This is a genomic window from Streptomyces chryseus, from assembly GCF_014650755.1.
GTDB classification, from domain to species: domain Bacteria; phylum Actinomycetota; class Actinomycetes; order Streptomycetales; family Streptomycetaceae; genus Streptomyces; species Streptomyces chryseus.
The window spans coordinates 57,672-115,342 of sequence record NZ_BMVO01000017.1; the positions used below are offsets into that span (position 1 = coordinate 57,672).

At 71.4% G+C, this 57,671-nt stretch carries 49 protein-coding genes, 1 tRNA gene and 2 pseudogenes (2 of these 52 cut by a window edge); 31 read left to right on the forward strand and 21 right to left on the reverse strand.

Going from position 1 to position 57,671, the window contains the following annotated elements:
* Positions 1–549: the 5' portion of an ABC transporter substrate-binding protein gene (locus tag IE185_RS23015; RefSeq protein WP_138899211.1), read on the reverse strand. The gene continues 285 nt to the left of window position 1, outside the view; only the first 549 of its 834 coding nucleotides appear in the window; it begins with the start codon at positions 547–549; its stop codon lies beyond the left edge, outside the window.
* Here IE185_RS23015 and IE185_RS23020 point away from each other — a divergent pair.
* The 5 genes and pseudogenes from IE185_RS23020 (at position 548) to IE185_RS23040 (ending at position 4,584) form a co-directional block, all read left to right on the forward strand.
* Positions 548–688: a hypothetical protein gene (locus IE185_RS23020; RefSeq protein WP_170198432.1), complete on the forward strand. Its 141-nt coding sequence runs from the start codon at positions 548–550 to the stop codon at positions 686–688. The two genes, IE185_RS23015 and IE185_RS23020, sit on opposite strands and share 2 nt — an antisense overlap.
* Positions 622–876, forward strand: a pseudogene (locus tag IE185_RS23025) (MarR family transcriptional regulator); the annotation flags it as partial. The gene IE185_RS23020 and the pseudogene IE185_RS23025, both read left to right, overlap by 67 nt.
* Positions 873–1,661, forward strand: coding sequence for a sugar phosphate isomerase/epimerase family protein (locus tag IE185_RS23030; protein ID WP_138899210.1), 789 nt, complete (start codon positions 873–875; stop codon positions 1,659–1,661). The pseudogene IE185_RS23025 and the gene IE185_RS23030, both read left to right, overlap by 4 nt.
* Positions 1,662–1,875: 214 nt before the next feature.
* Entirely contained in the window at positions 1,876–3,744 is a 1,869-nt protein-coding gene (locus IE185_RS23035) for a glycoside hydrolase family 3 protein (protein ID WP_138909576.1), read from the forward strand.
* A 135-nt stretch (positions 3,745–3,879) separates the two neighbouring features.
* Positions 3,880–4,584, forward strand: a complete 705-nt coding sequence (locus IE185_RS23040) for a hypothetical protein (protein ID WP_189715878.1) — start codon at positions 3,880–3,882, stop codon at positions 4,582–4,584.
* A gap of 48 nt (positions 4,585–4,632) precedes the next feature.
* Here the strand turns inward: IE185_RS23040 and IE185_RS23045 are convergent, their stop codons facing one another.
* The 11 genes from IE185_RS23045 to IE185_RS23095 all read right to left on the reverse strand — a co-directional run bounded on the left by IE185_RS23045 (position 4,633) and on the right by IE185_RS23095 (position 19,862).
* Positions 4,633–6,075, reverse strand: coding sequence for a S28 family serine protease (locus IE185_RS23045; RefSeq protein ID WP_138897406.1), 1,443 nt, complete (start codon positions 6,073–6,075; stop codon positions 4,633–4,635).
* A gap of 65 nt (positions 6,076–6,140) precedes the next feature.
* A complete protein-coding gene (locus IE185_RS23050) occupies positions 6,141–6,503 on the reverse strand; it encodes a hypothetical protein (RefSeq protein WP_138897407.1) in 363 nt (120 codons plus the stop codon).
* 188 nt (positions 6,504–6,691) lie between these two features.
* On the reverse strand, positions 6,692–10,423 hold the full coding sequence (locus IE185_RS23055) for an ABC transporter ATP-binding protein (protein WP_138897408.1): 3,732 nt from the start codon (positions 10,421–10,423) through the stop codon (positions 6,692–6,694).
* A 120-nt stretch (positions 10,424–10,543) separates the two neighbouring features.
* The gene (locus tag IE185_RS23060) at positions 10,544–11,461 is read right to left on the reverse strand and encodes a serine hydrolase (protein WP_138897409.1); all 918 of its coding nucleotides are present in this window, start codon (positions 11,459–11,461) and stop codon (positions 10,544–10,546) included.
* Between the two features lie 114 nt (positions 11,462–11,575).
* Entirely contained in the window at positions 11,576–13,897 is a 2,322-nt protein-coding gene (locus IE185_RS23065) for an FtsX-like permease family protein (RefSeq protein ID WP_138897129.1), read from the reverse strand.
* Positions 13,894–14,622 carry an ABC transporter ATP-binding protein gene (locus IE185_RS23070; protein WP_138897130.1) on the reverse strand — a complete coding sequence of 243 codons (729 nt, stop codon included), beginning with the start codon at positions 14,620–14,622 and terminating at the stop codon, positions 13,894–13,896. Before IE185_RS23070 ends, IE185_RS23065 begins: the two co-directional genes overlap by 4 nt.
* Positions 14,623–14,767: 145 nt before the next feature.
* Entirely contained in the window at positions 14,768–15,139 is a 372-nt protein-coding gene (locus tag IE185_RS23075) for a hypothetical protein (RefSeq protein WP_138897131.1), read from the reverse strand.
* 37 nt (positions 15,140–15,176) lie between these two features.
* Positions 15,177–15,509: a response regulator transcription factor gene (locus tag IE185_RS23080; protein ID WP_138897132.1), complete on the reverse strand. Its 333-nt coding sequence runs from the start codon at positions 15,507–15,509 to the stop codon at positions 15,177–15,179.
* Positions 15,510–15,684: 175 nt separating this feature from the next.
* On the reverse strand, positions 15,685–17,367 hold the full coding sequence (locus IE185_RS23085) for a thiamine pyrophosphate-binding protein (RefSeq protein ID WP_138897133.1): 1,683 nt from the start codon (positions 17,365–17,367) through the stop codon (positions 15,685–15,687).
* The gene (gene speB / locus IE185_RS23090) at positions 17,364–18,341 is read right to left on the reverse strand and encodes an agmatinase (RefSeq protein WP_138897134.1); all 978 of its coding nucleotides are present in this window, start codon (positions 18,339–18,341) and stop codon (positions 17,364–17,366) included. Before speB ends, IE185_RS23085 begins: the two co-directional genes overlap by 4 nt.
* 42 nt (positions 18,342–18,383) lie before the next feature.
* Positions 18,384–19,862, reverse strand: a complete 1,479-nt coding sequence (locus tag IE185_RS23095) for a sodium:solute symporter family protein (protein ID WP_138897135.1) — start codon at positions 19,860–19,862, stop codon at positions 18,384–18,386.
* Positions 19,863–20,046: 184 nt separating this feature from the next.
* Between IE185_RS23095 and IE185_RS23100 the strand changes: the two genes are divergently transcribed.
* From IE185_RS23100 to IE185_RS23110, 3 genes are all read left to right on the forward strand, one after another.
* Positions 20,047–21,615: a PucR family transcriptional regulator gene (locus tag IE185_RS23100; protein ID WP_373303746.1), complete on the forward strand. Its 1,569-nt coding sequence runs from the start codon at positions 20,047–20,049 to the stop codon at positions 21,613–21,615.
* Between the two features lie 116 nt (positions 21,616–21,731).
* Positions 21,732–22,889, forward strand: a complete 1,158-nt coding sequence (locus IE185_RS23105; RefSeq protein WP_138895235.1) for an acyl-CoA dehydrogenase family protein — start codon at positions 21,732–21,734, stop codon at positions 22,887–22,889.
* Positions 22,890–22,925: 36 nt separating this feature from the next.
* Positions 22,926–23,801: an acyl-CoA thioesterase gene (locus IE185_RS23110; protein WP_138895234.1), complete on the forward strand. Its 876-nt coding sequence runs from the start codon at positions 22,926–22,928 to the stop codon at positions 23,799–23,801.
* 37 nt (positions 23,802–23,838) lie between these two features.
* Here the strand turns inward: IE185_RS23110 and IE185_RS23115 are convergent, their stop codons facing one another.
* The 3 genes from IE185_RS23115 to IE185_RS23125 all read right to left on the reverse strand — a co-directional run bounded on the left by IE185_RS23115 (position 23,839) and on the right by IE185_RS23125 (position 26,588).
* A complete protein-coding gene (locus IE185_RS23115; protein ID WP_138895233.1) occupies positions 23,839–24,627 on the reverse strand; it encodes a phosphatase in 789 nt (262 codons plus the stop codon).
* Between the two features lie 67 nt (positions 24,628–24,694).
* The gene (locus IE185_RS23120) at positions 24,695–25,315 is read right to left on the reverse strand and encodes an SACE_7040 family transcriptional regulator (protein WP_138895232.1); all 621 of its coding nucleotides are present in this window, start codon (positions 25,313–25,315) and stop codon (positions 24,695–24,697) included.
* A gap of 22 nt (positions 25,316–25,337) precedes the next feature.
* A complete protein-coding gene (locus IE185_RS23125) occupies positions 25,338–26,588 on the reverse strand; it encodes a DUF418 domain-containing protein (protein ID WP_229843648.1) in 1,251 nt (416 codons plus the stop codon).
* A gap of 171 nt (positions 26,589–26,759) precedes the next feature.
* Between IE185_RS23125 and IE185_RS23130 the strand changes: the two genes are divergently transcribed.
* The 10 genes from IE185_RS23130 to IE185_RS23175 all read left to right on the forward strand — a co-directional run bounded on the left by IE185_RS23130 (position 26,760) and on the right by IE185_RS23175 (position 40,025).
* Entirely contained in the window at positions 26,760–28,376 is a 1,617-nt protein-coding gene (locus tag IE185_RS23130) for a carboxyl transferase domain-containing protein (protein WP_138895230.1), read from the forward strand.
* Positions 28,377–28,389: 13 nt separating this feature from the next.
* The gene (locus tag IE185_RS23135) at positions 28,390–30,546 is read left to right on the forward strand and encodes an acetyl-CoA carboxylase biotin carboxylase subunit (RefSeq protein WP_138895229.1); all 2,157 of its coding nucleotides are present in this window, start codon (positions 28,390–28,392) and stop codon (positions 30,544–30,546) included.
* Positions 30,543–31,490, forward strand: a complete 948-nt coding sequence (locus tag IE185_RS23140; RefSeq protein WP_138895228.1) for a hydroxymethylglutaryl-CoA lyase — start codon at positions 30,543–30,545, stop codon at positions 31,488–31,490. The genes IE185_RS23135 and IE185_RS23140 overlap by 4 nt, the downstream gene beginning before the upstream one ends.
* A 2-nt stretch (positions 31,491–31,492) precedes the next feature.
* Positions 31,493–32,653: an acyl-CoA dehydrogenase family protein gene (locus IE185_RS23145; RefSeq protein WP_138895227.1), complete on the forward strand. Its 1,161-nt coding sequence runs from the start codon at positions 31,493–31,495 to the stop codon at positions 32,651–32,653.
* A 263-nt stretch (positions 32,654–32,916) separates the two neighbouring features.
* Complete coding sequence (locus IE185_RS23150) at positions 32,917–33,939, forward strand: ABC transporter substrate-binding protein (RefSeq protein WP_138895226.1); 1,023 nt, start codon at positions 32,917–32,919, stop codon at positions 33,937–33,939.
* A gap of 2 nt (positions 33,940–33,941) precedes the next feature.
* Positions 33,942–34,808, forward strand: coding sequence for a siderophore-interacting protein (locus IE185_RS23155; protein WP_138895225.1), 867 nt, complete (start codon positions 33,942–33,944; stop codon positions 34,806–34,808).
* Positions 34,809–34,968: 160 nt separating this feature from the next.
* Complete coding sequence (locus IE185_RS23160) at positions 34,969–36,429, forward strand: pyridoxal phosphate-dependent decarboxylase family protein (protein WP_138895224.1); 1,461 nt, start codon at positions 34,969–34,971, stop codon at positions 36,427–36,429.
* Positions 36,413–37,696: a lysine N(6)-hydroxylase/L-ornithine N(5)-oxygenase family protein gene (locus tag IE185_RS23165; protein ID WP_138895223.1), complete on the forward strand. Its 1,284-nt coding sequence runs from the start codon at positions 36,413–36,415 to the stop codon at positions 37,694–37,696. Before IE185_RS23160 ends, IE185_RS23165 begins: the two co-directional genes overlap by 17 nt.
* Positions 37,693–38,232 (forward strand): GNAT family N-acetyltransferase, encoded by a 540-nt coding sequence (locus IE185_RS23170; protein WP_189715882.1) that lies wholly within the window; start codon positions 37,693–37,695, stop codon positions 38,230–38,232. Before IE185_RS23165 ends, IE185_RS23170 begins: the two co-directional genes overlap by 4 nt.
* On the forward strand, positions 38,229–40,025 hold the full coding sequence (locus tag IE185_RS23175) for an IucA/IucC family protein (RefSeq protein ID WP_189715884.1): 1,797 nt from the start codon (positions 38,229–38,231) through the stop codon (positions 40,023–40,025). The genes IE185_RS23170 and IE185_RS23175 overlap by 4 nt, the downstream gene beginning before the upstream one ends.
* 71 nt (positions 40,026–40,096) lie before the next feature.
* On the opposite strand, the gene IE185_RS23180 is transcribed toward IE185_RS23175, so the two are convergent.
* Complete coding sequence (locus tag IE185_RS23180) at positions 40,097–41,704, reverse strand: beta-N-acetylhexosaminidase (protein WP_229843649.1); 1,608 nt, start codon at positions 41,702–41,704, stop codon at positions 40,097–40,099.
* 248 nt (positions 41,705–41,952) lie between these two features.
* Here IE185_RS23180 and IE185_RS23185 point away from each other — a divergent pair, with 248 nt between their 5' ends.
* Together IE185_RS23185 and glmS are read left to right on the forward strand one after the other, a co-directional pair.
* On the forward strand, positions 41,953–42,234 hold the full coding sequence (locus IE185_RS23185; protein WP_028811565.1) for a hypothetical protein: 282 nt from the start codon (positions 41,953–41,955) through the stop codon (positions 42,232–42,234).
* A 36-nt stretch (positions 42,235–42,270) separates the two neighbouring features.
* A complete protein-coding gene (glmS, locus tag IE185_RS23190; RefSeq protein WP_138897772.1) occupies positions 42,271–44,088 on the forward strand; it encodes a glutamine--fructose-6-phosphate transaminase (isomerizing) in 1,818 nt (605 codons plus the stop codon).
* Positions 44,089–44,122: 34 nt separating this feature from the next.
* Here the strand turns inward: glmS and IE185_RS23195 are convergent, their stop codons facing one another.
* Positions 44,123–44,644 carry a universal stress protein gene (locus IE185_RS23195; RefSeq protein ID WP_138897771.1) on the reverse strand — a complete coding sequence of 174 codons (522 nt, stop codon included), beginning with the start codon at positions 44,642–44,644 and terminating at the stop codon, positions 44,123–44,125.
* A gap of 306 nt (positions 44,645–44,950) precedes the next feature.
* Between IE185_RS23195 and IE185_RS23200 the strand changes: the two genes are divergently transcribed.
* The 4 genes from IE185_RS23200 to IE185_RS23215 all read left to right on the forward strand — a co-directional run bounded on the left by IE185_RS23200 (position 44,951) and on the right by IE185_RS23215 (position 47,682).
* The gene (locus tag IE185_RS23200) at positions 44,951–45,313 is read left to right on the forward strand and encodes a hypothetical protein (protein ID WP_373303747.1); all 363 of its coding nucleotides are present in this window, start codon (positions 44,951–44,953) and stop codon (positions 45,311–45,313) included.
* 368 nt (positions 45,314–45,681) lie between these two features.
* On the forward strand, positions 45,682–46,911 hold the full coding sequence (locus tag IE185_RS23205) for a helix-turn-helix domain-containing protein (protein ID WP_138898913.1): 1,230 nt from the start codon (positions 45,682–45,684) through the stop codon (positions 46,909–46,911).
* Positions 46,912–46,916: 5 nt separating this feature from the next.
* Positions 46,917–47,519 carry an oligoribonuclease gene (orn, locus tag IE185_RS23210; RefSeq protein ID WP_138898914.1) on the forward strand — a complete coding sequence of 201 codons (603 nt, stop codon included), beginning with the start codon at positions 46,917–46,919 and terminating at the stop codon, positions 47,517–47,519.
* 90 nt (positions 47,520–47,609) lie between these two features.
* Positions 47,610–47,682, forward strand: a tRNA-His gene (locus IE185_RS23215).
* Between the two features lie 61 nt (positions 47,683–47,743).
* Here IE185_RS23215 and IE185_RS23220 read toward each other — a convergent pair.
* Positions 47,744–48,811, reverse strand: coding sequence for a LacI family DNA-binding transcriptional regulator (locus tag IE185_RS23220; protein WP_189715886.1), 1,068 nt, complete (start codon positions 48,809–48,811; stop codon positions 47,744–47,746).
* A gap of 280 nt (positions 48,812–49,091) precedes the next feature.
* Here IE185_RS23220 and IE185_RS23225 point away from each other — a divergent pair, with 280 nt between their 5' ends.
* Genes IE185_RS23225 through IE185_RS23240 form a run of 4 tightly spaced genes read left to right on the forward strand, consistent with a single transcriptional unit; the run spans position 49,092 to position 53,793 of the window.
* Positions 49,092–50,426, forward strand: coding sequence for an ABC transporter substrate-binding protein (locus IE185_RS23225; protein ID WP_138899212.1), 1,335 nt, complete (start codon positions 49,092–49,094; stop codon positions 50,424–50,426).
* Positions 50,426–51,460, forward strand: a complete 1,035-nt coding sequence (locus tag IE185_RS23230) for a carbohydrate ABC transporter permease (RefSeq protein WP_189715888.1) — start codon at positions 50,426–50,428, stop codon at positions 51,458–51,460. Before IE185_RS23225 ends, IE185_RS23230 begins: the two co-directional genes overlap by 1 nt.
* On the forward strand, positions 51,457–52,329 hold the full coding sequence (locus IE185_RS23235; RefSeq protein WP_138897676.1) for a carbohydrate ABC transporter permease: 873 nt from the start codon (positions 51,457–51,459) through the stop codon (positions 52,327–52,329). Before IE185_RS23230 ends, IE185_RS23235 begins: the two co-directional genes overlap by 4 nt.
* Positions 52,330–52,371: 42 nt before the next feature.
* Complete coding sequence (locus tag IE185_RS23240) at positions 52,372–53,793, forward strand: GH1 family beta-glucosidase (RefSeq protein WP_138897677.1); 1,422 nt, start codon at positions 52,372–52,374, stop codon at positions 53,791–53,793.
* 127 nt (positions 53,794–53,920) lie between these two features.
* Here IE185_RS23240 and IE185_RS34155 read toward each other — a convergent pair.
* Positions 53,921–54,886: pseudogene (locus IE185_RS34155) on the reverse strand (SCO4651 family lipoprotein).
* 93 nt (positions 54,887–54,979) lie between these two features.
* On the opposite strand from IE185_RS34155, the gene IE185_RS23250 reads away from it, so the two are divergent.
* The 3 genes from IE185_RS23250 to IE185_RS23260 all read left to right on the forward strand — a co-directional run bounded on the left by IE185_RS23250 (position 54,980) and on the right by IE185_RS23260 (position 56,480).
* Positions 54,980–55,513: a hypothetical protein gene (locus IE185_RS23250; protein WP_138897678.1), complete on the forward strand. Its 534-nt coding sequence runs from the start codon at positions 54,980–54,982 to the stop codon at positions 55,511–55,513.
* Between the two features lie 72 nt (positions 55,514–55,585).
* Positions 55,586–55,957, forward strand: a complete 372-nt coding sequence (locus IE185_RS23255) for a cupin domain-containing protein (RefSeq protein ID WP_138897679.1) — start codon at positions 55,586–55,588, stop codon at positions 55,955–55,957.
* A gap of 76 nt (positions 55,958–56,033) precedes the next feature.
* Positions 56,034–56,480 (forward strand): CBS domain-containing protein, encoded by a 447-nt coding sequence (locus tag IE185_RS23260; RefSeq protein ID WP_138897680.1) that lies wholly within the window; start codon positions 56,034–56,036, stop codon positions 56,478–56,480.
* Positions 56,481–56,507: 27 nt separating this feature from the next.
* Here the strand turns inward: IE185_RS23260 and IE185_RS23265 are convergent, their stop codons facing one another.
* On the reverse strand, positions 56,508–56,813 hold the full coding sequence (locus IE185_RS23265; RefSeq protein WP_138897681.1) for a hypothetical protein: 306 nt from the start codon (positions 56,811–56,813) through the stop codon (positions 56,508–56,510).
* A 219-nt stretch (positions 56,814–57,032) separates the two neighbouring features.
* A protein-coding gene (locus tag IE185_RS23270) for a cellulose binding domain-containing protein (protein WP_189715890.1) crosses the window boundary here: on the reverse strand, positions 57,033–57,671 show its 3' portion. It continues 873 nt past the right edge of the window; only the last 639 of its 1,512 coding nucleotides appear in the window; its start codon lies off the right edge, out of view; its stop codon occupies positions 57,033–57,035.

Consider the following 57,671-nt stretch of genomic DNA (forward strand, 5'->3'; position numbering starts at 1 on the left):
GGCGAGATGGACCCGCTCGGCGTCCGCCGGCGAGAGGGCCAGGACCCGGGCGTCGCCCGTCGCGGCCGTACGCAGCCGCTCGCGCGCGGCGTCCAGCGCGACCGGGGGCTCCGCGCCGCCGAGGGAGGCCGCCAGTGCGGCGAAGCGGCCACGGATCTCGTCGAGCGGACGGTCCTGTCCGACGTCCAGTACGACGACCGGCACCCGCTCCTCCAGGCGCTTGGCGGCGTCCGGCTCGATCCCGTACACCTGCCCGCCCCCGTAGCTGACGGCCACCACGAGGTCCGCGCCAGCCGAGACGAGACGGTCGGGATCGAAGGAGGCCCCCGCGCCGAAGGAGGTGACCTCCCCCAGGGGCAGACGGCCGGACTTGGCGCGGTCGGGGGCGTCACCGTCGTGGAACGAGCCGAAGACGCCCAGCGGAAGTAATCCGTGGTCCCAGAGGGTCGCCCCGGCCTGGATGTAGGCGACGACCCGGGTGGGCCACCGGGGGGCCGACGACACCTGTCCCCGGTCGTCGGCGAACTGCCATATCGCGTCTGCTGTCATGGCCGAGTCCTGCCCCACCGCGCGCTTCCGTACGCCCCGCGCCGCGCGTACGGACGCGGCCGGCCGGCGCCCCGACTGTTGCTGGATGCCGGGCCGGCGCGCGGCCACGGTCCGGGTGACCCGCTGGTCCGTACGGTGATCGATTTCGCTTACGGGGCGGGCTACCGGGAAGTCGTGCTGTGGACGAATGATGTGCTGGCGGCGGCGCGCCGGATCTGTCGGCGCGCCGGTTTCACACTCGTCACCGAGAAGCCGCACCGCTCGTACGGAGCGGACCTGGTGGGCCAGGACTGGCGGCTCTCCCTTCAGGAAGGAGCATCACAGTGAAGTACGCCTTCTCCACCCTCGGGGTGCCGGGCATGCCGCTGCGCGATGTCGTACGGCTGGCGAACTCGACGGGATACGACGGCGTGGAGCTCCGCGCGCACCCCGAGGAGCCGGTCCACCCCGCGATCGGCGCGGAGGAGCGGGCGGACGTGGTCGAGCGCTTCGACGCCGCCGGCGTCCGGATCCTGGCGGTGGCGGGGTACGCGCGGGTGGCGTCCCCGGGCGAGGACGAGCCCGTACACCAGGAGCTGCGCGCTCTGCTGGCCCTGGCCCGCGACCTGGGCGCGCCGTACGTCCGGGTCTTCCCGGGCGGCGGTGACGAGCAGGACCAGGAGGAGGCGGACGCGGTCGCGGCCCGGCGTCTGGGGCTGGCCGCGGAGACGGCGGCCGACATGGGCGTACGCATCCTGCTGGAGACGCACGACTCGCACCGCACCGGCGCGGCGGCCGCACGCGTGCTCGGGCCGGTGGGGCACAAGAACGTGGGCGCGCTGTGGGACGTGATGCACACATGGCTGGGCGGCGAGGCCCCGGCGGCCGCGCACGCCGTACTGGCGCCCCACCTGGGCTACACCCAGGTCAAGGACATCGCGTCGGCCGACGACACGACCCCGCTGGCGCTCGGCGCGGGGGTGCTGCCGCTGGAGGAGTGCGTGCGGCTGCTCGACGACGACGCGTGGGTGTGCTGGGAGTACGAGAAGCGCTGGTACCCGGACGCGGCGGACCTGCCGGGCATGCTGGCCGCGGGCCGGGAGTACCTGGAGCACGCCCGCACCGGCCGGTAGCCCCGCCAAGAGGAACGCACCCTGCGGGTCACCCCCCGCCTGTGGCCGCCACTGCCGCGCCCCCTCCGAATGCGCCAGTGGCGGCTCCCCTGTGCGGGGGGTCCGCGCCCCTTTGTGCTCCCGCACCCTTGACCTGGCAGTTACTTCCGGATATCCGTGACTCCTTGGCAGTTTCCTTCAACTCCGTTGTTGAGTACGGCCGTAAGGAGCTCACGTGCACGACCACCGCACCTCCAGACGCACCCTGCTCACCGCGACCGCCGCCGCAGTGGCCGCGTCCGCCATCAGCGCCACCCCCGCCGCGGCCGCCTCACCGGCCTCCTCCCCCTCCGCCGCGCCGCACGCCACCGTCGCCGACGTCAGCGCCTCCACCCGCAGCCGTCTCAAGCGCCTCATCTCGCGCATGAGCCTGGAGGAGAAGGTCGGCCAGCTCTTCGTGATGCGGGCCTACGGCCACTCCGCGACCGAGCCCGACCAGGTCGACATCGACTCCAACCTGAAGGAAATGGGGGTCAGGACCGCCGCCGAACTCGTCGCCAAGTACCACGTCGGCGGCATCATCTACTTCGCCTGGGCGCACAACACCCGCGACCCGCACCAGATCGCCGACCTCTCCAACGGCATCCAGCGGGCCGGCCTCGCCCAGGACACCCCCGTCCCCCTGCTCATCTCCACCGACCAGGAGCACGGCATCGTCGCCCGCGTCGGCAGGCCCGCGACCCTCGTGCCGGGTGCCATGGCCCTCGGGGCCGGCGGGTCGCGGTCCGACGCGCGGAAGGCGGCGCGGATCGCCGGGGCCGAACTCGCCGCCATGGGCATCGTGCAGAACTACGCGCCGGTGGCGGACGTCAACGTCAACCCCGCGAACCCGGTCATCGGCGTACGTTCGTACGGGGCCGACCCCCAAGCGGTCGCGGGCATGGTCGCCGCGCAGGTCAAGGGGTATCAGGGCGCCGGTGTCGCCGCCACGTCCAAGCACTTCCCCGGGCACGGCGACACCAAGGACGACAGCCACTACTCCCTCCCGACGATCCATCACACGGCCGAACAGTGGGAGGAGCTGGACGCCCCGCCGTTCCGCGCCGCCATCGCCGCCGGCATCGACTCGATCATGACCGCGCACATCGTCGTACCGGCGCTGGACCCGGCACTCGACCCGGCGACGCTCTCCAAGCCGATTCTCACCGGTGTGCTGCGCGAGCGCCTCGGCTACGACGGGGTCGTGGTCACCGACTCGCTCGCCATGGCGGGGGTGCGGCAGAAGTACGGCGACGACCGCGTGCCCGTCCTGGCTCTCCTCGCCGGCTGCGACCAGCTGCTGAACCCGCCTGACCTGCCCGTCGCCTGGAACGCCGTCCTCAAGGCGGTGCGCGACGGCGAGCTGAGCACGGCCCGGGTCGAGGAATCGATCCTGCGGATCCTGCTGCTCAAGGCCAAGCTCGGCCTGTTCCGCGACCCCTACGTCTCCCACCGGGGCGTCGACCGGACCGTGGGCACCCGCGCCCACCTCGCCGCGGCGGACCGGATCGCCGAGGGGACGACCACCCTGCTCGCCAACGAGAGCGGCCTGCTGCCGATCGGCCGTCGTACGCACAGGAACGTGCTCGTCGTCGGCGCGGACCCGGCCTCCCCCACCGCGACCACCGGACCGCCGACCACCGTCGTCGCCAAGGCCTTCGACTCCCTCGGATTCGTCGCCACCGCCCTGTCCACGGGAACGGCGCCGACCGCCGCGAAGATCAAGGAAGCGGTGGCGGCGGCCCAGGGCAAGGACGTGGTGGTCGTGGGGACGTACAACGTCTCGGCGACCAGTCCGCAGCGCACCCTCGTCCGCGAGCTGGCCGCGACGGGGGTGCCCGTCGTCGCCCTCGCGATCCGCAATCCGTACGACATCGCCCAGCTCGAAGGGACCGGCTTCGGCGCGAGCGTCGCCACTTACTCCTGGACCGATGTGGAGCTGCGCGCGGCCGTGCGCGCCATCGCCGGTCATACGACGCCCCGGGGGAAGCTGCCCGTCCCCATACAGCGCGCGGACGATCCGGCGAAGGTGCTGTACCCGCTCGGGTTCGGACTGACCTACTAGCTCGGGCACCGGGCGTACGCCCCGGTACGCCCCACCCGCCCGCGCGCCACCTCCAAGTGGCCCAAAGCCCCCCGTGCGTCTGGCGTGCGCCCGCTCCGGCGGGCCACGCTGGGTGGACGTACCGGGGGGGGTCGCATGCCGCGCACGGGTCGGTGGTCCAGAGGGGCGGCGTGCGCGCTGCTGCTCACGGTGGTGGGCGCGGCGGCGCTGACGGGGTGCCAGAGGCCGTCCGCGGGCGAGGGGTCCGCGTCCGGCGGCGGCGACGCGCTCGCCGGGGCCCTCACCCCGTCGGGTTACGGCGCCACCTTCCTCGGCGCCGGCGAATGCAGCTCACGCGGGCACGACTTCCGCGAGGTGTCCTGCGCGAGCGAGAAGGCCGTCGCCCGGGTGCTGGTGCGGCACGAGGGGCCGATGACCGAGGGACACCGCGACAACGAGCCGGTGACCGACGAGCCGGTGACCGGGCGACCGGCGGCCGACCGGCCGGCCTGTCCGCCGCGTACGGACTTCGTCCTCCACATCTCGGAGAGCCGGCCCGCGCTCGACGAGGACGGCGACGGCTCCGTGCCGCGCGGATTCGGCTGCATGCGCAATCTGGAGGAGCCGCACCCCGGTGACCCGGGCAACGGCGGCGGGCCGCGGACGGTCGTCGGGGACTGCGTCCACACGACGACGCGCAAGGGGCGGGTGAAGGAGACGCCGTGCGACGGGTCGGGCGCCGGACCACCGGAGTTCGAGGTGGCCGCCGCCGTGGACAGGCGGGCGCAGTGTCCACCGGCGACAGCGCTGTACGTCCAGCTGGGCGGCGGGAAGCCGGTGGGCTGCGCCCGCCGGGTGTGAGGGTCCGCGCGTGCGCGGCCCCACCGGCGGGCACAGCCCGGCTCCGCGCTACGGGCGCAGCGTCTGCCGCTGCTCCACGGCGCGCTTGTCGAGCTTCGCGTCGAACGGCGCGAGCGGCTTCGCCTTCGCCGGGTCCGCCTGGACGGCGGCCGGGGCGACACCCGCCCACTCCAGGATCTCGGCAGTGGCCTTCGCCTTCTGCTCGGGGACGAGGCCCGCCACGTTGGCGCCGTGGTTGGCGCCGGGCGCGGTGTAGACGTACGCGTCGCGCGCGCCCTTGCCGAGGCGGAACGGCTCGGCGCTCCACGGGTCGTTCTGCCCGTTGACGAACAGCATCCGGGTGGCGTTGTGCCGCACCCAGCTGTCCACGTCCCGCATCACGCGCGGGTCGAACTTCATCGGGATGTCGCGCGGCACGTAGACGCGCGGCTGGAAGAAGTCCGGACCGTACTTCATGAGGCCGTCGAGGTGCGGGTACTTCACCTGCGGCGCGCCCAGCTGGGTGCCGGCCTGGTAGTAGTACGGCGTGTACGTCGCCAGGCTCTGGTCGCTGTAGGCGGCGAAGCCGGAGATGGCGTCGACGTAGTCGTAGATGACCTGGTCGGAGGAGCCGGCGGCGGGCACGTCCGCGCAGTCGCTCTCCTTGCTGTACTGCCAGAAGGCCCAGACGAAGTCGAGGACCGTGGACTCGTACGCCTTGTCCAGGCTGCCGACGGTGTCGAAGGTGGCGTTGTTGGCGTCCGCCCACTCCTTGACCTTGGCGCTCAGCGCCTCGCGCCGCACGAGTGCCTCGCGCTGTACGGCATTGAGCGCGTCGCGGCACTCCTTGGTGCCGACGGTGCGGAAGAAGCGGTCGTACGCCGCGTCCTGCTTGTTCACCACGTCGTTGGGGGCGACGTACGCGACGACGCCGTCCATGTCACGCGGGTAGAAGCGCTCGTAGTACGTCGCGGTCATGCCGCCCTTGGAGCCGCCGGTGGAGATCCACTTCTTGGAGTAGATCTTCTTCAGCGCGGTGAAGATGCGGTGCTGGTCGCTCGCGGCCTGCTTGATGTCGAGCTTCGACCAGTCGGCGGGGGCCGGCCGGGACGGGGTGAAGAAGCGGTACTCCATCGACACCTGGTTGCCGTCGATGATCTGCGTCGGCTCGCTGCGACGCGGCGTCGTGGAGACGTTGTACCCGCTGGTGAAGAAGACCGTCGGGCGGTTCGTGTCCTTGTGCAGCAGGGTGATCCGCTGCTTGAAGGTGCCCTTGGACGGCTTTTGGTGGTCGACCGGCTGGGTGTAGTGCAGTACGAAATAGCGGTAGCCGGTGTACGGCTTCTCCTCCACCAGGCTCATGCCCGGTATGGCGAGTATTCGCTCCTTGATGTCCTGCTCGTTCTGCTGCTTCGGCTCGGCGGTGGTGACCGCCCCTGCCGGTGTGCTGCCGAGTCCTACGGTGCCTATGAGCACCGCGAACGACAACAGCAAGCTGCGCGCCTTGCGCATTCGCCCTCCCCTGTAATCACAGACGACGGGGCGAACCTAGCGGGGCAACTCCCGTACCACCAGCCTCAGCAGAGAATCCAGCCGGTGGACGCCCTCCGCGCGCCGACCGAACCGTGGGCCCGCACACAGCGGTTGAGGGCGTAGACCGTCACCGGTCCGGCGCGGTGGGTGAAGCGGCCGCTGTCCCTGGCCGTGCGGCTCCCCCGGGCCTGGATCGTGACCGCCATGACCTGCCGTACGCCGGGCCGCTTGGAGACGGTGATGGCGCAGGCGTAACGGCGGCTCTTGTAGACGCGCAGTTCCCCGGTGGCGAAGGCGACCGTCTTCACCTTGCGGCCCGAGCAGGCTCCGACGGCCTCGGCCGTGCCGGTCCCCGGGCCCGCGAGGGTCAGACCCGCCACGGCGATCACGAGGGCAAGTCCGTACATCAGGTGCTTTCTGAGCGCCCCACTCGCACCACCGAACACGCGTGTCCCCTTCCCCCACTTGAGCGTACGTACGTGCGTACGGACGCTCCGAGGGTACGGCGCGGTTGCGGAGCATCCGGGAGAAGGTGCGGGACGGAACGTGAAGGATGCGGCGCCCGAGGCACCCGGGGCGCCCCCGGTGCCTCCCCTCAGACCGCCGCCGGCTCGTCCTCCCCCACGAAGGTGCGCCACAGCCGGGCGTACGTGCCCTCCAGGGCCAGCAGCTCGTCGTGCGTGCCGTCCTCGACGACCCGGCCGTGGTCCATGACCACGACCCGGTCCGCCCGCGCCGCCGTCGTCAGGCGGTGGGCGACGACCAGGGTGGTGCGGCGGCCGGTGAGCCGGTCGGTCGCCTGGTTGACCAGGGCCTCGGTGGCCAGGTCCAGGGCCGCCGTCGCCTCGTCGAGCAGCAGGACGTCCGGGTCGACGAGCTCGGCGCGGGCCAGCGCGATGAGCTGGCGCTGGCCGGCGGAGAGGTTCCGGCCACGCTCGGCGACCTCGTGCAGGTAGCCGCCGTCCAGCGTCGCGATCATGTCGTGCGCGCCGACCGCGCGCGCCGCCGCCTCGACCTCGGCGTCCGTGGCGTCGGTCCGCCCATAGGCGATGGCGTCGCGGACCGTGCCCGCGAAGAGGTACGCCTCCTGCGGTACGACGCCGAGGCGGTGCCGGTACGCCGTGATGTCCAGGTCGCGCAGGTCGGTGCCGTCGGCCGTGACCCGTCCCGAGGTCGGGTCGTAGAACCGGGCGACGAGCTTGACCACGGTGGACTTGCCCGCGCCGGTCTCGCCGACGAAGGCGACGGTCTGGCCCGCCGGGATGCGCAGGTCGATGCCGCTGAGCGCTTCCTCCGGCTCGTCGGCGGACCCGTACTGGAACCGCACGTCCTCGAAGGCGATCTCGCCGCGCAGCGACAGGACGTCCTTCGGCCGGTCGGCGGCGGCGGTGGAGGTGGGCTCCCGCAGGAGTTCCTGGATGCGCCGCAGGGACACGGTGGCCTGCTGGTATCCGTCGAAGACCTGCGAGAGCTGCTGTACGGGCGCGAAGAACAGGTCGATGTAGAGGAGGTACGCGACGAGCGCGCCCGTGGTGAGGGTGCCCGCGTCCACCCGCCCCGCGCCGACGATCAGCACCGCGGCGGCGGCGGCGGACGACAGCAGCTGGACGAACGGGAAGTAGATCGAGATCAGCCACTGACCCCGTACGCGCGCCTGCCGGTAGCTGTCGCTGCGCTCGGCGAACCGCTCGGCGCCGGAGCGCTCGCGCCGGAACGCCTGGACGATGCGCAGCCCGGACACGGACTCCTGGAGGTCGGCGTTGACGACGCTGACGCGGTCGCGGGCCAGCTCGTACGCCTTGACGCTCGACCTGCGGAAGAAGTACGTGCCGATGATCAGCACCGGCAGCGTGGCGAAGACGACCAGCGCCAGCTGCACGTCGATGACGAGCAGCGCGACCATGATGCCGAAGAAGGTGACGACGGAGACGAAGGCGGTGACGAGGCCGGTCTGGAGGAACGTCGACAGGGCGTCGACGTCCGTCGTCATGCGGGTCATGATGCGGCCGGTCAGCTCGCGCTCGTAGTAGTCGAGGCCGAGGCGCTGGAGCTGGGCGAAGATCTTGAGCCGGAGCGCGTAGAGCACGCGCTCGCCCGTCCGGCCGGTCATCCGCATCTCGCCGGTCTGCGCGACCCACTGCACGACGACGGACAGCAGCGCGAGTCCGGCCGCCGCCCACACCGCGCCGAGCGCGAGCTGGGTGACGCCCTCGTCGATGCCGTGCCGGATCAGCACCGGCAGGAGCAGGCCCATGCCGGCGTCGACGGCGACGAGCGCGAGGCTGGCCAGCAGCGGCATCCCGAAGCCGTGCAGCAGCCTGCGCAGGCCGTACGACTTCTCCGGCTGGACGGCACGGGCCTCGTCGACGGCGGGTACGTCGTTCGCCGGCGGCAGTGCCTCGACCTGTGCGAGCAGTTCGGGGGTCGCGGGCATGCCGGGGGCGTGGTCGGTGGCCGGGTCGTGCGGCGAGGTCTCGTCCCGTACCCACAGGTCGGGCGTGATGCCGCGCTCGGCGTCGAACTCGGCGTCCAGCTCCTCCTGCACCGTCCGGTCGTCGGCCGGTTCCGGCGCCTTGGCGAGGAGGTGCCCGGGCGATACGCCGCCGAGCTCGTCGGGGTCGGTGAGCAGCCGCCGGTAGAGGGCGGAGCGCTCCTGGAGCTCCTCGTGGGTGCCGATCGCGGCGAGCCGGCCGCCGTCGAGCACGGCGATGCGGTCGGCGAGGTTGAGGGTGGAGCGGCGGTGGGCGATGAGCAGCGTCGTACGCCCGGCCATGACGGACTTCAGGGCCTCGTGGATCTCGTGCTCGACGCGGGCGTCCACGGCGGACGTGGCGTCGTCGAGGAGGAGCAGCCGGGGGTCGGTCAGGATCGCGCGGGCCAGGGCGATGCGCTGGCGCTGGCCGCCGGAGAGGGTCAGGCCGTGTTCGCCGACGGTGGTGTCGTAGCCGTTCGGCAGCTCGGATATGAAGCCGTCGGCCTGGGCGGCGCGGGCGGCGGCGGCGACCTGCTCGTCGGTGGCGTCCGGCAGGCCGTAGGCGATGTTGGCGCGGACGGTGTCGGAGAACAGGAAGCTGTCCTCCGGTACGAGCCCGATGGCGGCCCGCAGCGAGTCGAGCGTCAGCTCGCGCACGTCGTGCCCGCCGACGAGGACGGCGCCGTGGGACACGTCGTAGAAGCGGGGCAGGAGCAGCGAGACGGTGGACTTGCCGCTGCCGGAGGAGCCGACGACGGCGACGGTCTCGCCGGCCCGGATCTCCAGGGAGAAGCCGTCGAGGACCGGCCGGTCGTCGTCGTAGCCGAAGGACACGTCGTCGAACTCGACGGTGGCCGGGGCGTCGGCGGGGAGCTCCTTCGTCCCGTCCTCGATGGACGGCTCGGTGTCGATCAGCTCCAGGACGCGCTCGACACCGGCCCGCGCCTGCTGCCCGACGGTGAGCACCATGGCGAGCATGCGCACGGGGCCGACGAGCTGGGCGAGGTAGGTGGAGAAGGCCACGAACGTGCCGAGCGTGATCTGGCCGCGCGTGGCGAGCCAGCCGCCGAGCGCGAGCATCGCGACCTGGCCGAGCGCGGGCACGGACTGGAGGGCGGGGGTGTAGCGCGAGTTCAGGCGTACGGTCCGCATCCGACCGGCGAAGAGCCTGCGGCTGACCTCGCGCAGCTTGCCGGTCTCCTGCTCCTCCTGGCCGAAGCCCTTCACGACGCGTACGCCGGAGACGGCCCCGTCGACGACGCCCGCGACGGCGGCGGCCTGGCCCTGGGCGTACCAGGTGGCCGGGAAGAGCCGGGTGCGGCTGCGCTTGGCGATGAACCACAGGGCGGGGGCGACGGCGAGGGCGACGAGGGTGAGCAGCGGCGAGAGCCACGCCATGATCACGAGGGAGATGAGGAACAGCAGGATGTTCCCGATCGTCATCGGGAGCATGAAGAGGAGGCCCTGGATGAGCTGGAGGTCGCTGGTGGCCCTGCCGACGACCTGACCGGTGGAGAGCTCGTCCTGACGGCGCCCGTCGAGGCGGGTGACCGTCTGGTACATCTCGGTGCGCAGGTCGTGCTGGACGTCGAGGGCGAGACGGCCGCCGTAGTAGCGGCGTACGTAGGTGAGGGCGTAGACGACGACGGCGGCGGCCATGAGCAGGCCGGTCCACACGGCGAGGGACCTGGTCTGCGCACCGATGACGTCGTCGATGACGACCTTGGTGATCAGCGGGACGAGCGCCATGACCGCCATGCCGCCGAGCGACGATCCGAGTGCGAGCACGACGTTGCGCCGGTACCTCCAGGCATAGCCCGCCAGCCGCCGCGCCCACCCTTGATCTGCCGCCACTGCTGCCTCCCGGTCGTCCTGATCTGCCGGAAGTCACCAACGCGGTGAGGTGCGGATTTCATCCCTCCGCAACGAATACGGGTCTCCGGTCCTAGGACCGGAGACCCGTTCGAGCGCTCGTCAGGGCTTCGGCACCGCCGGGATCGCCTCGCGCGGGGTCTGGGTCGGGGCGTACAGGGTGGAGGCGGCCGCCGTCGGGTTCAGGGCCTTGTGGATCGCCCGGGACACGGCCTGGATGGTGTTCACGCCGTCGTTCATGGTCGGGTTGTCGTGGCTGAGCACGGTGATCGCGTAGTCGTGGCGGGTGCCCGTGAACGCGCCGATCGAGTGGACCCGCCAGCCGTGGGTGGAGCGCGGCAGCCAGCCGTTCTTGACCTGGATCTTGGCGGTGGACGGGGCTCCGGCGGGGGTGCCCCAGCGCTGGGAGGAGACGACCTTGGCCATCAGGCCGAGGGTGTACTTGCGCGCGCCGTCACTCAGTACGGTGTTCTTCGCGGTGAGCAGCGCGAGCAGCTTCTGCTCGTCGCGCGCGGTGATCTGCGTCAGGCCCCAGTAGCCGCCGGTGCCGGGGACGGTGTCCGTCATCTTGGCGGCCGTGAGGAAGCCCTTGATCTTCGTCATGCCGAGCTGGCGCCACAGCGTGCTGGTGGCGTTGTTGTCCGACTTGGTGATCATGTCGGTGGCGAGCGTGGCCTCGCGCGACGTCAGGTAGCGGTTCGTCTTCTTCGCGTCCCACAGCAGGGTGGCGAGGACGGTCACCTTGACGACGCTGGCCGAGTCGTACTTCTGCGTGGCGCGCAGGGTGCAGGTGGTCTTGGTCGGGCGGTCGTACAGCGATATCGCCGTCGTGGACCGCCGCCCCCGCAGCGCCGCGGTGATGTCCGTGGTCAACTTGGCAGCGAGCCCCGCCTTGGCCGAGGTGCAGACCACCATCGGCGCGGTGGCCGCGGCGGCGGGCGACGCGCCGGCGAGGGGCACGAGGACGGCCCCGGCCAGGGCCGCCGCGGTCGTGGCGAGCGTTATTCGGCTGTGCGTCATGGTGTGGTTTTCCGTCCCCTCGTGACTTCTGCTTCAGATGACCCTTGAGGAGCGGAAAGGTTGTACGGGACTTCAGCTGCCCCGGCATCGGCCCTGCCCCCGCCGCCCACCCCCTCAGTCCTGTTGCGGCCGCCACCGCTCGGCCTCCCGCACCGCACCGCGCGCCGCGATCGCCGCCAGTACCCCGGAGAGAGCGACCAGGACGGCCACCACCAGGGCGAGCGTCGCCCCGGGCAGCACGCCGTTGCGGGGCGGCACCGTGAACGGCAACGTGATCCATACGCCACCGATCACGCCCCAGACCGCCGCCACGCACAGCGGCACCATCAGCGTCCAGGCCGCGACGGCCGCGTAGACCCGGCGGCTGCCGCTGAGCACGCTCAGCGGGGCGATGGCGCGCGCGAAGCGCATGATCTCGGCGAGATTGTTGAGCGCGGCGGACAGAGCCACCAGAACCACCCCCATCGTGCCGAGCAGCGGCACCCAGCGGAGCTGATCGGCGACGAGTTGGGCGCCGCCGATCCACGCCTGACCCAGGGGGTCGACGGCTGTCAGCGGACCGAGCTGCGCCCGTGCGGTGCGCTTGAGATCGTAGAGCGGCAGGTCCCTGCCGTCCGAGGAAACGAGGACCATGACGGCTCCCTTTTCCCCGCCGGTCGGCGAACCGCGCACCACGGTGACCTCTCCGGCCGGTCCCACCCCGGACAACAGCCGACGGGCGGCGGGCGCGGCCGAGGACACCGGTACGTCCAGGGAGGCTCCCTCCGCACGGGGGCAGGGCAGCCCAAGAGTCGCGAGCACCGGGCACTCTCCGCGCAGCACGGCGTTGAGCCGGATCTCGTCGCCCGAGGAGGAGCCGGTGGCGCCCGCGGTCCCGGTCGTGCTACGGCTACCGCTCTCGCTGCCGCCCGAACCACTGTCCGTCGAACCGACGTCCACCGGGTCCAGCGTCGAGGTGTACCCCACTGCCCGAGTCCCCGGCGGCACCGCCCGGAGCCACTGATCCACCCGCTCCGCAGAGGCCGAGTGGGCCTCGACCGTCAACATGCTGAAACCCAGCTCCGCCCGGGCCTCTCGGGCGCCCTGCACGAAGGCGCTGCTCATGCTCGGGTAGACCTGGACCACGCAGAGCAGCCCGACGGCGATGACCACTCCGGCCACCAGCCGGGCCAGATATCCGGGCCGGCCCACCGTCCAGCGCCCGGCCAGCAGGGTGCCTGGCGCCCCCCGACGCCGTCCGAGAGCAGCCACCGCCCGGCCGGCTGCGGAGATCAGCAGTGCGATCACTGCGGGCAGCGTGGCCAGCGTGCCGACGATTCCGGCCATCAGGACCAGCGTCATGGCGGTACGCGCCTCGGAACGCCCGGCCGTGGCCGGGAACCAGCTGAGGATCAGCAGAAACAGCGGACAGAGCCCCGCCGCCACTTTCACCAGCCGCGAGCGCGCGCCTCCCAGCGGCCGGGTGCTCCGCCCCTGTCCGGACGGCGGGTGGAAGCACACCACCGCGGCGGCGACCAGCACCGGCGCCGCAAGCAGCCCGGCCGTCAGCACCCCTGCATGTGCTCGCAAATCAGCTGCGGCCACCAGATATCCGGTCCACGGCAGCCGCAGATCGAAAAGGAGCCCAAGGGCCGCCAGCGGCACCGCCAATGCGGTCCCAAGCAGCACCGGCCGCCCCGCCTCGCCGAGGCTCAGCAGCGCGACCTGCCGCCTCGATGCGCCGAGCGCGCCGAGGAGTGCGGTGCGCCGGTCCCGACCGGTCGCGCCGAGCCTGGCCGCGACCACGGTGAGCAGTCCGGCGGGCAGCAGCAAGAACACGGCGAGAAGGCTGAGGAAGACCGGGAGCGGCCGGACAAGGGCGAGGTCGCCGAGCGCCCAGGGGGCGGGGAGACCGAAACCGTACACCGGGTAGGCATTCTGCTTGGTGAGCGCCCCGTCCGCAGGCCGCACATAGGCCAGCCGTTCGCCGGGACTGGCCAGTCCGTCCGCGCCGATCTCGCCGGCGTAACGCCCGTACCGGTCCCTGATGCCCTCGCCGCTTCCCTCGGCGAGCAGGGCGGGCGAGAGCACGGCCTCGCCGGGTGCGGGCCAGTGGTCGAGTCCGGGCGGCAGCGGTGCGTTTGTCGTGAGCGGTGCGATGTGCACGACCTCGAACTGCCGGTCGCCGATGGAGTCTCCGGTGCCCTTCCAGAGCAGCTGGGGGCTGCCCGTGGCACTGTTCATCGCCCGCAGTTGGGGCGAACGGGCGGAGCCGCGTGCCTCGCGCTCCTCGTACGTCGCCCAGGTCGCGGCCATGACGGCAAAGGTCACCGCCAGCGCGAGGGTGGCACATGCCAGGGCGACGAAGCGGATCTGCCCGCCCGTGGCCCCCTGGCCGGCCGTGTGCCCGATCCGCAGCAGCTGCCGGGTGAGCGGACGGGTCCGGTCGCGGCTCACCTGGCGCCGCCCGAGGGGAGGTTGACAGCCGCACGGTACGACTGCGAGGTCGCCGCCGGGGTCAGCACACCATCGCTCAGTGCATACCGGCGGTCCGCGCGGGCGGCGACGGTGACGTCATGGGTGACGACCAGGACCGCACAACCCCACCGCCCGGGCAGTGAGAAGAGGAGATCCGCGACGTTTTCCCGGTTCCGCTCGTCGAGCGCGCCGGTCGGCTCGTCGGCGAGCAGCAGCGTGGGGCGGTTGACCAGGGCGCGCGCAACGGCGGTGCGCTGGCGTTCGCCGCCGGAGAGGTCGGCGGTGGGGGTGCCGACGGCCGGGACGCCGAGGTCGTCCAGGAGCTGCCGGGCACGGCCGAACGCGTCCTTGCGGCCGGTGCCGGCCAGCAGCGCGGCGAGGGCGACGTTCTCCACCGGGGTGAGCTCCGGGAGGAGTTCACCGAACTGGAAGACCATGCCGGTGGTGTCCCGCCGGTGCCGGGCCAGGCGGCGGGGGCTCAGCCGCCCGATGTCCGTACCGGCGATCGTGATCCGTCCGGCAGCCGGCCTGATGAGCCCGAGCAGGCAGCTGAGCAACGTGCTCTTGCCGCTGCCGCTTGGCCCGGTCACGGCCGCCGACTCCCCTTGCGCCAAGTGGAGTTCAACATCGTCGAGCAGCACCCTGCCCGGCGTCTCGTAGCGCAGCGCGCTCACTTCCAGGGCCGGCGGGGGCTTACCTGACATGAGGTCTCATTTCGCTGCTTGCTCCAGCTCTACCGCTGGGTTCCGGGCGGGTGGTGGAATGCAGATGGCGGCCCGTCCGCCTCGAAGGCCGGGCGAGCCGCCACCGCAGTGAAGGCATCACCGCGTACTACTACATGTAGTAGGACTACATGTAGTAGTACGAGGAGCAGGAGTCCGGCTGGGCAAACTCCGACTCGCAGATCCGCATCTTGTAGAGCGGACTGCCCGTGCCGGAACGCGTCTCGGTGCCGGCACCGTTCTTGTTCCAGAGATTGCGCTCGGTGTCCGCGCTCGCCGTACGGAAGTACGTGTTGTAGACGGGGTTGTACGCGTCACCGTCGAGGCTGCTGTCCCAGGCGCCGGCGAAGGCGTCAGAGGCAGAACCGTCGTTGTTGTACGCGCGGGCCTGGCCGGTGCCGGACAGCGTCACGTAGTAGTAGGCGGAGGCGGGTGCGACTCCGAGCATGACGGCACCGGCGGCCAGTGCGGTGGCGACTGCGAACTTCTTGCCCAGCATGGGATGAGGACTCCTGATCAGCTTGATCGTCGGGACCTCATGACTTTGCCACCTCAGCTGACCTGCTGCTATTGCCCTTTGGGGAGGGGATCCGGCCAAGCGGGGAGCAGAGCGTCACATGCAGAACATTCGCGACGAACACCGCCGCCGTACGATCTGCAACCCCCAGCTTCTCGATTACCCGGGCCACATGGGCCTTGGCCGTCCGTTCGGCGATGCCGAGCCGACGGGCCAGCAGCCGGTTCGGCTCACCACGGCCGAGCAGCCGCAACACTTCCCTTTCACGCTCGGTCAATGACGCCAGATCCAGCGTGCAGGGAAGTGACACAGGAGAGCATCCCGCAACCGCACCCGGGCGGCATACTGGCACCTATCACGCCATCCACCTTCCACCACAGTGGCCATCAGGCCACTTCGATCATGCCGGGGGACGTTATAAGCCATGCCGAGCACACGCGTCCATTCGCGGGGCACACGGACTGCCGCCAGGTCCGCCGCGCGCGGGCCACTGGCGAGGTGACCCGTGCGGCCCTGCTCCGCTCGGATCACATGTGTGTCGGGGCGAACATGCGGAGCGTCGCCGGGAGTACGAGCACCGAAGGGCCGGGAGTCGAGAAGGACTTGGTCAGGTCTTCGGTCAGGGTTTCCGGGGTGGTCCGGTGGGCCGGTACGCCGAAGGACTCGGCCAGGGCGACGAAGTCCGGGCGGGCGAGTTCCGTGCCGGTGGCCTCGTCGAAGGCGCCGGTCATGTACTCGCGGAGGATGCCGTAGCCGCCGTCGTCCACGATCAGCCAGGTCACCGGCAGGTCGTGCTGGCGGGCGGTGGCGAGCTCCGCGATCGAGTACATCGCGCCGCCGTCGCCGGACACCGCGAGCACCGGACGGGTACGGTCCGCCGCCGCGGCGCCGAGCGCCGCCGGGAAGCCGTACCCGAGGCCGCCCGCGCCCTGCGCCGAGTGCATGGTGTTGGGGTGGCGGGGGTCGAACGCCGACCAGGCCCAGTACGCCAGGATCGTCATGTCCCAGAAGCTGGGGGACGTGGCGGGCAGGGCCTCGCGGATCGACGCGAGGAGCCGCTGCTCCAGCGGCAGGTCCTGGGACGCGATGCGCGCCCGTACCTTCTCCAGGACCGTGCTCACGCGCTCGCGCGCCTGTTCGTCCTCGCGGTCCTCCACCGTCTCCAGCAGCGCCGAGAGCGCCAGGCGGGCGTCCGCGTGGATGCCGAGCGCCGGGTGGTTGGACTCCAGCTTGCCGAGGTCGGCGTCGATCTGGACGATCCGGCCGCGCGGCGCGAAGGTGTGGTAGTTCGAGGAGAGTTCGCCCAGGCCCGAGCCGACGACCAGGAGCACGTCGGCGTCCTCGAGGAAGTCCGTCGTGTGGCGGTCCTCCATCCAGGACTGGAGGGAGAGCGGGTGCGTCCACGGGAACGCGCCCTTGCCGCCGAAGGTCGTGACGACCGGCGCGTTCAGCCGCTCCGCGAGGGCGAGCAGCTTGCCGGACGCGTCGGACCGTACGACGCCGCCGCCCGCGATGATCGCCGGGCGGGCGGCCGTCGACAGCAGGTGGGCCGCCACGGCGGTCAGTTCGGGGCGCGGGGGCAGGTCGTGCGGTGCGGCGTCGATCGCCGTGACGACGGGGAGCGTCGTCTCGGCGAGGAGGACGTCCTGGGGGATCTCGATCCAGACCGGGCCGTGCGGGGCCGTCAGGGCCGACTCCCACGCCTCGGCGATCGCCGACGGGATCTGCGACGCCGTACGGACCGTGTGGACGGACTTCACGATGTCGCGGAACGACGCCTTCTGATCCCGCAGTTCGTGCAGGTAGCCGTGCCGGCCGCCGCCGAGGCCGGCCGACGGGACCTGGCTGCTGATCGCGAGGACGGGGGCCGAGGCCGCCGCCGCCTCCTGGAGCGCGGCGAGCGAGGTCAGGGCGCCGGGCCCGGTGGAGAGCAGCAGCGGGGCCGCCTCCCCGGTGATCCGGCCGTACGCGTCGGCGGCGAAGCCCGCGTTGTTCTCCACGCGCAGGCCGACGTACGAGAGCGAGGAGCGGCGCAGCGCGTCGAACATGCCCAGCGCGTGCTGGCCGGGCAGCCCGAAGACGGTGGTCGCACCGAGGCCGGTCAGGGTCTCGACGACGAGGTCACCGCCGTTGCGGCCGGGCGGCGGATTGAGCGCGGCGGCGGTCTGCGCCTCGGTGGGGCGCAGGACCAGGTCGTGGTCGTGCGTCACTTGCCGGTCCTGGAGGCCGCGATCTGCCGGGCCATGATGGTCGTCAGCTCGTACGCCGTGTGGGAGGCGGCCACGGACGTGATCTCCGCGTGGTCGTACGCCGGGGCCACCTCGACGACGTCGGCCGAGACGAGGTTGCAGGAGGACAGGCCGCGCAGGATCTCCAGCAGCTCGCGGGAGGTCATGCCACCCGCCTCGGGGGTGCCGGTGCCGGGCGCGTGGGCCGGGTCCAGGCAGTCGATGTCGATGGAGATGTAGAGCGGGCGGTCGCCGATGCGCTGGCGGAGCTGGTCGGCGACCTCGTCGGCGCCGCGCCGGTAGACGTCGGACGAGGTGACGATGCCGAAGCCCATCTTCTCGTCGTCGGTCAGGTCCTGCTTGCCGTACAGGGGGCCGCGCGTGCCGACGTGGGACAGCGCCTCGGTGTCGAGGATGCCCTCCTCGACGGCCCGGCGGAACGGCGTGCCGTGGGTGTACTCCGCCCCGAAGTACGTGTCCCAGGTGTCCAGGTGCGCGTCGAAGTGGAGCAGGGCCACCGGGCCGTGCTTCTTGGCGACCGAGCGCAGCAGCGGCAGCGCGATGGTGTGGTCGCCGCCGAGCGTCATCATGCGGGCGCCGGTGCCGAGGAGGTCGTCGGCGGCGGCCTCGATCGTCTCGACGGCCTCGTTGATGTTGAACGGGTTGGCGGCGATGTCACCGGCGTCCGCGACCTGCGCGAGCGCGAAGGGCGACGCGTCCTGCGCCGGGTTGTACGGGCGCAGGAGGCGCGACGCCTCACGGATGGCGTTGCCGCCGAAGCGCGCGCCAGGGCGGTAGGAGACCCCGGAGTCGAAGGGCACGCCGACGACGGCGACATCGGCGGTGCCGACCTCGTCGAGGCGGGGCAGCCGCGCGAACGTCGCCGGTCCCGCGTACCGCGGGATGCGGGAGGAGTCGACGGGGCCGCGGAACTGCTGCTCGCTGCTGCTGCTCATGTGAATTGCCTTCTTTCCTGCGCTTCGTTGCGTTATATGACTTTAGCCCGGCGTGGGGACCGACTCGGGCTCGGGCTCCGCTTCGGCGCTCCGCCCGGCCAGCCGCTCACGCCACGCGGCCAGCACGGCGGCGTCGGTCGGGCGGGTGGCGAGGCTGACGACGACGTACGCCGCGAGCGAGAGCAACAGGCCGTAGTAGACCGGCTCGTTGGCGAGGATGCCGTACCACGCCATCAGGCCGAGTACCCCGATCCCGCCGACGGTGACGGACGCCAGCGCGCCGTACACCGTGCCGCGCTTCCACAGCAGACCGCCGAGGATCGGCACCAGCAGGCCCCCGACCAGCAGGTTGTAGGCGACGGTGAGCGCTTCGACGACGTTGTTCAGGGCGATGGCGATGCAGACGACCGCGATGCCCATGATCAGGATGAAGACGCGGTTGCCGCGCACCTCGTCGTGGGCCTCGCCCGCCGCCCCGTCCTTGGAGACCGCGCCGCGCAGCCGCGACCAGATGTCGTTGTTGGCGACGGTGGCACAGGCGATCAGCGCGCCGGACGAGGTCGACATGACCGCCGCGAGGGCCGCCGCCAGGACCAGGCCGCGCACGCCCATGGGCAGCTCGTCCCTGACGATCGTCGCGAAGGCGTCGTCGGCGTGGGCGAGGTCCGGGTAGAGCACCTTGGCGGCGGTGCCGATGACGGCGCCGGCCAGGGCGTAGACCAGGCAGTACGTACCGGCGACCGTGCCGCCGTAGCGGGCGACCTTGTCGCTGCGGGCCGTGAAGACGCGCTGCCAGATGTCCTGCCCGATCAGCATGCCGAACGTGTAGATCAGCACGTACGTGAAGATCGTCTCGCCGCCGATGCCGAGCGGGTCGAAGTACTCGGTGGGCAGCTGCGCCTTCATCTCGCTGAAGCCGCCGGCCTTGACGACCGCGATCGGCAGCAGCAGGAGCAGTACGCCGATCGTCTTGACGACGAACTGCACCATGTCCGTCAGCGTGATCGACCACATGCCGCCGAGCGTCGAGTACGCGACGACGATGGTGCCGCCGAGGATGATCGACAGTGCGCGGTCCATGTCGAAGATGACGTCGAAGATCGTGGCGTACGCGATGGTCGACGTGACGGCGAGCATGAGCGTGTAGGCCCACATGACGACGCCAGAGATGATGCCGGCCCGGCCGCCGCCGTAGCGGAGGTCGAGCATCTCGCTGACGGTGTAGACCTTCAGGCGGGCGATCCGCGCCGAGAAGAAGATGCTGAGCGCGAGGAGCCCGAGGCCGATGGTGAAGACCATCCACGCACCGGAGAGGCCGTACTGGTAGCCGAGCCCGACGCCGCCGATGGTGGAGGCGCCGCCGAGGACGATGGCCGCCATCGTGCCGGAGTACATGCCGGGCCCGAGGCGGCGGCCGGCCACCAGGAATTCGCTCTTGGACTTGGCGCGGCGCATGCCCCACCAGCCCATGGCGAGCATTCCGGCCAGGTATATGACGATCACCGCGTAGTCGACGGCCATGGGCCATCCTCCTTCGAGCACCTCAGTGGCGTGTCGTGCAGGGGGTACAGGGGAGCGGCGGCTCTTGTGCGGGGACATCCGCCCGTACCCGCGGCCGCCGGTTCGCTCGACATTAGGTGGCTGGAAGGCGACGCTGAAGTGTACGTTTCATCCACTTCCCCGACCCCAGATGGATGGACCATCCATGCCGGACGCCCTGGCCTCCCCTTCCGTACCTCCGGCCCCTCCCACCCCGCCCATTCCGCTGGCCGCGCTGCTGGCGCGGGAGGAGCTGGGGCTGCGCCTGCTCGCGGGGCCCGAGGACAGGGATCTGCACTGGGTGCACACCTCGGAGATGGGCGACCCGTACCCGTACCTGCTGGGCGGCGAGCTCCTCCTGACGGCCGGCGTCCAGCTCACCGACCCCGGCCACTACGTCTCCCGGGTCGTGGCGGCGGGCGCGGCGGCGCTCGGCTTCGGCGTCGCGCCGGTGTACGACACGGTGCCGCCGGCCCTGGTGGCCGCCTGCGAGCGGCACGGGCTGCCGCTGGTGGAGGTGCCGCCGCCCACGACGTTCACGGCGATCGCCCGCGCGGTGTGGCGGCTGATGGCGGAGGCCCGCCACCGGGAGCTGCGCCGCGTCGCCCAGGCCCAGCAGGGGCTGGCCACGGCGGCGGCCCGGCCCGACCCCGTGCCGGCGGTGCTGCGGCAGCTGACGGCGCGGCTCGACGGGGCGTGGGCGGTGCTGCTGTCGGCGGAGGGCGCGCCGCTGGCCACGGCGGGGCGCTCGCCGTCGCCCGAGACGCACGCGGCCCTGGCGCGGCTCGCGCGCGTGGTCAGTCCGCCGCCGGAACCGGCCCCGCTCGAGAGCACCGGCCCCGCCGGCTCGCCCCCGCCCGCCGCGCGGCCCGCGCCCGCCACGTCGACCCCGCCCGCCGCCAGGCCCGCGCCCTCCTCCGCGACCGACACCGTCGGCGACGGCCATCTCGCCGCGTACGCCCTCGCCGGCGGCCAGCGGCTCGTGCTCGCGGTGGCCTCGGACCGGCGCGAGGCGGGCGACCACACCATCGCGGGCGTCGCCGTCGTACTCCTGTCGCTGCTCACCACGCCGCACCAGGGCGCCGCGGAGTCCGCCCGCGCCGCCGCGCTGGTGCGGCTGCTGCTGGGAGCGGACGCGGGCGAGGTGGCGCCGCTGCTGGGCGCGGACGAGTGGATCGTGGTGCACGCGCGGCCCGCCGCCGAGGCCACGGGGCCCGACCCGCTGGCCGCGGCGGCGCTCGGGGCGGCGCTCGGCAGCGCGCTGGTGGACGCGACCGAGGAGGGGGGCGTACGGGTACTGCTCGCCGGCGGGGCCCGGGAGATCGAACCGCAGCCGGGCTGGACCCTCGGCGTGAGCGCCCCCGTGCCCCCGTCGGAGCTGCCCGCCGCCGATCTCCGCGCCGAGCGAGCCGTACGCCGCGCCGAGGCCACCCGCAGCGCGCTCGTGCGCGACCGGGGCGAGGCGGGCGGCGGGCTCGCCTCCCTGGTCACGCCGGACGAGGCCCGCGCGCACGCCCGCGTGCGACTCGCCCCGATCGCCGCGTCGCCCGCGCTCGTCACGACCCTGCGCACCTGGCTCTCGCTGCACGGGAGCTGGGACCGTACGGCCGTCGCGCTCGACGTGCACCGCAACACGGTCCGCCAGCGCGTCGCCCGCTGCGCGACCCTCCTGGACGCCGACCTGGACGACGCGGACGTGCGGATGGACCTGTGGTTCGCGCTGCGCTGGCTGTGACGCGTACGACCGTCCCGAAGCCTGGACAGCCCTGGTGACCAACCGGTAACTTCGACTGAGCAAGCGCTTAGAACAGCATCGCCAGCATCGCCAATGGAGCAAGAAGGGGGCGTCCCGTGCGCCGCAGCGTTTTCAACGAGGACCACGAGGCCTTCCGGAAGACCATCCGGGCCTTCATCGAGGCCGAGGTCGTCCCCGTCTACGACGAGTGGTTCGCCGCCGGCCAGGCGCCGCGCGACTTCTACTACAAGCTCGGCGAGCTGGGCGTCTTCGGCATCCGCGTCCCGGAGGAGTACGGCGGCGCCGGCATCGAGTCGCACAAGTACGAGGCCGTCATGTACGAGGAGACCTCGCGCGCGGGCGTCAACTTCGGCGGCTCCGGCGTGCACGTGCTGCTCGGCCTGCCCTACATCGAGATGCTCGCCACCGACGAGCAGAAGCAGCGCTTCCTGCCGAAGTTCGTCTCCGGCGAGGAGATGTGGGCGCTGGCGATGACCGAGCCGGGCACCGGCTCCGACGTCGCGGGCATGAAGACCACCGCGAAGCTCTCCGAGGACGGCACGCACTACGTCCTCAACGGCGCCAAGACCTTCATCACCGGCGGTGTGCACGCCGACCGCGTCATCGTGTGCGCCCGCACCTCCGCCCCGAGCGCCGAGGACCGCCGCTTCGGCATCTCCCTGTTCGCCGTGGACACCAAGTCCGAGGGCTACTCGGTGGGCCGCAAGCTGGACAAGCTCGGCCTGAAGACCTCCGACACCGCCGAGCTGGCGTTCGTCGACGTGAAGGTCCCGGTCGAGGACCTGCTCGGCGAGGAGAACAAGGGCTTCGGCTACCTCGGCAAGAACCTCGCCTCCGAGCGCTGGGGCATCGCGTTCGGCGCGTACGCCCAGGCCAAGGCCGCCGTCCGGTTCGCCCAGCAGTACGTGCAGGAGCGCACCGTCTTCGGCAAGCCCGTCGCGTCCTTCCAGAACACCAAGTTCGAACTGGCCGCCTGCCAGGCCGAGGTGGACGCCGCCGAGGCCGTCGTCGACCGCGCCCTGGAGGCCCTGGACGCGGGCGAGCTGACCCCGGCCGAGGCCGCGTCCGCGAAGCTGTTCGCCACCGAGGTCGCGCACCGCGTCATCGACAAGTGCCTCCAGCTGCACGGCGGTTACGGGTTCATGAACGAGTACCCGATCGCCCGCCTGTACGCCGACAACCGCGTGAACCGCATCTACGGCGGCACCAGCGAGGTCATGAAGATGATCATTGCGAAGGACATGGGCCTCTAAGACCGCCCTGCCGGACCGCACGGTAGAACTGCCCGCATGAACAAGGCACTCGAAGCCCTCCTCGATCTGCTCGACCTGGAGCAGATCGAGGAGGACATCTTCCGAGGCGTGAGCCGCTCGGCGATCGTCCCCCGCGTCTTCGGCGGCCAGGTCGCGGCCCAGGCCCTGGTGGCCGCCGGCCGCACCGTCCCCGGCGACCGCCTCCCCCACTCGCTCCACGCGTACTTCCTGCGCCTCGGCGACCCGGGCGCGCCGATCGTCTACACGGTCGACCGGATCCGCGACGGCCGCTCCTTCACCACCCGGCGCGTCGTCGCCGTCCAGCACGGGCAGCCGATCTTCCACCTCTCCGCGTCGTTCCAGACGTACGAGGAGGGCCTGGAGCACCAGGCGCCCATGCCGCCCGCGCCGGACCCCGAGACCCTTCCGACGGCCGCCCAGATGCTGCCGAAGTACGACTTCCTGGACTCCGGGGTCGTCGACCGCATGCTCGAGGCGCGCGCGGCGGTCGACCTGCGGTACGTCGACGCCCCGCCGTACGGCAGCGTCGGTGAACCGCGCGAGCCGCGCTCACAGGTCTGGTTCCGTACGAACGGCAAGCTCGACGGCGCCATCGACGAACCCCTGCTGCACGTCTGCCTCGCCACGTACGTCTCCGACATGACGCTGCTCGACTCGGTGCTCCTGGCCCACGGGCGCGGCGGCTGGGCGACCGGCGACGTGGTCGGCGCGTCCCTGGACCACGCGATGTGGTTCCACCGGCCCTTCCGGGCGGACGAATGGCTGCTGTACGACCAGGAGTCGCCGTCCGCGTCGGGCGGCCGGGGCCTGGGCCAGGCCAGGATCTACACCCAGGACGGCCGGCTGGCCATCTCCGTCATCCAGGAGGGCGTGGTCCGCGTCCCGCGCTGACCCGCGCGGCTTGCGGCGTCACCGCCCGCGCGCCTGGTCAGGACCCTTCCAACAGGCCCGCCGCGTCCAGCAGGTACGCCGTCATCGGGTCGTAGAAGCGCGGGTCGGTGACGTGGTCGTCGAGCGGGACGGTGACCTGGAGCGTGCCCTCGGCCTCGCCGATGAACAGCGCCGGGTCGTTGCAGTCGGCATAGCCGATCGAGTCGAGTCCGCGCTGCCCCGCACATCCCGCCCAGCCGTGGTCGGCCACGACCAGGTCGGGCAGCGGCCGCCCCTCACGCTCCAGGCCGTCGAGGATCGCCGCCATCGGCTCGGGCGAGTGCGTGTGCCACAGGGTCGCGCCGCGCTCCAGCATCGCGACGTCGGCGAACTGGAACACCATGCCCTCGTCGGCCGTGAGCCCGCCCGGGATCCGTACGATCTCGCACCCCGCGCGGCGCAGCGCGTCCGCCGTCTGCCGGTGCACGTCGAGCAGTCCGCCCGGGTGCCCGGTCGCGAACAGCACCCGCTCGTTGCCGGCGGCGGCCTTGCGCAGCCGCGCCGCCATCCGCTCCAGCGCGTCGACGGTCAGCTCGGGGTCGATGGTGTCCTGGCCCATGCGGTGCTCGGGGTCGTCACTGACACCGCAGCGCTCCGCCATCACGGCGAGGACGTCCTGCTCGTCGGTCCAGCGGTCGCCGAGTTCGAGGCCGAGCCAGTAGTGGCGGTCGCCGTTCGCGAGCTTCCGGTAGTGGGAGAGGTTGTTGTCGCGGGGAGTGGCGACGTCACCCGCGATGCGGGTGCGGGCGAGGTGGTCGACCAGGGCGGCGCGGCTGGGTATCGGCATGCCCCCCATTGTGCCGTCCGCCCGCGTCCTCCGTCCGGCGAAGCCCCCGCCGGGCGTGGCGGCGGCGTCAGGCCGCGCCGCGCGGCGCGAGCGCTCCGAACGCCCCGTGCGCCAGCCGTCGCAGGAGCCCCTCCATCGCCGCCCGTCCCGGCAGTCCGTTGCCGTACGAGCCGAGGTGCGGCGTGGAGTTGAGCAGCCCGAACACGGCGTGCACGGCGGACCGCGCCTCCGCCTCCGGTACGTCGGGGTTCAGCTCCCGTACGACCGTCACCCACAGTTCGACGTACTGGCGCTGGAGCTGACGCACGCGCTTGCGGTCGCTCTCCCTGAGCCGGTCCAGCTCGCGGTCGTGCAGGGTGATCAGCGGCCGGTCGTCGAGCGCGAAGTCGATGTGGCCGTCGATGAGCGAGCCGAGGACGGCCTGCGGGCTGTCGGCCGGCTCGGCGGCGGCGCGCCGCCTGCCGCCGTCCAGCAGCCGTTCGCTGATGCCGACGAGCAGTTCGGCGAGCATCGCGTCCTTCCCCGGGAAGTGGCGGTACAGGCCGGGGCCGCTGATGCCGACCGCGGCGCCTATCTCGTCGACGCCCACGCCGTGGAAGCCCCGCTCGGCAAAGAGGCGGGCGGCCTCCTTGAGGATCTGCTCACGGCGGGTCGGGGCCGCGACGCGGGCGGCGGCGTTGGTGCTCATGAGGCCATTCTAGACCGGCCGGTTAGCGATCGTTAACCTCGTGGGGGCGCACCCGGAGGTGGGTGAAGGCGCGCAGCGCCCATTCCACCGGGCCGAGCCGGTGGCGGCGCAGGAACCGGGCGCTGAGGGCGAGCTGCGCGGCGTACAGGAGGAGCGCGATGCCCAGGGGGGCGGCGATGCCGGCACGGCCGTACAGGCCCAGACCGTACCCGGTGAAGATCAGCGCCATGACCAGCGACTGGGTGAGGTAGTGGGTCAGCGCCATGCGCCCGGCGGGCGCGAGGACCCCGGCCGCCCGGGCCCCGCTCGGCGTCCCGAACCAGAGCAGCAGACCGGCGACGTACGCGGCGCTGAGCGCCGGAGCCGTGACGACACCGCTCATCGCGGCGAGCAGCTCCCAGCGGGCCGGCAGCGGGCCCGCCGCACCGGAGGCCGAGAAGGCGGCGGCGGGCAGGCCCACGCAGAGGCCCGCCACCAGGACGCGGCGCAGGCTCGCCCCGCCCACCCGGGTGAGCCACTGCCGCTTCCCGGCTGAGAGCCCCAGCAGGAAGGCGGCGACGACGAAGCCGCTCATGGTGACCAGGGCGACCACGGCGAGCGGCAGCTGCCCCACGTTCGCGCCCACGACGTCACCGAAGTCGCCCCGGTACGCCGCGGTGAGCTCGGCCGCCTCGTGGGCCGCGGCGGCCTCGGTGGCCGCGTCGTCGGGGCCGGCCAGTGTCCCGAGCACGCCGAGCAGCAGCAGGAGGGAGCCGGCCGAGCCCCACACCCACAGCGCGGCGCGGAACGCCCCCTCGGGGGTGGCCCGGCGGGCGGCGAAGAGGATCAGGCCGAGCAGGGCGTACGTCGTCAGGATGTCGCCGATGTACAGGAACACGGCGTGCAGGGCGCCGAGCGCGAAGAGCCCCAGCAGCCGTCGCGTCGTGCGCGGCCCGAGGCGGGCGCCGGCGCGCTCGGCGGAGGCAGCCTGGAGGGTGAAGCTGTAGCCGAAGAGGAACGAGAAGAGCAGGTAGAACTTGCTCTGGGCGAGGAAGTCGACCAGCCACAGCGCCACGCCGTCGACGGCGGCGGACGGGCGGCCGCCCAGCGCGCCCTGGGTGCCGGCCATGGTCAGGGTGTTGACGAGCAGGATGCCGAGCAGGGCGAAGCCGCGCAGGGCGTCGACCTCCAGGACGCGCCGGCGGGGCTGCGACGGTACGGCAGCCGGGTCCCCTGCGGGCGCCGCTTCCCCTGCCCCCGCGCCTCGTACGGCCGTCTCTCGCAGTGTCGTCACAAGCCCTGTCCCCCGTGTGTGGTCGGGTCGGATCCTGACACGTCCGGATCTTGGAGTCGTCATACCGAAGGAGGAATCCACAGCCCTGGACACGGCGGTTAGCGCTCGTTAACCTGGGAAGCGCGTTAACGCTCATTAACATCACATCGACCGGGCAAGGGGGCTCAGGAGATGCGGCAGGCACCGGTGCTGAACAGCACCGCCGATCCGGCGGCCGAGGCATGGCGGGCCAATGAGACGGCCCACCTGGAGCTCGCGGAAGGGCTGCGCGGGCGGCTGGCCGCGGCGCGGCTCGGCGGCGGTGAGAAGGCGCGAGCCCGGCACACCGCGCGCGGCAAGCTCCTCCCCCGCGACCGGGTGGACGCCCTTCTGGACCCCGGATCGCCCTTCCTGGAGCTCGCCCCGCTGGCGGCCGAGGGGATGTACGGCGGGGCGGCGCCGGCGGCGGGTGTGATCGCCGGGATCGGGCGGGTGAGCGGCCGCGAGGTGGTGATCGTCGCCAACGACGCCACCGTCAAGGGCGGCACGTACTACCCGATGACCGTGAAGAAGCACCTGCGCGCCCAGGAGGTGGCGCTGGAGAACCGGCTGCCCTGCCTGTACCTGGTGGACTCCGGCGGCGCGTTCCTGCCCATGCAGGACGAGGTCTTCCCCGACCGCGAGCACTTCGGACGGATCTTCTACAACCAGGCCCGCATGTCGGGCGCGGGCATCCCGCAGATCGCGGCGGTGCTCGGCTCCTGCACGGCGGGCGGGGCGTACGTTCCGGCGATGAGCGACGAGGCCGTCATCGTGCGGAACCAGGGCACGATCTTCCTGGGCGGTCCGCCGCTGGTGAAGGCCGCCACCGGCGAGGTCGTCACGGCGGAGGAGCTCGGCGGCGGCGAGGTGCACTCCCGTACCTCGGGCGTCACGGACCACCTGGCGGAGGACGACTCCCACGCCCTGCGCATCGTCCGCAACATCGTCGCCACTCTCCCGGAGCGCGGCCCGCTGCCGTGGTCGGTCGAGCCGGTCGAGGAGCCGAAGGTCGATCCCGCCGGGCTGTACGGCGCGGTGCCGGTCGACTCCCGTACGCCCTACGACGTGCGTGAGGTCATCGCGCGTACGGTCGACGGCTCGCGCTTCCAGGAGTTCAAGGCCGAGTTCGGCCAGACGCTGGTCACCGGCTTCGCCCGGATCCACGGGCACCCGGTCGGCATCGTCGCCAACAACGGCATCCTGTTCTCCGAATCCGCCCAGAAGGGCGCGCACTTCATCGAGCTGTGCGACCAGCGCGGCATCCCCCTGCTCTTCCTCCAGAACATCTCGGGCTTCATGGTCGGCAGGGACTACGAGGCGGGCGGGATCGCCAAGCACGGCGCGAAGATGGTGACGGCCGTGGCGTGCACGCGCGTGCCGAAGCTGACGGTCGTCGTCGGCGGGTCGTACGGCGCGGGCAACTACTCGATGTGCGGCCGGGCGTACTCGCCGCGCTTCCTGTGGATGTGGCCCAACGCGAAGATCTCCGTGATGGGCGGCGAGCAGGCGGCGTCGGTGCTGGCGACCGTCAAGCGGGACCAGTTGGAGGCGCGGGGCGAGGAGTGGCCCGCCGCCGAGGAGGAGGCGTTCAAGGCGCCGATCCGCGAGCAGTACGACGCCCAGGGCAACGCCTACTACGCCACGGCCCGGCTGTGGGACGACGGCGTGATCGACCCGCTGGAGACCCGGCAGGTCGTGGGCCTGGCCCTGACGGCCTGCGCCAACGCGCCCCTGACCGAGCCCGCCTTCGGCGTCTTCCGGATGTGAGAGACAGATGACGATGTTCGACACAGTGCTGGTCGCCAATCGCGGCGAGATCGCGGTCCGTGTCATCCGCACGCTGCGGGAGCTGGGCGTGCGCTCGGTGGCCGTGTTCAGCGACGCGGACGCGGACGCCCGTCATGTACGGGAGGCGGACACGGCGGTGCGCATCGGCCCGGCGGCGGCGTCGGCGAGCTACCTCCGTACGGACCGCCTGCTGGAGGCCGCCGCCCGCACCGGCGCGCAGGCCGTCCACCCGGGGTACGGCTTCCTCGCAGAGAACGCCGCGTTCGCGCAGGCGTGCGCGGACGCGGGACTCGCCTTCATCGGCCCGCCCGCCTCGGCGATCGCGCTGATGGGCGACAAGATCCGGGCGAAGGAGACGGTACGGGCGGCGGGCGTGCCGGTGGTGCCCGGCTCGTCCGGCAGCGGTCTGACGGACGAGCAGCTGGCGGCGGCGGCCCGGGAGATCGGCATGCCGGTTCTTCTGAAGCCGTCGGCCGGCGGCGGCGGCAAGGGCATGCGCCTGACGCGGGTGGAGTCGGCGCTGGCCGACGAGATCGCGGCGGCGCGGCGTGAGGCGCTGGCGTCGTTCGGCGACGACACGCTGCTGGTGGAGCGGTGGATCGACCGGCCCCGGCACATCGAGATCCAGGTCCTGGCGGACGCGCACGGCAACGTGGTGCACCTGGGCGAGCGCGAGTGCTCGCTCCAGCGCCGGCACCAGAAGATCATCGAGGAGGCCCCGTCGGTCCTCCTGGACGAGGCGACGCGCGCCGCGATGGGCGAGGCGGCGGTCCAGGCGGCCCGCTCCTGCGGCTACCGGGGCGCGGGCACGGTGGAGTTCATCGTCCCGGGCAACGACCCGTCGTCGTACTACTTCATGGAGATGAACACCCGCCTCCAGGTGGAGCACCCGGTGACGGAGCTGATCACCGGCCTGGACCTGGTGGAGTGGCAGCTGCGGGTGGCGGCCGGTGAGGAACTGCCGTTCACGCAGAAGGACGTCACGCTCACGGGGCACGCGGTGGAGGCCCGCATCTGCGCGGAGGACCCCTCGCGCGGCTTCCTCCCCTCGGGCGGCACGATCCTGGCCCTCCACGAGCCGCAGGGCGACGGCGTGCGCACCGACTCCGGCCTCACCGAGGGCACGGAGGTGGGCAGCCTGTACGACCCGATGCTGTCCAAGGTCATCGCGTACGCCCCGGACCGCGCCACCGCGCTGCGCCGCCTGCGCGCGGCCCTCGCGGACACGGTCACCCTGGGCGTGCTGACGAACGCGGGCTTCCTGCGCCGTCTGCTGGCCCACCCGGACGTGGTGTCGGGCGCGCTGGACACGGGTCTGGTCGAGCGCGACGCGGACACCCTGGTCCCGGAGGGAGTCCCGCCGGAGGTGTACGCGGCGGCGGCGCTGCTGCGGGCCGGGACACCGACGGCCACCGGCGGCTCCGCGCGGTGGACGGACCCCTTCTCGGCGCGCACCGGCTGGCGCCTGGGCGGCACCCCCGCCTGGACCGTCCACCACGCCCGGGTGCCGGGCCACGACCCGGTGGAGATCCGGCTGCGCACCTCGGGGCCGGGCCGGGAGCTCCTGCTCCCCGAAGCGGCGCCCGCGGCCCCGGACCTGGCCGCCGCCGTACCCCTGGAGCCGGCCGCCCCGGGCGGCGCGGGCGCGGCACAGCTGCCGCCCCGGACGCCCGGGAGCCTGCCCCCGCTGGAGACGCCGCTCGCGTCGCCGCCGGCGGGCGGGGACGAACGGCTGCCCGTGCGGGCCCGTGTCGTCACCGCCGACGCGGACACCGTCACCGTCGAACTGGCCGGGGTCACCCACACCTTCCGGCACGCCACCGGCCCGGAGGGCACCTGGCTGAGCCGGGACGGGGACGCCTGGCACGTCCAGGACCACGACCCCGTCGAGGCCGGTCTCACCGGCGCCGGACGCTCCGGCGCCGACACCCTCGCCGCGCCGATGCCCGGCACCGTCACCGTCGTCAAGGTGGCCGTCGGGGACCACGTCGACGCGGGGCAGAGCCTGCTGGTCGTCGAGGCGATGAAGATGGAGCACGTCATCTCCGCCCCGCACGCCGGCACCGTCACCGAACTCGACGTGACCCCGGGCGCCACCGTCGCCATGGACCAGGTCCTGGCCGTGGTCACCCCGCAGGAGGAGTCATGACCGACCTGCCCGAAGGGCTGCCCATGCGGGTCCCGGCGCCGGGCCTGCCGACGCGCGTACGCATCCACGAGGTGGGCGCCCGCGACGGCCTCCAGAACGAGAAGACCGTCGTACCGACCGAGGTGAAGGCCGAGTTCGTCCACCGGCTCGCCGACGCGGGGCTCACCACCGTCGAGGCGACCAGCTTCGTGCACCCCGAGTGGGTGCCCCAGCTGGCGGACGCCGAGGCGCTGTTCCCCCTGCTGCACGACGTGCGCGCCGAACTTCCCGTGCTCGTGCCGAACGCGCGCGGCCTCGACCGCGCCCTCGCCCTCGGCGTGCGCCGGATCGCCGTGTTCGGGAGTGCGACGGAGACGTTCGCCCGCCGCAACCTCAACCGGACCGTCGACGAGTCGCTCGCCATGTTCGAGCCGGTCGTCGCCCGCGCGCGGCAGGACGAGGTCCACGTGCGCGGGTACCTCTCGATGTGCTTCGGCGACCCGTGGGAGGGGGCGGTCCCGGTCGGCCGGGTGGTCGAGGTCGCGAAGGCGCTGCTCGACCTCGGCTGCGACGAGCTGAGCCTCGGCGACACCATCGGCGTGGCCACCCCCGGCCACGTCCGGGCCCTGCTCACCGGCCTCGAAGAAGCCGGAGTGCCGGTGTCCGCCGTCGGCGTGCACTTCCACGACACGTACGGCCAGGCCCTCGCCAACACCCTCGCCGCGCTCCAGCACGGCGTCACCACCGTGGACGCCTCCGCGGGCGGCCTCGGCGGCTGCCCGTACGCGAAGAGCGCCACCGGAAACCTCGCCACCGAAGACCTCGTGTGGATGCTCCACGGCCTCGGCATCGAAACCGGGGTCGACCTCGGCCGGCTCACCGCCACCAGCGTGTGGATGGCCGAACGGCTGGGCCGCCCCAGCCCCTCCCGCACCGTGCGTGCCCTGTCCCACAAGGAGTCGTAGCCATGTCCCTCGACCACCGCCTCACCCCCGAGCACGAAGAACTCCGCCGCACGGTCGAGGAGTTCGCGCACGACGTCGTCGCCCCGAAGATCGGCGACTTCTACGAGCGCCACGAGTTCCCGTACGAGATCGTCCGCGAGATGGGCCGCATGGGCCTGTTCGGTCTGCCCTTCCCCGAGGAGTACGGCGGCATGGGCGGCGACTACCTCGCCCTCGGCATCGCCCTCGAAGAGCTCGCCCGCGTCGACTCCTCCGTGGCCATCACCCTCGAAGCGGGCGTCTCGCTCGGCGCGATGCCCGTCTTCCGCTTCGGCACGGAGGAGCAGAAGCGCGCGTGGCTGCCCCGCCTGTGCTCGGGCGAGATGCTCGGCGCGTTCGGCCTGACCGAGCCGGACTGCGGCTCGGACGCCGGCGGCACGAAGACGACCGCGCGCCGCGAGGGCGACGAGTGGGTCATCAACGGCTCCAAGTGCTTCATCACCAACTCCGGTACGGACATCACGGGCCTGGTCACCGTCACCGCCGTGACCGGCCGCAAGCCCGACGGCAAGCCGGAGATCTCCGCCATCATCGTCCCGTCCGGCACCCCGGGCTTCACCGTCGCCGCGCCGTACTCCAAGGTCGGCTGGAACGCCTCGGACACCCGCGAGCTGTCCTTCTCCGACGTGCGCGTCCCGGTCGGCAACCTCCTCGGCGAAGAGGGGCGGGGTTACGCCCAGTTCCTGCGCATCCTCGACGAGGGCCGCATCGCCATCTCTGCGCTCGCGACCGGCCTGGCCCAGGGCTGCGTCGACGAGTCGGTGACGTACGCCAAGGAGCGGCACACCTTCGGCCGGCCCATCGGCTCCAACCAGGCGATCCAGTTCAAGATCGCCGACATGGAGATGCGCGCCCACATGGCCCGTGTCGGCTGGCGCGACGCGGCGTCACGTCTGGTGCAGGGCGAGCCGTTCAAGAAGGAGGCCGCGCTCGCCAAGCTGTACTCCTCGACGGTCGCGGTGGACAACGCCCGCGAGGCGACCCAGATCCACGGCGGCTACGGCTTCATGAACGAGTACCCGGTGGCCCGGATGTGGCGCGACTCCAAGATCCTGGAGATCGGCGAGGGCACCAGCGAGGTCCAGCGCATGCTGATCGCCCGGGAGCTCGGCCTGACCGGCTGACGTCCGGCTCGACTCCAGCGCCCGGTCCGGCCCCGCACAGCACGACGCGGAGCCGGACCGCGTCATGCCCCGCGCCTCTGCCCCCGAGGCCGTGAGCGCCAACAACCCGCGCGTCCCCGGCACTTCGGCGCGCCGAGCACCACACCCGCCGCCCCTGCGGCCGGTCTCGCGGAACCACCCCCTGGACAACGCATGAGGTTAGGCTAACCTACCCTCGGACTTGTCCCGTGGTGGACCCCGCACGCACGAAAGCAGACACCGTCATGCCTCACGCCCGAGCTTCCCACCTTTCCCGCCGCAGTCTGCTGGCCGTCGGCGGCGCCCTCGGCATCGGCGCCGCGCTGACCGCCTGCGGCGAGACCTCCGCGAAAAGCGAGGACAAGGCGGCGGGGAAGTCGGGCCCGTGGTCCTTCAAGGACGACCGCGGCACGACGGTGAAGAGCCCCGCCACCCCGAAGAACATCGTCGCGTTCACCGGCGTCGCCGCCGCGCTCCACGACTTCGGCGTCGAGGTCAAGGGCGTGTTCGGCCCGACCAAGACCGCCGACGGCAAGCCGGACGTCCAGGCCGGTGACCTCGACGTCAACAAGGTCAAGATCCTCGGCAACGCCTACGACGAGTTCAACGTCGAGGCGTACGTGGGCCTCGACCCGGACCTCCTCGTCACGGCCATGTGGGAGAAGGACAAGCTCTGGTACGTCCCCGAGGCGTCCAGCAAGAAGATTCTCAAGGTCGCCCCGAGCGTCGCCCTGTGGGCCGCGGAGACCACCATCCCCAAGGCGATCCAGCGCCACGCCGACCTTGCGAAGTCCCTCGGCGCCGACGTCGGCGCCAAGAAGATCACCGACGCGAAGGCCCGCTTCGAGAAGGCCGCCGAGCGCCTGCGCCAGGCCGCCAAGGCCAACCCGAAGGTCAAGGTCATGATCGGCTCCGCGAGCCCGGACCTCTTCTACGTCTCCCTCGCGAAGATGTCGGCGGACACGCTGTACTTCCAGGAGCTGGGCGTGAAGTTCGTCGAGCCGAAGGTGGACGCCGCCGGCTTCTTCGAGAGCCTCAGCTGGGAGAACGTCGACAAGTACCAGGCGGACATCATCATGATGGACAACCGGACCGCCGTCCTGCAGCCCTCCGCCCTCAAGGACAAGCCGACCTGGACGCGCCTGCCCGCCGTCAAGGCCGGCCAGGTCGTCCCGCGCACCACGGAGCCGATCTACTCCTACGACAAGTGCGCGCCGATCCTCGAAGACCTCGCCGAGGCCATCGAGAAGGCCAAGAAGGTCGCCTGACCATGCCCCGGGCCGAGACAGCCGAGGAGACCGCCGTCGTCCCGTTCCGCCTCTTCGGCCTGACGGTCGCGCGGACGCGGCGGCTCAGCACCTCCATGCTCCGGGTGACGTTCGCGGGTGAGGACCTGCGCGGCTTCGCCTCCGGGGGCCGCGACCAGAGCCTGTCGTTGTTCCTGCCGCGCCCCGGACAGCCGGAGCCGGTGCTTCCGCCGGAGACCGAGCCGGACTGGTTCGGGGCGTACCGCGCGCTGCCCGACAACGTGCGCGCGGTCATGCGCTCGTACACGCTGCGCGAGCAGCGCCGCGCCGCCGACGGGGCGGACGCGGACGAGGTGGACATCGACTTCGCCCTGCACGGCGACGGCGGGCCCGCGAGCCGCTGGGCGGCGCAGGCGGGGCCGGGCGACCGTGTCGTGATCCTCGGCCCCGCCGTCGAGGACAACACCGCCGTGCGCTTCCGCCCGCCCCAGGACACCGAGTGGGTCCTGATGTGGGCGGACGAGACGGCGCTGCCGGCCGCCGCGGCCGCCCTGGAGTGGCTGCCCGCGGGCATGAAGGCGAAGGTCTGGATCGAGGTCCAGCACGCCGACGACCGCCTGGAGCTGACCACGCCGGCCGACGCGGACGTCACCTGGCTGGTACGGGACGAGAACGCGCCCACTCCCCTGGAGGCAGTGGGCGCGGCGGAGTTGCCCGAGGGCACGCCGTACACGTGGATCGCCGGGGAGTCCTCCTGCGTACGGGCGCTGCGCCGCCACCTCGTCCAGGAGCGGAACTTCGACCGCAAGCGCGTGACGTTCGTGGGGTACTGGCGTCGCGGACTGAGCGAGGAGCAGCTCCGCGAGCGCGCCGAAGAGGAAGAGGCGTAGGCCCCGGCCGGCGCCTTAGCACAACAGCCGTGACCCGTGGGGGGCGAGGGGTCGTTGCGAGCAGAACTAAGGTTAGGCTAACCTAAGTTCGACATCGCGCCCTCGCCCCCCTCTCCTGTCCTGAGGGCACGTTGAAATCCCGTACCCGGGAGGACAGTTCATGCGCTCACACCTGCTCAATGACACAACCGCCGAGCGGTACCGCCGGACCGCCACCGCCGCGGTCGAGCGGGTGGCGGACAAACTCGCCGCGACCGACCGGCCGTTCACCGGCATCACCCCGGAGCAGCTCGCCCCGGCCTTCGACGCGATCGACCTCGACCGGCCGCTCGGTGACACCGCCGCCGCCCTCGACGAGCTCGAATCGGTCTACCTGCGGGACGCGGTCTACTTCCACCACCCGCGCTACCTCGCGCACCTCAACTGCCCGGTCGTCATACCGGCCGTCGCCGCCGAGGCCGTCCTCTCCGCCGTGAACTCCTCCCTGGACACCTGGGACCAGAGCGCGGGCGCCACCCTCATCGAGCGCCGCCTCGTCGACTGGACCGCCCACCGCATCGGCTTCGGCGCCGGCCCCGATGCCGTGACCAACGCCGACGGTGTCTTCACCAGCGGCGGCTCCCAGTCCAACCTCCAGGCGCTGCTCCTCGCCCGCGAGGAGGCCAAGACCCGGGACCTGGCGAAACTGCGCGTCTTCGCCTCCGAGTGCGGCCACTTCAGCGTCCAGAAGTCCGCGAAACTCCTCGGCCTCCCACCCGAGGCCGTCATCGCGATCCCCTGCGACGGCGACAAGCGCATGCAGACCGTGGCCCTCGCCCGCGAGCTGGCCCGCTGCACGAGCGAGGGCCTGGTCCCGATGGCCGTCGTCGCCACCGCCGGCACCACCGACTTCGGCTCCATCGACCCGCTGCCCGAGATAGCCGAGCTGTGCGAGCTGTACGGCGCCTGGATGCACGTCGACGCGGCGTACGGATGCGGCCTGCTGGCCTCCCGGACCCGCCGCCACCTCCTCGACGGCATCGAGCACGCCGACTCCGTCACCGTGGACTACCACAAGTCGTTCTTCCAGCCGGTGAGTTCGAGCGCGCTGCTGGTCCGCGACGGCGCCGCCCTGCGCCACGCGACGTACCACGCCGACTACCTCAACCCGCGCCGGATGGTCGAGGAGCGCATCCCCAACCAGGTCGACAAGTCCCTCCAGACCACCCGCCGCTTCGACGCCCTCAAGCTGTGGATGACCCTGCGCACCATGGGCGCCGACGGCATCGGCGAGCTCTTCGACGAGGTCTGCGACCTGGCCGCCGACGGCTGGCAGCTGCTCGCCGCCGACCCGCGCTACGACGTCGTCGTCCGGCCCTCGCTCTCCACCCTCGTCTTCCGCTACATCCCCGCCGACGTCACCAGCCCCGCGGTGATCGACCACGCCAACCTGTACGCCCGCAAGGCGCTGTTCGCCTCCGGCGACGCCGTGGTGGCCGGGACCAAGGTCGGCGGCAAGCACTACCTGAAGTTCACCCTTCTCAACCCCGAGACGACGCTGACCGACATCGCGGCCGTCCTCGACCTCATCGCCGGCCACGCCGAGCAGTACCTGGGAGAGTCCCTTGTCCACGCCTCTTGAGCCCCTCGCGCCTCTTGATTTCATCGGTATCGGACTCGGTCCGTTCAACCTCGGCCTCGCCTGCCTGACCGAGCCGATCGACGAGCTCGACGGTCTCTTCCTGGAGACGAAGCCCACCTTCGAGTGGCACGCCGGCATGTTCCTCGAAGGCGCCCACCTCCAGACGCCGTTCATGTCGGACCTGGTCACTATGGCCGACCCGACCTCGCCGTACTCCTTCCTCCAGTACCTGAAGGAGTCGGGACGGCTGTACTCCTTCTACATCCGCGAGAACTTCTATCCGCTGCGGACCGAGTACAACGACTACTGCCGCTGGGCCGCCGCCAAGCTGAGCAACATCCGCTTCAACCAGACGGTCGCCGCGGTCGAGTACGACGCCGAGTCCGAGCTGTACGTCGTCCGCACCCAGGACACCACCTACCGCGCCCGCCACGTGGTCCTGGGCACCGGCACCCCGCCCTACATCCCGGACGCCTGCCAGGGCCTCGGCGGTGACTTCATCCACAACTCGCGCTACGTGCAGAGCAAAGAGGCGCTCCAGGCGAAGAAGTCCATCACCCTGGTCGGCAGCGGCCAGAGCGCGGCCGAGATCTTCTACGATCTCCTCTCCGAGATCGACGTCCACGGCTACCAGCTGAACTGGGTCACCCGCTCGCCCCGCTTCTTCCCGCTGGAGTACACGAAGCTCACGCTGGAGATGACGTCGCCGGAGTACGTCGACTACTTCCACGCGCTCCCGGAGGCGACGCGCTACCGCCTGGAGTCCCAGCAGAAGAACCTCTTCAAGGGCATCGACTCCGAGCTGATCGACGCGATCTTCGACCTGCTCTACCAGAAGAGCCTCAAGGGCCCCGTCCCCACCCGCCTGCTCACCAACTCCTCGCTCAACAGCGCGAGCCACGACGCCGGGAGCGGCACGTACACCCTCGGGCTGCGCCAGGAGGAGCAGGGCAAGGACTTCGAGCTGAGCACGGAGGGCCTGGTCCTCGCCACCGGCTACCGCTACCGGACGCCCGCCTTCCTGGAGGGCGTGCGGGATCGCATCCGCTGGGACGGCCAGGGCCGCTTCGACGTGGCCCGCAACTACAGCATCGACATGACCGGACGCGGCATCTTCCTCCAGAACGCCGCCGTCCACACCCACAGCATCACCTCGCCCGACCTGGGCATGAGCGCGTACCGCAACGCCTACATCATCGGTGAGCTGCTGGGCTCCGAGTACTACCCGGTCGAGAAGGCCATCGCTTTCCAGGAGTTCGCGATATGAGCACGCCGCAGTTCACGATCCGCCCCCTCGACCCCTTCGCCGACGCACAGCTGCTGCACGGCTGGGTGACCCACCCCAAGGCCGCGTACTGGATGATGCAGGACGCGTCGCTGCCGGACGTCGAGCGCGAGTACATGGCGATATCCGCCGCCGAGCACCACGACGCCTTCATCGGTGAGCACGAGGGCAGGCCGGTCTTCCTCATGGAGCGGTACGACCCGGCCCACGTCGAGCTCGTGGGCCTGTTCGACGCCCAGCCCGGCGACGTCGGGATGCACTTCCTGGTCGCGCCGACCGACACGCCCGTCCACGGCTTCACCCGCGCCGTGATCACCGCGGTGATGCGGACGCTGTTCGACGACCCGGCCACCCGCCGCGTGATCGTCGAGCCCGACGTGCGCAACACCGCCGTCCACCGCCTGAACGAGGCCGTCGGCTTCGAGATCGTCGAGAAGATCGCCAAGCCGGAGAAGGACGCCTACCTGAGCGTCTGCACCCGCGAGAGCTTCGACGCCGCCGTGGGAGCCGCCCTGTGACCTCCGCCGCCCCGGCCCCCGCCGACTCCGTCGCCCACCTCACCCCCGAGCGCTGGGCCCACGCGAGCCGCCTGCTCGTGCGCAAGGCCCTCGCCGAGTTCTCCCACGAGCGCCTGCTCACCCCGGACCCCCTCGGCGACGACCGGTACGCGGTCCGCTCCGACGACGGCGCGACCGAGTACCGCTTCGCCGCCCGCCGCCACGCGCTCGACCACTGGCAGGTCTTCGCCGAGTCCATCACCCGCCACCGGGACGGCGCCGAGATCCCCCTCGACGCGCTGGAATTCTTCATCGAGCTGCGCGGGGCGCTCGGCCTGAGCGCGGAGATCCTGCCCGTCTACCTGGAGGAGATCAGCTCCACCCTCTCCGGTACGGCGTACAAGCTGACCAAGACGCCCGTCACCGCCGCCGCCCTCAGCCGCTCCGGCTTCCAGGCCATCGAGACCGGCATGACGGAGGGCCACCCCTGCTTCGTCGCCAACAACGGCCGCCTCGGCTTCGGCATCGACGAGTACCGGGCGTACGCCCCCGAGGCCGCCACCCCCGTGCGGATGATCTGGCTGGCCGCCCGCCGCGACCACGCGACCTTCACGGCCGGCGCGGGACTCGACTACGAGAGCTTCGTACGGGAGGAACTGGGCGAGGCCACCGTCGACCGGTTCGCGGCGCGGCTGGCCGGCCTCGGCCTCGACCTGGCGGACTACTACTTCATCCCGGTCCACCCGTGGCAGTGGTGGAACAAGCTGTCCGTCACCTTCTCCGCCGAGGTCGCCCAGCAGCGCCTCGTCTGCCTCGGCGAGGGAGACGACACGTACCTCGCCCAGCAGTCGATCCGTACCTTCTTCAACACCAGCGACCCGTCGAAGCACTACGTCAAGACGGCCCTGTCCGTCATCAACATGGGCTTCATGCGCGGACTCTCCGCCGCGTACATGGAGGCCACGCCCGCCATCAACGACTGGCTGGCCCACCTCATCGCGAGCGACGACACCTTCGGCGCGACCGGTCTGACGATCATCCGCGAGCGCGCGGCCATCGGCTACCACCACCGCCAGTACGAGGCCGCCACCGCCAAGGGATCCCCGTACCTGAAGATGCTCGCCGCGCTGTGGCGCGAGAGCCCCGTCCCGTCGCTCGCGCCCGGCGAGCGCCTGGCCACCATGGCGTCGCTGCTGCACACCGACCACGACGGCCGGTCCTTCGCGAGCGCCCTGATCGCCGAGTCGGGCCTCGAACCCGCGAACTGGCTGCGCCACTACCTCCACGCGTACCTCACGCCGCTGCTGCACAGCTTCTACAAGTACGACCTGGTCTTCATGCCGCACGGCGAGAACGTCATCCTCGCCGTCGAGGACGGCGTCGTGACCCGCGCGATCTTCAAGGACATCGCCGAGGAGATCTGCGTGATGGACCCGGACGCGGTGCTGCCGCCCGCCGTCGAGCGGGTGCGCGCCGAGGTCCCGGAGGACATGAAGCTGCTGTCGCTGTTCACCGACGTCTTCGACTGCTTCTTCCGCTTCCTCGGCGCCACGCTCGTCACCGACGGCGTCCTCGACGAGGAGACGTTCTGGCGGGCGGTCGCCGAGTGCGTCGCCGACTACCAGCAGGCGCACCCGGAGCTCGCGGACAAGTTCAAGCAGTACGACATGTTCGCGCCCGAGTTCGCGCTGTCCTGCCTGAACCGGCTCCAGCTGCGCAACAACAAGCAGATGGTCGACCTCCAGGACCCGGCAGGCGCGCTCCAGCTCGTCGGCACCCTCGCCAACCCGATCGCGCGGTACGCACCCGCCTGACCGGGACGGATGTGCGGGCGGGCGCCCGTGTCCAAGGCCCTCACGGACGCCCGCCGCACCTTCCGGGCCCGTTACGCCGCGGGCCAGGGCACCTGCGGAGAGCGGTAGTAGTCGATCCCCAGCGCGGACATCCGCGGCCCCTGGGCCGCGAGCCGCAGCTTGTACGCGTCCCAGTCGTGCGTGGCCGCGGGCGACCAGCCGAGCTCGGCGATGCCCGGCAGCCTCGGGAACGCCATGTACTCGACCTGGTCGTTGGTCCACACCGTCTCGGACCACATCGGCGCCTCGACCCCGAGCACCGACTCGGCCGGCGCGCCCGGCAGGTACGCCCCCGGGTTCCAGTCGTACGAGCGCTCCACTTCGACGTAGCCCGCCCAGGCGAGGCCGAGCGGGGTGCTCTTGTCGTACTTCATGTCGAGGTACGCGCGGTCGGCCGGTGACAGGACCAGCTTCGTACCGTTCCGGGCGGCGTTGGCGACCTGCGCCTTCTCGGTGGCCGACGTCTTGTCGAGCCCCCAGTACTGCGCCACCGCCCCCTTGGCCGGTTCGGCGCCCGTCAGCTGGTGCCAGCCCATCACCGTCTTGCCGTACTTGCCGACGACGGCCTGCGCCTTGTCCATGAAGGCGACGTAGTCCTTGTGCGGCGTGGAGTGCGCCTCGTCGCCGCCGATGTGGATGTACTTGCCGGGCGTCATCGCGGCGATCTCGCGCACCACGTCGTCGACGAACTCGTAGGTGACGGCCTTCGGCACGCACAGCGAGCTGAAGCCGACGTTCGTGCCCGTGTAGAGGGGCGGCGCGACGCCGTCGCAGTTCAGCTCGGCGTACGAGGCGAGGGCCGCGTTGGTGTGGCCGGGCAGGTCGATCTCGGGGACGACCTCCAGGTGGCGGGAGGCGGCGTACCGCAGGATCTCCCGGTAGTCGGCCTTCGTGTAGTAGCCGCCGGGGCCGCCGCCCACCTGGGTGGAGCCGCCGTACGTCGTCAGGCGCGGCCAGGAGTCGATGGCGATGCGCCAGCCCTGGTCGTCGGAGAGGTGCAGGTGAAGCTTGTTGATCTTGTAGAGGGCCATCTGGTCGATGTACGTCTTGACCTTGTCGACGCTGAAGAAGTGCCGCGAGACGTCGAGCATCGCTCCCCGGTAGCCGTAGCGGGGCGTGTCCTTGATCGTCCCGCCCGCGACCGTCCAGGGGCCCCGCTGCCGGGTGTCCTCCTCCACCGCCGCGGGCAGGAGCTGACGGAGCGTCTGGACGCCGTGGAAGAGCCCGGCGGCCCGGCGGGCGGTGATCGTCACGCCGTGCCGACCGGACTCCAGCCGGTATCCCTCGTCGCCCAGCGAGGCGTCCCGGGAGCCGAGCCGCAGCCGGATGCCGTCCCTGCCGTCCCGTGCGGTGACGGGGAGCTCGAAGCCCGTGGAGGGGCGCAGGACGTCCGCGAGGTACGAGCCGATGCGCCGCGCCTCCCGGGAGCCGTCGTCGACCCGGATGCGCGTGCGGGGCGTGAGGGCGTAAGAAGGCCCGCCCTCGGACACGGAGGCGGGCGCCGGAACCACTTGGCTCAACGGTCTGGCGCGGGCGGCCGGCTCGGCGGCGGCCGCGGTGACTCCGAGGCTCGTCGCGCCGGCGGCGACGACCAGGAGCAGCGGGGCGAACAGACCTGGAATCCTTCTGCGTTGACTCACGGGCGGTCCCTTCGGCGGGGCTTCGCGACAGTGGCATGGTGCAGGCGAACGGTCACCATGCGTATCGCGCGCCCCTTTCCGGGTCAAGGGTGTAGACCAGTTGACCGCTCTGTGTCGCCTCTGGACGCCCCCCGACGACCCGCTCCCCCACACGTCCGCGACCTGGCCTTTTCGCTTTGTGACGGAAATCCTGCCCGATAGCGGGCAGATTTCTTGCGTACGCCCCGGATCCCCCGCAGTATCTACGGGTGCTCGAACGCCGCCCGTCGTCCCCGTACGACGACCTCATCGACCACCTGGTCCGCAGCACCGCGCTCCCGCGCGGTGAGGCCGCCCGGGTGGTGCTCGACGTACTGGCGTACTTCGACGAGACGGCGGAGGACTTCGTGCGCCGTCGCCACCGTGAGCTCCAGTCCGGCGGCCTGGTGAACGCGGAGATCTTCGAGCGGATCGCGGCCGAGATGCCGCACCGCGCCGTGGCGCCGCCGGAGCTCTCGCTCCGTCAGCTGCGCCGCATCGTCTACGGCTGAGAGCACGCACCCAACGACTCGAGGGATACCCATCACATGTGCGGAATCGTCGGTTACATCGGCAAGCGCGACGTCGCCCCGCTGCTGCTCGAAGGCCTCCAGCGCCTGGAGTACCGCGGCTACGACTCGGCGGGCATCGTCATCACCAGCCCGAAGGCCAGCGGCCTGAAGATGGTCAAGGCCAAGGGCCGCGTCCGCGACCTGGAGGCCAAGGTCCCCAAGCGCTTCGCCGGCACCACCGGCATCGCCCACACCCGCTGGGCCACCCACGGCGCCCCGAGCGACGAGAACGCCCACCCGCACCTCGACGCCGAGGGCAAGGTCGCCGTCGTCCACAACGGCATCATCGACAACGCCACCGAGCTGCGCGCCAAGCTGGTCGCCGACGGCGTCGAGTTCCTCTCCGAGACCGACACCGAGGTCCTGGTCCACCTCGTCGCCCGCTCGCAGGCCGTGACGCTGGAGGAGAAGGTCCGCGAGGCGCTGCGCCACGTCGAGGGGACGTACGGCGTCGCCGTCATGCACGCCGACTTCTCCGACCGCATCGTCGTCGCCCGCAACGGCTCGCCGGTCGTCCTCGGCATCGGCGAGAAGGAGATGTTCGTCGCCTCCGACATCGCGGCGCTCGTCTCGCACACCCGCCAGATCGTCACGCTCGAAGACGGCGAGATGGCCACCCTGAAGGCCGACGACTTCCGTACGTACACCACCGAGGGCTCCCGTACGACGGCCACGCCGACCACCGTGGAGTGGGAGGCCGAGTCGTACGACATGGGCGGCCACGACACGTACATGCACAAGGAGATCTCCGAGCAGGCCGACGCCGTGGACCGCGTGCTGCGCGGCCGCATCGACGACCGCTTCTCCACCGTGCACCTGGGCGGCCTGAACCTGGACGCCCGCGAGGCGCGCGGCATCCGCCGCGTCAAGATCCTCGGCTGCGGCACCTCGTACCACGCGGGCATGATCGGCGCGCAGCTCATCGAGGAGCTGGCCCGCATCCCCGCCGACGCCGAGCCCGCGTCCGAGTTCCGCTACCGCAACCCGGTCGTGGACCCCGACACCCTGTACGTCGCGGTCTCCCAGTCCGGTGAGACGTACGACGTGCTGGCGGCCGTGCAGGAGCTGAAGCGCAAGGGCGCCCGTGTCCTCGGCGTGGTCAACGTCGTCGGCTCGGCGATCGCCCGCGAGGCCGACGGCGGCATGTACGTGCACGCCGGCCCCGAGGTCTGCGTCGTCTCCACCAAGTGCTTCACCAACACGGTGGTCGCCTTCGCGCTGCTCGCCCTCCACCTGGGCCGCATCCGCGACCTGTCCGTCTCGGACGGCAAGCGCCTCATCGAGGGCCTGCGCAAGCTGCCCGCCCAGATCGCCGAGATCCTCAAGACCGAGGACGAGATCAAGAAGATCGCCGAGGAGTACGCCGGCGCCCAGTCGATGATGTTCATCGGGCGCGTCCGGGGCTACCCGGTGGCGCTGGAGGCCTCCCTCAAGCTGAAGGAGATCTCCTACATCCACGCCGAGGCGTACCCGGCCTCCGAGCTCAAGCACGGCCCGCTCGCCCTGATCGAGCCCGCCCTCCCGACGGTCGCGATCGTGCCCGACGACGAGCTGCTGGAGAAGAACCGCGCGGCCCTGGAGGAGATCAAGGCCCGCAGCGGCCGGATCCTGGCGGTCGCGCACCGCGAGCAGGAAAAGGCCGACCACACCATTGTGGTGCCGAAGAACGAGACGGAGCTGGACCCCATCCTCATGGGCATTCCGCTGCAACTCCTGGCATACCACACGGCTTTGGCCATGGGTCGCGACATCGACAAGCCGCGCAACCTCGCCAAGTCCGTGACGGTCGAGTAGCAGCCGGAGGGGCGTCGTGATCCCGTACGAACGGTTACGGGATCACGATGACCGGCCGCTGCGCGCGCCGCGCGAGCCGGCCGGCGACCGAGCCGAAGATCCGCCCGACGATGCCGTGCGTCGACCCGACCACGATGGCGTCGGCCGAGTACTCCTGGCCGACCTCCTCCAGCTCGTGGCAGATGTCGCCGCCGCGCTCGACGAGGATCCACGGCACTTCGGCGAGGTAGTCGGCGCAGGCCAGCTCCAGGCCGAGCACCTCGGTGCGGTGATCGGGCACGTCCACGAAGACCGGAGGCTCGCAGCCCGCCCAGACCGTGGTCGGCAGCCGGTTCGCGACGTGGACGATGATCAGGCCGGAGCCCGACCGCACCGCCATGCCGATGGCATACGAAAGCGCCCGCTCGCTGGACGTGGAGCCGTCGAATCCGACGACGACACCGTGCTGGAAGGCGGGATCGCAGGAGTGGCGCGTCTGTTCCACCGCCCGGAGGTCGTCCAGGGGATCGACGACCTGCTTGCGGTCCGCGGGTTCGGGGGTTTCGTGACCGGCCATGGGTTCTCGGCGAGAAGTCCTCTGGGGAGGGGTCGCTCTTACTGAGGGAAGCAATGACAATTGAACAGTGAACTGTGTCTGGGAATCATCTTCCCAAGCCCATACCACCAAGGGTACGGCGACACTCCTTTCCTGCCCAGAGCCCGCCGGTCCCTCGCACGGCGTTTCAGGGAGCATGCACGAGCCCGGCGCGTAAGGCAATGCCGGTTGGCCCCTACAGTCGTCTCGACAGGCGGACCCCTCAGTGACCCCTCGGCGCCGCCGTCCGTTAGGCACGTCCCACCCGCGTACGTCAGGGAGTCCGCCGTGCCCGGACCGCCGACCGGCCCCGCCACCGCCCCCGTTCCCGCGCCGCGCGGCCGCCGCAGGGCGGCCGTACCGCCGGCTCCCGCGCCCCGCGCGCCGCACCCGGCCGACGCGATCGGCGACGTGGTCCGCTGGGCCGCCTTCAGCTGCGCACTCGTCCCGGTGGTGCTCGTCATGTACGGCACCTCCTTCGGCGGGGCGGCCGCCGCCGCGCTGGGACTCGCCACCGTGACCGCCGCCTGCCGCGTACTGCTGCGCCGGTCCGAGCGCGCGGCGGCCGAGGAGACGGACCGGGCGCGGCGGCGGCCGGCCGGGGCGCATCGGGGCGGGCGTCACGCGGGGCCGAGCGCACCGGGAGAATGACGTTCTCGCACGCACGAACCCATATCTTTTCAGCCAACTTCTGGCTGTGACCCAACCCTTGGCGAAATGCCCTCCCCACCCCCGTACCACCAGGCATGAAAGGACCGTCCCCGGCCAATGCACCCTACGGGGACGGGCCATGAGCGGGATGCGTACTTCCCTGCGGGGCCCACGAGTGGAACGCTTCGTGATCGAATGCTTCGCGCCAAGTTGCCTTGTCGACATAGTGCCGAATGCCGAAGTTGTCACGCCGGCGCCACGGGACACAGTAGATTCGATCATGGGTATATACGGCGGGGGAATCATGCAGGACCGAGGGGAAACGTGCAGGACCGAGAGGACGCGAACACCGAGGGGGGCTTAGCGTCATGAGCCAGGACTCCACTGCCGTACCGGAGGCCGCACGGAAGCTCTCCGGACGCCGCCGCCGGGAGATCGTCGCAGTACTGCTCTTCAGTGGCGGCCCCATCTTCGAAAGCTCCATCCCACTCTCTGTGTTCGGCATTGACCGGCAGGACGCAGGAGTACCCCGATACCGGCTACTGGTGTGCGCGGGCGAGGACGGGCCGCTGCGCACCACGGGCGGGCTCGAACTGACCGCCCCCTACGGCCTGGAGGCGATGAGCAGGGCCGGCACCGTCGTCGTACCGGCGTGGCGGTCCATCACCTCGCCACCACCGCCGGAGGCACTCGACGCACTGCGCCGCGCGCACGAGGAGGGCGCCCGCATCGTCGGGCTGTGCACCGGCGCGTTCGTACTGGCGGCGGCGGGGCTGCTCGACGGCCGCCCGGCCACCACGCACTGGATGTACGCGCCGACGCTCGCCAAGCGCTATCCGTCGGTCCACGTCGACCCGCGCGAGCTCTTCGTCGACGACGGCGACGTCCTCACGTCGGCCGGCACGGCGGCCGGAATCGACCTGTGCCTGCACATCGTGCGTACGGACCACGGCACGGAGGCCGCCGGGGCGCTGGCCCGCAGGCTGGTCGTACCACCGCGCCGCAGTGGCGGCCAGGAGCGCTATCTCGACAGGTCTTTACCGGAGGAGATCGGCGCCGACCCGCTGGCCGAGGTCGTCGCCTGGGCGCTGGAGCACCTCCACGAGCAGTTCGACGTGGAGACGCTGGCCGCGCGCGCCTACATGAGCCGCCGCACGTTCGACCGGCGCTTTCGTTCGCTCACCGGGAGCGCTCCCCTGCAGTGGCTGATCACTCAGCGGGTGCTCCAGGCGCAGCGTCTGCTGGAGACGTCGGACTACTCGGTCGACGAGGTCGCGGGGCGGTGCGGCTTCCGGTCGCCGGTCGCGCTGCGCGGGCATTTCCGGCGCCAGCTGGGCTCGTCCCCGGCCGCGTACCGGGCCGCGTACCGGGCCCGGCGTCCGCAGGGCGAGGTCCACGCGGGCCCGTCCGGGCTGTCCGGGGGCGGTCAGGGCGCGGAAGCGATGCCGCAGCAGGCCCGGCGCACGGCGGCGGCCAGTACGCAGTCGGGCCCCACGGCGACCACGTCGGCGACCGCGGAGCCGGGCAAGCCCAGCTCCGATGTGTACACCCCCGGCCGCCCGACGCTCCCCGGCCAGCGGGAACGCCCCGTAGGGTGAGACACATGAACGATCGCATGGTGTGGATCGACTGCGAGATGACCGGGCTCTCGCTGACGGACGACGCACTCATTGAGGTGGCCGCACTGGTCACCGACTCGGAGCTCAACGTGCTCGGCGACGGGGTGGACATCGTGATCCGCCCGCCGGACGCGGCCCTGGAGACCATGCCCGAGGTGGTGCGGCAGATGCACACCGCCTCGGGCCTCCTCGACGAGCTGGCCGGCGGAACGTCGCTGGCCGACGCCGAGGAGCAGGTCCTGGCCTATGTACGCACCCACGTGAAGGAGCCCGGCAAGGCCCCGCTGTGCGGAAACTCGGTCGGTACCGACCGCGGCTTCCTGCTGCGTGACATGTCGACGCTGGAGGCGTACCTCCACTACCGGATCGTGGATGTCTCGTCGGTCAAGGAGCTGGCCCGCCGCTGGTTCCCGCGGGCGTACTTCAACAGCCCGGAGAAGAACGGCAACCACCGGGCGCTCGCCGACATCAAGGACTCCATCGCGGAGCTGCGCTACTACCGGGAAGCGGTCTTCGTGCCGCAGCCCGGGCCGGACTCCGAAACGGCGAAGAAAATCGCCGCGAAGTACGTCCTGCCTGCGCAGTAGCCGCCCGGTGGGACCCGGTTAAACCCGGGCGCGAGCACCCTCTGGGACCCTGTACACTTTTTCTCAGCCGGTCGGAAACGACCGGCCACGGTGGGTGTAGCTCAGTTGGTAGAGCACCTGGTTGTGGTCCAGGTGGCCGCGGGTTCAAGTCCCGTCACTCACCCTGATCGATCCGAGCCCCTGACCTGGAAACAGGTCAGGGGCTCGATGCGTTGCCCGGCCGCTCATGACGACGTACGGGGCACCAGCTCCGTCGGCAGCACGATCCGGCGGCGGTCGTCGTCTCCAGGGGCGCCCGCCGGGCGGCGGTCCGCGATCTCGGCCAGCAGCAGCCGGGTCATCTCCCGGCCCATCTCCTCGATGGGCCAGCGGACGCTGGTCAGCGGCGGGTCCATCCGGTGGGCGATGGCCGAGTCGTCGAAGCCGACCAGCGCCACGTCCCCCGGGACGGTGCGCCCGCGCTCGCGCAGGACCTGCCGGGCTCCCGCCGCCATCACGTCGGAGGCCACGAAGACCGCGTCCAGCGCGGGGCGGCGGTCCAGCAGCTCCTCCATGGCCCGTCGGCCGCCCTCCTCGGTGAAGTCGGCGGGGGCCACCAGCCCCTCGTCGGCATCGAGGCCGGCCTCGACGAGCGCCTGCCGGTAGCCGTCGAGGCGGCACTGGGCGCCGTAGACGTCGAGGAGCCCCGTGATCGTGCCTATCGTGCGCCGGCCCCGGGATATCAGGTGCGCCACGGCTCCGCGCGCGCCCGCCACGTTGTCCGCGTCGACCCAGGCGAGCGGCTCGTCCGCGGAGCGGCGGCCGCTGAGGACGACCGGGATGTCCAGCTGGACCAGCAGCTCGGGCAGTGGGTCGTCGGCGTGCACGGACACCAGCAGGACACCGTCGACACGGTTGCCCGCGAGGTAGCGGGCGAGGCGGCTGCGCTCACGGTCGTTGCCGACGATGGTGAGCAGGAGCTGCATCTCGGTGCTGTCGAGCGCGGCGCCGACGCCGCGCACGATGTCGGAGAAGTACGGCTCGGCGAAGAAGCGGGACTCGACCTCCGGGACGACGAGCGCGATGGCGTCCGTGCGGTTGGCGGCCAGGGCGCGGGCCGCACGGTTCGGTACGTACCCCAGCTCGTCGACGGCGGCCTCCACGGCGGCGCGGGTCTCCTGGCTGACGCGCGGGGAGCCGTTGACGACCCGGGAGACGGTGCCCCGGCCCACCCCCGCGCGTGCCGCCACCTCTTCAAGGGTCGGCCGCCCGCCGCTCCGGCCCCCCGGGCCCCGGATTCCGTGCGTCACCATGTCCCGACCTCCCCAAACTGTGCCCCGTCCGGACCCCGTCCGGTCGCCGTGCGGCGCTGCGCAATATCTCATGGCCGTCTCGGACGGGAAATCCCCGTCCGAAACCTTGACACCCCCGCGGGGAGCCGCGAACCTTCAACACATCACACATGGGAGCGCTCCCACAGTACCTGACTCATACACAACCCGCACGTTCCCCGCCCGGGCCGAAGGCACAACTCTGGGCCGTATCAGCACAGTTGGCCGGGGGGTCGGCACGTCAGGGCACAAGGAGGACGCAATGCGCACCAGTACCCGAACGCGTCGCAGAGCGGTGGTCGTCGCCGCCGTGGTCGCACTCGGCGCGGGCCTGCTCGGCGGCTGCGCCGAGGACAGCGACGAGGGAACCGGCGGCTCCGGCGGCGGCAAGAAGGACGCCCAGGGCAAGACCACGCTGGAGATCGGCACCTTCGGCGTGTTCGGCTACAAGCAGGCCGGGCTGTACGACGAGTACATGAAGCTGAACCCGGACATCGTCATCAAGGAGGACGTGACCGAACGCAACGACACGTACTACCCGGAGCTGCTCACCCACCTCGCGGCGAACAGCGGGCTCCAGGACATCCAGGCCATAGAGGTCGGGAACATCAACGAGATCGTCACCACGCAGGCCGACAAGTTCGAGGACCTGTCGAAGGCGCCCGGCGTCGACCGGGCGAACTGGCTGGACTGGAAGTGGGCGCAGGGGTCCACCAAGGACGGGCGGACCGTCGCGCTCGGCACCGACATCGGACCGATGGGCCTGTGCTACCGCAAGGACCTGTTCAAGAAGGCCGGACTGCCGACCGACCGCGAGGCCGTGGGCAAGCTGTGGGCGGGCGACTGGCAGAAGTACGTCGACGCCGGCAAGCAGTACAAGGCGAAGGGGCCCAAGGGCACGGCCTTCACCGACTCGGCGGCCGGTCTCTTCGCCGCCGTCAACAACGGTTACGCGGAGCGGTTCTACGACGCCGGGGGCGAGCTGATCCACAAGGACAGCCCCGCCGTGAAGACGGCCTGGGACCTGGCCATGCAGGCCGCCGAGGGCGGACTGACCGCCAAGCTCAAGCAGTTCGACAAGGCGTGGGACCAGGCGTACGCGAACGGCACCTTCGCCACCGTCTCCTGCCCGCCGTGGATGCTCGGGTACATCAAGGAGAAGGCGGGCACGGCGGGCGAGGACCAGTGGGACGTCGCGGCGGCCCCCAAGCCCGCCAACTGGGGCGGCTCGTTCATCGGCGTACCGAAGGCCGGCAAGAACAAGGCGGAGGCGATCAAGCTCGCCGCCTGGCTGACCGCGCCCGAACAGCAGGCGAAGCTCTTCGACAAGCAGGCGAGCTTCCCGTCCACCCCGGCGGCGTACGAGATGGACGCGGTCTCCGGCGCGAAGAACCCGTACTTCGGCGACGCCCCGACCGGGCAGCTCTTCGCCGAGGCGGCCAAGGGCATCCCGACGCTCGTGATCGGCCCGAAGGACCAGCAGATCGGCACCGCCTTCGGTGACGTCGGCATCCTCCAGGTGGAGCAGCAGGGCAAGAGCCCGGCGGAGGGCTGGAAGGCCGCCCTGAAGGAGATCGACAACGCGGTGGACGGCTGATGCGTCCGTACACCGACCAGTCCGGCCCGGCTGCGTCCCCCTCCTCGGGGGACGCGGTCCCGGACCGCCCGACGGCGGCGGCGGTGGCGGTCGAGCGGCCGGTCGCGGCCGGCGACCGGCGCCGGAAGTGGCGCAGCAGGCGCTACCGCTGGGACACGAAGTACAGCCCGTACGCCTTCGTCGCCCCCTTCTTCGTCTTCTTCGCCGCCTTCGGGGTCTTCCCCCTCCTCTATACGGGCTGGTCGTCGCTGCACCGCGTGTCGCTGTCGGCGCCGAACGACATGGAGTGGGTGGGGCTGCACAACTACACGCGGCTCCTGGAGGACGAGTTCTTCTGGAACGCGCTGCGCAACACCTTCACCATCGGGGTCCTGTCGACGGTGCCCCAGCTGCTGATGGCGCTGGGCATCGCACATCTGCTCAACTACCGGCTGCGCGCCTCGGCCTTCTTCCGGGTCGCGATCCTCACGCCGTACGCCACCTCGGTGGCGGCCGCGACACTCGTCTTCGTGCTGCTGTTCGGGCGCGACTACGGAATGATCAACTGGGCGCTCGAAGGGGTGGGGCTCGGGAAGGTCGACTGGCAGAGCGGGACGCTGTCGTCGCAGGTCGCGGTGTCGACCATCGTCATCTGGCGGTGGACCGGGTACAACGCGCTGATCTATCTGGCCGCGATGCAGGCGGTGCCGAACGACCTGTACGAGTCGGCGGCGCTGGACGGGGCCACCCGGTGGCAGCAGTTCCTGCACGTCACCATCCCCTCGCTGCGGCCGACGATCCTCTTCACGGTCGTCGTCTCGACGATCGGCGCGACCCAGCTGTTCGGTGAGCCGCTGCTGTTCGGCGGGGCGGGCGGGCAGAAGGGCGGGGCGTCCCACCAGTTCCAGACGCTCGGCCTCTACCTGTACGAACAGGGCTGGTTCAACTTCCACCTCGGGCGGGCCTCCGCGATCGCCTGGGCGATGTTCCTGATCCTGCTGATCGTGGCGGGCGTCCACCTGCTGATCGCGCGCCGCCTGAGGAAGAGCCAATGAAGCCGACGAAGCCGACGCCGCGCCGGCCGGTCCTGCGCGTTCGCGCCGGGCGCCACCTGCACGGCGGCCCCCTCACCTACGCCGTCCTGATCGTCTTCACCCTCGGGTCACTGTTCCCGCTCGTGTGGACGGCGATCGCCGCCTCCCGCAACAACACCCGGCTGTCCCAGACACCGCCGCCGTTCTGGTTCGGCGGGAACCTGTTCAGGAACCTCCACACCGCGTGGACCGACGCCAACATGGGGCTGGCGCTGCTCAACACGGCGGTGGTGGCCGGGACCATCGCGCTGGGCACGGTGCTCTTCTCCACCCTCGCCGGCTTCGCCTTCGCCAAGCTGCGCTTCCGCTTCAAGAACGTGCTGATGCTGCTGGTCGTGGCCACGATGATGGTGCCGCCGCAGCTCAGCGTCGTACCACTGTTCATGACGGTCGCCGAGCTCCAGTGGACCGACCAGCTCCAGGCCGTCATCCTGCCGACGCTCGTCAGCGCCTTCGGGGTCTTCTTCATGCGCCAGTACCTGGTGCAGGCGCTGCCCAGCGAGCTGGTCGAGGCGGCCCGGGTCGACGGGGCGAGCAGCCTGCGGATCATCTGGCACATCGTGTTCCCCGCCGCCAGGCCCGCGATGGCGGTGCTGGGCATGCTCACCTTCGTGGCCGCGTGGAACGACTTCTTCTGGCCCATCATCGCGCTGACCCAGGACAACCCGACCGTGCAGGTGGCGCTCGCCAACCTCGGCCAGGGCTTCGTACCCGACCAGTCGGTCATCATGGCCGGCGCTCTGCTCGGCACGCTGCCGCTGCTGCTGGCCTTCGTGCTGTTCGGGCGGCAGATCGTCGGCGGCATCATGCAGGGCGCGGTCAAGGGCTGACGTCCCTCTTCTTATTCCACTCCCATCACCAGGAGCGTTCCCATGACCGAAGGCACGGACAGCTTTCCGCCCGGATTCCTGTGGGGCTCCGCGACCGCCGCCTACCAGATCGAGGGCGCCGCGCGCGAGGACGGCCGCACTCCGTCGATCTGGGACACCTTCAGCCGTACGCCGGGAAAGGTGCTGGGCGGTGACACGGGTGACGTGGCCGTCGACCACTACCACCGGATGCGGGACGACGTACGGATGATGGCGGACCTGGGGCTGAACGCGTACCGCTTCTCGGTGTCGTGGCCGCGCGTCCAGCCCACCGGCCGGGGTCCGGCCGTCGAGCGCGGCCTGGACTTCTACCGCGCGCTGACGGACGAGCTGCTGGCCGCCGGGATCACGCCCAGCCTGACCCTGTACCACTGGGACCTGCCGCAGGAGCTGGAGGACGCGGGCGGGTGGCCGGCGCGGGACACGGCGTACCGCTTCGCGGAGTACGCGCGGCTCGTCGCGGACGCCGTGGGCGACCGGGTGGAGCTGTGGACCACCCTCAACGAGCCCTGGTGCAGCGCGTTCCTGGGGTACGGGTCCGGGGTGCACGCGCCCGGCCGCACCGACCCGGTGGCCGCCCTGCGCGCCGCCCACCACCTGAACCTGGGGCACGGCCTGGCCGTACAGGCGCTGCGGGCCGCGCTGCCGGCGCGGGCGCGGATCGGCGTGAGCCTCAACCCGAGCGCGGTCAGACCGCTGACGGAGTCGGAGGGCGACCTGGACGCGCGGCGCCGGATCGACGCGCTGGCGAACCGGATCTTCACAGGCCCGATGCTGAGGGGCGCCTACCCGGCCGACCTGCTGGCGGACACGGCGCACCTGACGGACTGGTCGTTCGTACGGGACGCGGACCCGGCGACGGCCAAGGCGCGGCTCGACTTCCTGGGCGTCAACTACTACGCGCCTGCGGTGGTCTCGGCGGCGTCCGGCAGCGACGGCTCCCGCCACGACGGCCACGGCTCCAGCGACCACTCGCCGTGGCCCGGCTCGGAGAGCGTCACGTTCCACCAGCCGCCGGGCGAACTGACCGCGATGGACTGGTCCGTCGACCCGACCGGGCTGTACGACCTGCTCGTTCGGTACGCGCGAGAGGCGCCCGGCACCGATCTGCTGGTCACCGAGAACGGCGCGGCGTACGACGACAAGCCGGGCGACGACGGCGCGGTCCACGACCCGGACCGCATCCGCTACCTGCACGGCCACCTGGCGGCGGTGCGCCGGGCGATGCGGGACGGCGCCGGGGTGCGCGGGTACTTCCTGTGGTCGCTGATGGACAACTTCGAGTGGGCGTACGGCTACAGCAAGCGGTTCGGCGCGGTGTACGTCGACTACGAGACGCAGGAGCGCATTCCGAAGTCCAGCGCGCACTGGTACGGGCAGGTGGCCAGGACGGGCGTACTGCCCTACCCGATGCTGGAGGACTGAGCGCGAGGGGGCGGGGCGACCGGTGCTCACCGCCGCCGAGGATCCGTCCGTCCCGCCGGGCATGCGGCGGATCCTCGGCGGCGCGGGGGCGGCCCGCGCCGGAGCGGGGCCGGTCGGCGCTGGTGTGCTACCGCTGCTGGGTCGCCTTGTCCGTCATGTCGGCGGTCTGGCCGGCCGCCGGGGGCTCGACGTCCAGCTCGGCGCCGAAGTCGCTGTACTCGATGACGGTCCGGACCTCGGCCCGCTGCGGGCCGCCGGACGCCGCGCCGTCGGGCGCCTTCACCCGCAGGTCCATCTGCTGACGGCGGATACGTCCGTCGTCGTCCAGCCAGACGTCCATCGGCAGCGTCGGGCCGAGCTGCTTCTTGAGCTGGTCGGCCTTGGCCCGGTCGCCCGTACCGGCGAGCTTGTCGACGTCGATCGTGACGCGGTAGCGGGTCGTGCCGGTGCCGCCGACCTGCTCCGTGCCGATCTTCCTGACGTCCTTGTCGGTGACGCCCTTCGCGAAGCCGGCGGACTCGGCCGGGTCGTTCACCTGCGGCGAGCTGCCGCCGCCGCGCTGGGCGGCCTTCTACAGGTCGATCTTGATCCAGGGCTTCTTGCCCGGCACCTTCGCCTGCTGCTCCTTGGGCGGCTTCTGGTAGACGATGCCGTCGACGACCCGCTGCTCGATCTTCTGGCCGCCGGCGGTGAGGGTCATCTCGCTGTCGCCCTCGGCGAGGTCGATGACGCCCTGCCCCTCGGCGGACACGGACCTGCCCTGCGCGGACGTCCGCGTGGTCAGCTTCATGCGCGCGGTCTGCGCCTCGGCGGTCCTGTCGTACGCGGACCGTACGGCCGCGGTGCCGTCCTCCTGGGCTCCCGGACTCTTTTTCGCGGCCTTGTCGCTGCCGGCCGTCTTCCTGCCCGGGTCCGAACCGTCGCTCCCGCAGGCCACCAGCGCCGTACAGGCGACGGCCCCCGCCATGGAGACGGCTCCGGTCCTGAGGCCCTTGCTCAACCAGGACATGCAACCCCAACTCTCGGTCATCGGTAGTCGGTTGAACGCTTGACCTGACATCAGGTGCCCCGGGTCGCCCCGGCTACGCGGCATTTATGCGGACCCGAGCGCTCCGCCCGATGTCCGGCGGTCTGTGCAGTGATCAAGGTTCCCTCTAGGCTTTCGTCAGCCGAAGGGGTGGGGACCATGGACGTGCCGAACGTTGTCGGGGACTGGCAGGAGTACCGGTCCGAGGAGTGGGCCGGGTTGCGGGTGCGCGTGCACGGGCTCCGCAGGGCCGTGCCGCCGCGCGGCCGTCATGACGACGCGAAGGGCATGACGTACGTCCGCTTCCACGTGACGTTCGAGAACCGCGGCGCCACGTTCTTCTCGATCGACTTCCACTCGCATCCCGAGCACTACGAGGTGCGTGTGGGACGCGAGGGGCACGGCGCCTTCGTCGACGAGTACGCCGCCGACAGGATCCGCGACTTCACCCTCTATCCGCAGCGCCGCGTGACGGCCACGCTCTATGCCGCCGCGCCCGCCGCCCGGCTCAAGGACCTGAGCATCCAGGTCGGTCCGAAGATCGACGAGGAGCCGTCGTTCGGATACGTGTGGGTCGGCGGCCTCGGAGTCCACGAGGGCTCCACGGGCGCCGGTCCCCGCACGTCGACGGCGCGCTCCGGTGTGGCCAGCGAGGTGGAGCGCTTCCTCCAGGACAGCGCCTCCGAGGACTGACCCGCGTCTGCCCGGCGGTAGCCTGGAAGAGGACTCGGGGAACGCGACGAGCCCGCCGGGAGGCGGATGATCATGGCCGCGATTGTGTGCAAGAACTTCGACTCCGCAGACGAGACCAGGCCGTTCGAGGACGGCAAAGGCCGGCTCGACCTGCTCCACACCGACCGTGGCCCGGTGGGCCGCGCGGTCTTCGAGCCGGGCTGGCAGTGGACCCAGCACCTCAAGCCCATCGCCGGCACCGACAGCTGCCAGGCCGCCCACACCGGATACGTCGTGAGCGGCCGGATGAAGATCGTCATGGACGACGGCGACAGCGTGGAGGCGGGACCCGGCGACTTCATCACCATCGCGCCCGGCCACGACGCCTGGGTGCTCGGCGACGAAGCCTGCGTCTTTCTCGACTGGGTCGGCTTCGGGGACTACGCCGTGCCCGCCGGCTCCTGAGGGGCGGCGGTAGGCCATCCGTGGTGTCATCGATGGAGGACAAGAGAACATCCCGATCGCGGGAGGATCCACAGTTATGGCCACGAACAAGCAGCTCAAGGCCCGCGACATCATGACGAGCGGGGTTCAGTGCGTCGGCGCGCACCAGTCGCTGTTCGACGCGGCGCAGATGATGCGCGACCTCAACGTCGGTTGTCTGCCGATCTGCGGCGACGACAACAGGCTCACCGGCCTGATCACCGACCGCGACATCGTCGTGAAGTGCTGCGCCGAGGGCGTGGAACCGGCCACGGTCCAGGCCGGCACGCTGGGCGGACACGTGCATTGGATCGACGCCGACGCGGACGCCAACCAGGCGCTCGAAAGCATGGAGACGCACCAGATCAAGCGCCTCCCGGTCATCGACGTCCAGGGCGGTCACCAACTGGTCGGCATGATCACCGAGGCGAACCTCGCGAAGAACCTCAGTGACGAACAGATCGCCGAGTTCGCGACCCGCGTCTACGCGAACGTCGCGGGATAGCTCCGTACGGCGCCCGGCCGGGACGGGTCAGGCGTTGCCCCGGGACGCCAGGGTCTGCAGGCCCTTCTTGAGGTCGTCGGCGTTCATCACCGGCAGGATCTCGACCTCCGCGCCGAGTTCCATGAAGAACGTCTCCGCCACGGGAGGCAGCTGCGAGCTGTCCTGCATGTCGAAGAAGAACATGCAGGACCGCCGGCCCATGCTGGGGAAGAAGTAGGCGGCCTCGGGCTTGAGCTGTTCGGTCACCTTGCTCATCATCTGCGGCAACGTGCCGTTGCGGATCGCCTCGTTGCCGGCCTCGGTGTCGATGTGGGCGTGCAGCATGACCCTCATGGCGTTCGCTCCTTCGGCACAGCAGGGCCGGCGCGGTCCGCCCGCGCACACCGGGGCCCGGTGCCGTCCCGCCCAGCCTCACCTCGGGCCGTCGGGGCGGCAACATCTCGTCGACCGTCCGTGCGGGCGGCCGACGAAGGGGCGGCGCGCCCCGGCCGTGTGGGGATCCGGCCGGGGCGCGCCCGGGGGGTGGCGGTCTCGTGGCGGTGCGGCGGCCCGTTACTCGTACGCCGCGAACGCCTTCGTGAAGGCGAGCGGCTCCTGGAGGACCGAGCTGCACGTCGCGTCGGCCGTGCCCCGCGCCCCGCCCGGGCACTGCTTGTCGCGGGTCGAGGACCACATGGACAGCCAGGCGATGCCCTTCTGCCGGGCGAACTCCACCAGCTGCGTCGCGTCGCCGACCGTGAAGATCTCCGTGGTGACGTCGTTGACGCCGATCATCGGGGTGACGGCGACCGTCCTCCACGCCTCCGCGTCCGACAGCCCGAGCACACCCTTGAGCTGGGCCTGCGTCGCCGTCGCCGCCTGGACGGCGTACGTGCCCATGTCGCCGCTGTACGCCGGCCCGTAGTCCATCGCCATGATGTCGACCGCGCTGATCCTGACACCGTTCCTCCGGGCGTCGGCGAGCAGGTCGACGCCCGGCTGGGTCAGCCCCTCGGGCATCACCGGCAGCGTGAACGACACGTCCAGGCCCGGGTGTTTCTTCTGCAGCTGCGCGATCGCCTTCGCCCGCCGCGCGTTCGCTCCCGTGTCCGGGAGCGCCGCGCCCTCGACGTCGAAGTCGACCTTGGTGAGCTTGTACGCGTCCACGACCTTGCCGTACGCCGCCGCCAGCTCGTCGGCCGAGACGCAGTT

Coding starts and splice junctions, on each gene's coding strand:
- IE185_RS23020 (WP_170198432.1), top strand. CDS start 548: ATGGCCGAGTCCTGCCCCACCGCGCGCTTCCGTACGCCCCGCGCCGCG.
- IE185_RS23040 (WP_189715878.1), top strand. CDS start 3,880: ATGCCGCGCACGGGTCGGTGGTCCAGAGGGGCGGCGTGCGCGCTGCTG.
- IE185_RS23045 (WP_138897406.1), bottom strand. CDS start 6,075: ATGCGCAAGGCGCGCAGCTTGCTGTTGTCGTTCGCGGTGCTCATAGGC.
- IE185_RS23050 (WP_138897407.1), bottom strand. CDS start 6,503: ATGTACGGACTTGCCCTCGTGATCGCCGTGGCGGGTCTGACCCTCGCG.
- IE185_RS23060 (WP_138897409.1), bottom strand. CDS start 11,461: ATGACGCACAGCCGAATAACGCTCGCCACGACCGCGGCGGCCCTGGCC.
- IE185_RS23070 (WP_138897130.1), bottom strand. CDS start 14,622: ATGTCAGGTAAGCCCCCGCCGGCCCTGGAAGTGAGCGCGCTGCGCTAC.
- IE185_RS23075 (WP_138897131.1), bottom strand. CDS start 15,139: ATGCTGGGCAAGAAGTTCGCAGTCGCCACCGCACTGGCCGCCGGTGCC.
- speB (WP_138897134.1), bottom strand. CDS start 18,341: ATGAGCAGCAGCAGCGAGCAGCAGTTCCGCGGCCCCGTCGACTCCTCC.
- IE185_RS23095 (WP_138897135.1), bottom strand. CDS start 19,862: ATGGCCGTCGACTACGCGGTGATCGTCATATACCTGGCCGGAATGCTC.
- IE185_RS23100 (WP_373303746.1), top strand. CDS start 20,047: ATGCCGGACGCCCTGGCCTCCCCTTCCGTACCTCCGGCCCCTCCCACC.
- IE185_RS23110 (WP_138895234.1), top strand. CDS start 22,926: ATGAACAAGGCACTCGAAGCCCTCCTCGATCTGCTCGACCTGGAGCAG.
- IE185_RS23115 (WP_138895233.1), bottom strand. CDS start 24,627: ATGCCGATACCCAGCCGCGCCGCCCTGGTCGACCACCTCGCCCGCACC.
- IE185_RS23120 (WP_138895232.1), bottom strand. CDS start 25,315: ATGAGCACCAACGCCGCCGCCCGCGTCGCGGCCCCGACCCGCCGTGAG.
- IE185_RS23130 (WP_138895230.1), top strand. CDS start 26,760: ATGCGGCAGGCACCGGTGCTGAACAGCACCGCCGATCCGGCGGCCGAG.
- IE185_RS23135 (WP_138895229.1), top strand. CDS start 28,390: ATGTTCGACACAGTGCTGGTCGCCAATCGCGGCGAGATCGCGGTCCGT.
- IE185_RS23140 (WP_138895228.1), top strand. CDS start 30,543: ATGACCGACCTGCCCGAAGGGCTGCCCATGCGGGTCCCGGCGCCGGGC.
- IE185_RS23145 (WP_138895227.1), top strand. CDS start 31,493: ATGTCCCTCGACCACCGCCTCACCCCCGAGCACGAAGAACTCCGCCGC.
- IE185_RS23150 (WP_138895226.1), top strand. CDS start 32,917: ATGCCTCACGCCCGAGCTTCCCACCTTTCCCGCCGCAGTCTGCTGGCC.
- IE185_RS23155 (WP_138895225.1), top strand. CDS start 33,942: ATGCCCCGGGCCGAGACAGCCGAGGAGACCGCCGTCGTCCCGTTCCGC.
- IE185_RS23160 (WP_138895224.1), top strand. CDS start 34,969: ATGCGCTCACACCTGCTCAATGACACAACCGCCGAGCGGTACCGCCGG.
- IE185_RS23170 (WP_189715882.1), top strand. CDS start 37,693: ATGAGCACGCCGCAGTTCACGATCCGCCCCCTCGACCCCTTCGCCGAC.
- glmS (WP_138897772.1), top strand. CDS start 42,271: ATGTGCGGAATCGTCGGTTACATCGGCAAGCGCGACGTCGCCCCGCTG.
- IE185_RS23195 (WP_138897771.1), bottom strand. CDS start 44,644: ATGGCCGGTCACGAAACCCCCGAACCCGCGGACCGCAAGCAGGTCGTC.
- IE185_RS23205 (WP_138898913.1), top strand. CDS start 45,682: ATGAGCCAGGACTCCACTGCCGTACCGGAGGCCGCACGGAAGCTCTCC.
- orn (WP_138898914.1), top strand. CDS start 46,917: ATGAACGATCGCATGGTGTGGATCGACTGCGAGATGACCGGGCTCTCG.
- IE185_RS23220 (WP_189715886.1), bottom strand. CDS start 48,811: ATGGTGACGCACGGAATCCGGGGCCCGGGGGGCCGGAGCGGCGGGCGG.
- IE185_RS23225 (WP_138899212.1), top strand. CDS start 49,092: ATGCGCACCAGTACCCGAACGCGTCGCAGAGCGGTGGTCGTCGCCGCC.
- IE185_RS23230 (WP_189715888.1), top strand. CDS start 50,426: ATGCGTCCGTACACCGACCAGTCCGGCCCGGCTGCGTCCCCCTCCTCG.
- IE185_RS23235 (WP_138897676.1), top strand. CDS start 51,457: ATGAAGCCGACGAAGCCGACGCCGCGCCGGCCGGTCCTGCGCGTTCGC.
- IE185_RS23240 (WP_138897677.1), top strand. CDS start 52,372: ATGACCGAAGGCACGGACAGCTTTCCGCCCGGATTCCTGTGGGGCTCC.
- IE185_RS23250 (WP_138897678.1), top strand. CDS start 54,980: ATGGACGTGCCGAACGTTGTCGGGGACTGGCAGGAGTACCGGTCCGAG.
- IE185_RS23255 (WP_138897679.1), top strand. CDS start 55,586: ATGGCCGCGATTGTGTGCAAGAACTTCGACTCCGCAGACGAGACCAGG.
- IE185_RS23260 (WP_138897680.1), top strand. CDS start 56,034: ATGGCCACGAACAAGCAGCTCAAGGCCCGCGACATCATGACGAGCGGG.
- IE185_RS23265 (WP_138897681.1), bottom strand. CDS start 56,813: ATGAGGGTCATGCTGCACGCCCACATCGACACCGAGGCCGGCAACGAG.